Annotated in this window: 49 protein-coding genes, 1 tRNA gene and 1 pseudogene (2 of these 51 running past the window's edge); 23 read left to right on the top strand and 28 right to left on the bottom strand. The window is 60.6% G+C overall.

The window, feature by feature from the left end:
- Window positions 1-451, top strand: partial view of an MATE family efflux transporter gene (locus tag DUT91_RS04100; RefSeq protein WP_114439124.1) — the 3' portion only. It extends 896 nt beyond the left edge of the window; only the last 451 of its 1,347 coding nucleotides appear in the window; the start codon falls outside the window, past its left edge; it ends in the stop codon at window positions 449-451.
- 54 nt (window positions 452-505) lie between these two features.
- Here DUT91_RS04100 and DUT91_RS04095 read toward each other — a convergent pair whose 3' ends face one another.
- Complete coding sequence (locus DUT91_RS04095) at window positions 506-1,597, bottom strand: quinone-dependent dihydroorotate dehydrogenase (RefSeq protein WP_114439123.1); 1,092 nt, start codon at window positions 1,595-1,597, stop codon at window positions 506-508.
- Window positions 1,594-1,944, bottom strand: coding sequence for a DUF952 domain-containing protein (locus DUT91_RS04090; protein WP_200834897.1), 351 nt, complete (start codon window positions 1,942-1,944; stop codon window positions 1,594-1,596). Before DUT91_RS04090 ends, DUT91_RS04095 begins: the two co-directional genes overlap by 4 nt.
- A 131-nt stretch (window positions 1,945-2,075) precedes the next feature.
- Here DUT91_RS04090 and DUT91_RS04085 point away from each other — a divergent pair, with 131 nt between their 5' ends.
- Window positions 2,076-2,525 carry a hypothetical protein gene (locus tag DUT91_RS04085; RefSeq protein ID WP_114439121.1) on the top strand — a complete coding sequence of 150 codons (450 nt, stop codon included), beginning with the start codon at window positions 2,076-2,078 and terminating at the stop codon, window positions 2,523-2,525.
- 47 nt (window positions 2,526-2,572) lie between these two features.
- Here the strand turns inward: DUT91_RS04085 and pip are convergent, their stop codons facing one another.
- Entirely contained in the window at window positions 2,573-3,523 is a 951-nt protein-coding gene (pip, locus tag DUT91_RS04080; RefSeq protein WP_114439120.1) for a prolyl aminopeptidase, read from the bottom strand.
- Window positions 3,524-3,736: 213 nt separating this feature from the next.
- On the opposite strand from pip, the gene DUT91_RS04075 reads away from it, so the two are divergent.
- Window positions 3,737-4,384 carry a response regulator transcription factor gene (locus tag DUT91_RS04075; protein WP_114439615.1) on the top strand — a complete coding sequence of 216 codons (648 nt, stop codon included), beginning with the start codon at window positions 3,737-3,739 and terminating at the stop codon, window positions 4,382-4,384.
- A 7-nt stretch (window positions 4,385-4,391) separates the two neighbouring features.
- Here the strand turns inward: DUT91_RS04075 and DUT91_RS04070 are convergent, their stop codons facing one another.
- Window positions 4,392-7,889, bottom strand: coding sequence for a PAS domain-containing hybrid sensor histidine kinase/response regulator (locus DUT91_RS04070; protein WP_114439119.1), 3,498 nt, complete (start codon window positions 7,887-7,889; stop codon window positions 4,392-4,394).
- Between the two features lie 169 nt (window positions 7,890-8,058).
- On the opposite strand from DUT91_RS04070, the gene mscL reads away from it, so the two are divergent.
- The 3 genes from mscL (at window position 8,059) to DUT91_RS04055 (ending at window position 10,823) form a co-directional block, all read left to right on the top strand.
- On the top strand, window positions 8,059-8,472 hold the full coding sequence (mscL, locus tag DUT91_RS04065; protein WP_114439118.1) for a large conductance mechanosensitive channel protein MscL: 414 nt from the start codon (window positions 8,059-8,061) through the stop codon (window positions 8,470-8,472).
- Between the two features lie 117 nt (window positions 8,473-8,589).
- Window positions 8,590-9,768, top strand: coding sequence for a pyridoxal phosphate-dependent aminotransferase (locus DUT91_RS04060; RefSeq protein ID WP_114439117.1), 1,179 nt, complete (start codon window positions 8,590-8,592; stop codon window positions 9,766-9,768).
- Window positions 9,750-10,823 (top strand): AbrB family transcriptional regulator, encoded by a 1,074-nt coding sequence (locus DUT91_RS04055; protein ID WP_114439116.1) that lies wholly within the window; start codon window positions 9,750-9,752, stop codon window positions 10,821-10,823. Before DUT91_RS04060 ends, DUT91_RS04055 begins: the two co-directional genes overlap by 19 nt.
- 76 nt (window positions 10,824-10,899) lie before the next feature.
- Here the strand turns inward: DUT91_RS04055 and hemA are convergent, their stop codons facing one another.
- The 8 genes from hemA to DUT91_RS04015 form a co-directional block, all read right to left on the bottom strand.
- Entirely contained in the window at window positions 10,900-12,177 is a 1,278-nt protein-coding gene (gene hemA / locus DUT91_RS04050) for a 5-aminolevulinate synthase (RefSeq protein ID WP_114439115.1), read from the bottom strand.
- A gap of 147 nt (window positions 12,178-12,324) precedes the next feature.
- Complete coding sequence (gene alc / locus DUT91_RS04045; protein WP_114439114.1) at window positions 12,325-13,353, bottom strand: allantoicase; 1,029 nt, start codon at window positions 13,351-13,353, stop codon at window positions 12,325-12,327.
- A gap of 121 nt (window positions 13,354-13,474) precedes the next feature.
- Window positions 13,475-14,176, bottom strand: coding sequence for a glycosyltransferase (locus tag DUT91_RS04040; protein ID WP_114439113.1), 702 nt, complete (start codon window positions 14,174-14,176; stop codon window positions 13,475-13,477).
- Between the two features lie 334 nt (window positions 14,177-14,510).
- Entirely contained in the window at window positions 14,511-14,696 is a 186-nt protein-coding gene (locus DUT91_RS04035) for a hypothetical protein (RefSeq protein ID WP_114439112.1), read from the bottom strand.
- Between the two features lie 215 nt (window positions 14,697-14,911).
- Window positions 14,912-15,256: a BRA0787 family protein gene (locus DUT91_RS04030; RefSeq protein ID WP_114439111.1), complete on the bottom strand. Its 345-nt coding sequence runs from the start codon at window positions 15,254-15,256 to the stop codon at window positions 14,912-14,914.
- 239 nt (window positions 15,257-15,495) lie between these two features.
- Entirely contained in the window at window positions 15,496-16,311 is an 816-nt protein-coding gene (gene proC / locus DUT91_RS04025; protein WP_114439110.1) for a pyrroline-5-carboxylate reductase, read from the bottom strand.
- Window positions 16,312-16,385: 74 nt separating this feature from the next.
- A complete protein-coding gene (locus DUT91_RS04020; RefSeq protein WP_114439109.1) occupies window positions 16,386-17,684 on the bottom strand; it encodes an O-antigen ligase family protein in 1,299 nt (432 codons plus the stop codon).
- Window positions 17,653-18,645 carry a glycosyltransferase family 2 protein gene (locus DUT91_RS04015; protein WP_114439108.1) on the bottom strand — a complete coding sequence of 331 codons (993 nt, stop codon included), beginning with the start codon at window positions 18,643-18,645 and terminating at the stop codon, window positions 17,653-17,655. Before DUT91_RS04015 ends, DUT91_RS04020 begins: the two co-directional genes overlap by 32 nt.
- A gap of 208 nt (window positions 18,646-18,853) precedes the next feature.
- Between DUT91_RS04015 and DUT91_RS04010 the strand changes: the two genes are divergently transcribed.
- Genes DUT91_RS04010 through DUT91_RS04000 form a run of 3 tightly spaced genes read left to right on the top strand, consistent with a single transcriptional unit; the run spans window position 18,854 to window position 21,716 of the window.
- Entirely contained in the window at window positions 18,854-20,035 is a 1,182-nt protein-coding gene (locus tag DUT91_RS04010; protein WP_114439614.1) for a glycosyltransferase family 4 protein, read from the top strand.
- A complete protein-coding gene (locus DUT91_RS04005; protein ID WP_114439107.1) occupies window positions 20,032-20,856 on the top strand; it encodes a WecB/TagA/CpsF family glycosyltransferase in 825 nt (274 codons plus the stop codon). The genes DUT91_RS04010 and DUT91_RS04005 overlap by 4 nt, the downstream gene beginning before the upstream one ends.
- On the top strand, window positions 20,853-21,716 hold the full coding sequence (locus DUT91_RS04000) for a DUF6492 family protein (protein WP_114439106.1): 864 nt from the start codon (window positions 20,853-20,855) through the stop codon (window positions 21,714-21,716). The genes DUT91_RS04005 and DUT91_RS04000 overlap by 4 nt, the downstream gene beginning before the upstream one ends.
- Before the next feature lie 2 nt (window positions 21,717-21,718).
- Here the strand turns inward: DUT91_RS04000 and DUT91_RS03995 are convergent, their stop codons facing one another.
- Window positions 21,719-22,969 (bottom strand): lipopolysaccharide biosynthesis protein, encoded by a 1,251-nt coding sequence (locus DUT91_RS03995; RefSeq protein WP_114439105.1) that lies wholly within the window; start codon window positions 22,967-22,969, stop codon window positions 21,719-21,721.
- Between the two features lie 243 nt (window positions 22,970-23,212).
- Here DUT91_RS03995 and DUT91_RS03990 point away from each other — a divergent pair, with 243 nt between their 5' ends.
- Both DUT91_RS03990 and folD read left to right on the top strand, forming a co-directional pair.
- A complete protein-coding gene (locus tag DUT91_RS03990; protein WP_114439104.1) occupies window positions 23,213-25,447 on the top strand; it encodes a GumC family protein in 2,235 nt (744 codons plus the stop codon).
- Window positions 25,448-25,547: 100 nt separating this feature from the next.
- Complete coding sequence (gene folD, locus DUT91_RS03985) at window positions 25,548-26,447, top strand: bifunctional methylenetetrahydrofolate dehydrogenase/methenyltetrahydrofolate cyclohydrolase FolD (RefSeq protein WP_114439103.1); 900 nt, start codon at window positions 25,548-25,550, stop codon at window positions 26,445-26,447.
- 135 nt (window positions 26,448-26,582) lie between these two features.
- Here folD and edd read toward each other — a convergent pair whose 3' ends face one another.
- Genes edd through zwf form a run of 3 tightly spaced genes read right to left on the bottom strand, consistent with a single transcriptional unit; the run spans window position 26,583 to window position 30,601 of the window.
- The gene (gene edd, locus DUT91_RS03980) at window positions 26,583-28,397 is read right to left on the bottom strand and encodes a phosphogluconate dehydratase (RefSeq protein WP_114439102.1); all 1,815 of its coding nucleotides are present in this window, start codon (window positions 28,395-28,397) and stop codon (window positions 26,583-26,585) included.
- Between the two features lie 9 nt (window positions 28,398-28,406).
- Window positions 28,407-29,105, bottom strand: coding sequence for a 6-phosphogluconolactonase (pgl, locus tag DUT91_RS03975; protein ID WP_114439613.1), 699 nt, complete (start codon window positions 29,103-29,105; stop codon window positions 28,407-28,409).
- A 20-nt stretch (window positions 29,106-29,125) separates the two neighbouring features.
- On the bottom strand, window positions 29,126-30,601 hold the full coding sequence (zwf, locus tag DUT91_RS03970; RefSeq protein ID WP_114439101.1) for a glucose-6-phosphate dehydrogenase: 1,476 nt from the start codon (window positions 30,599-30,601) through the stop codon (window positions 29,126-29,128).
- 232 nt (window positions 30,602-30,833) lie between these two features.
- Between zwf and DUT91_RS03965 the strand changes: the two genes are divergently transcribed.
- Window positions 30,834-31,583: an SDR family oxidoreductase gene (locus DUT91_RS03965; RefSeq protein WP_114439100.1), complete on the top strand. Its 750-nt coding sequence runs from the start codon at window positions 30,834-30,836 to the stop codon at window positions 31,581-31,583.
- A 1-nt stretch (window position 31,584) separates the two neighbouring features.
- Here DUT91_RS03965 and DUT91_RS03960 read toward each other — a convergent pair whose 3' ends face one another.
- The 7 genes from DUT91_RS03960 to aceA all read right to left on the bottom strand — a co-directional run bounded on the left by DUT91_RS03960 (window position 31,585) and on the right by aceA (window position 38,134).
- Window positions 31,585-31,977 carry a GFA family protein gene (locus DUT91_RS03960; protein ID WP_114439099.1) on the bottom strand — a complete coding sequence of 131 codons (393 nt, stop codon included), beginning with the start codon at window positions 31,975-31,977 and terminating at the stop codon, window positions 31,585-31,587.
- An 85-nt stretch (window positions 31,978-32,062) separates the two neighbouring features.
- On the bottom strand, window positions 32,063-33,349 hold the full coding sequence (locus DUT91_RS03955) for an NAD(P)/FAD-dependent oxidoreductase (RefSeq protein ID WP_114439098.1): 1,287 nt from the start codon (window positions 33,347-33,349) through the stop codon (window positions 32,063-32,065).
- Window positions 33,350-33,506: 157 nt separating this feature from the next.
- Window positions 33,507-34,145 (bottom strand): LysE family translocator, encoded by a 639-nt coding sequence (locus DUT91_RS03950; RefSeq protein ID WP_114439097.1) that lies wholly within the window; start codon window positions 34,143-34,145, stop codon window positions 33,507-33,509.
- Between the two features lie 137 nt (window positions 34,146-34,282).
- A complete protein-coding gene (locus DUT91_RS03945; RefSeq protein WP_114439096.1) occupies window positions 34,283-35,716 on the bottom strand; it encodes a glutamine synthetase family protein in 1,434 nt (477 codons plus the stop codon).
- A 125-nt stretch (window positions 35,717-35,841) separates the two neighbouring features.
- Complete coding sequence (locus tag DUT91_RS03940) at window positions 35,842-36,267, bottom strand: DUF2267 domain-containing protein (RefSeq protein ID WP_114439612.1); 426 nt, start codon at window positions 36,265-36,267, stop codon at window positions 35,842-35,844.
- A 316-nt stretch (window positions 36,268-36,583) separates the two neighbouring features.
- Window positions 36,584-36,820, bottom strand: coding sequence for an SMc00767 family acetate metabolism repressor (locus tag DUT91_RS03935; RefSeq protein ID WP_114439095.1), 237 nt, complete (start codon window positions 36,818-36,820; stop codon window positions 36,584-36,586).
- Between the two features lie 24 nt (window positions 36,821-36,844).
- Window positions 36,845-38,134, bottom strand: coding sequence for an isocitrate lyase (aceA, locus tag DUT91_RS03930; protein WP_114439094.1), 1,290 nt, complete (start codon window positions 38,132-38,134; stop codon window positions 36,845-36,847).
- A gap of 237 nt (window positions 38,135-38,371) precedes the next feature.
- Here aceA and DUT91_RS03925 point away from each other — a divergent pair, with 237 nt between their 5' ends.
- The 5 genes from DUT91_RS03925 (at window position 38,372) to DUT91_RS03905 (ending at window position 44,010) form a co-directional block, all read left to right on the top strand.
- Window positions 38,372-39,787 carry a helix-turn-helix domain-containing protein gene (locus DUT91_RS03925; protein ID WP_114439093.1) on the top strand — a complete coding sequence of 472 codons (1,416 nt, stop codon included), beginning with the start codon at window positions 38,372-38,374 and terminating at the stop codon, window positions 39,785-39,787.
- Between the two features lie 135 nt (window positions 39,788-39,922).
- The gene (locus DUT91_RS03920) at window positions 39,923-41,017 is read left to right on the top strand and encodes a polyamine ABC transporter substrate-binding protein (RefSeq protein WP_114439611.1); all 1,095 of its coding nucleotides are present in this window, start codon (window positions 39,923-39,925) and stop codon (window positions 41,015-41,017) included.
- Window positions 41,018-41,110: 93 nt separating this feature from the next.
- Entirely contained in the window at window positions 41,111-42,256 is a 1,146-nt protein-coding gene (locus DUT91_RS03915; protein WP_114439092.1) for an ABC transporter ATP-binding protein, read from the top strand.
- 14 nt (window positions 42,257-42,270) lie between these two features.
- Window positions 42,271-43,182, top strand: a complete 912-nt coding sequence (locus DUT91_RS03910; protein WP_114439610.1) for an ABC transporter permease subunit — start codon at window positions 42,271-42,273, stop codon at window positions 43,180-43,182.
- A gap of 9 nt (window positions 43,183-43,191) precedes the next feature.
- Window positions 43,192-44,010, top strand: a complete 819-nt coding sequence (locus tag DUT91_RS03905) for an ABC transporter permease (protein ID WP_114439091.1) — start codon at window positions 43,192-43,194, stop codon at window positions 44,008-44,010.
- 9 nt (window positions 44,011-44,019) lie between these two features.
- Here DUT91_RS03905 and DUT91_RS03900 read toward each other — a convergent pair whose 3' ends face one another.
- The gene (locus DUT91_RS03900) at window positions 44,020-45,933 is read right to left on the bottom strand and encodes an AsmA family protein (protein ID WP_114439090.1); all 1,914 of its coding nucleotides are present in this window, start codon (window positions 45,931-45,933) and stop codon (window positions 44,020-44,022) included.
- 175 nt (window positions 45,934-46,108) lie between these two features.
- Between DUT91_RS03900 and DUT91_RS03895 the strand changes: the two genes are divergently transcribed.
- A complete protein-coding gene (locus DUT91_RS03895; protein WP_114439089.1) occupies window positions 46,109-48,067 on the top strand; it encodes an acetoacetate--CoA ligase in 1,959 nt (652 codons plus the stop codon).
- 290 nt (window positions 48,068-48,357) lie between these two features.
- Here the strand turns inward: DUT91_RS03895 and DUT91_RS03890 are convergent, their stop codons facing one another.
- Entirely contained in the window at window positions 48,358-51,786 is a 3,429-nt protein-coding gene (locus tag DUT91_RS03890) for a histidine kinase dimerization/phospho-acceptor domain-containing protein (protein ID WP_200834896.1), read from the bottom strand.
- A 301-nt stretch (window positions 51,787-52,087) separates the two neighbouring features.
- Between DUT91_RS03890 and DUT91_RS03885 the strand changes: the two genes are divergently transcribed.
- The 3 genes and pseudogenes from DUT91_RS03885 to DUT91_RS03875 all read left to right on the top strand — a co-directional run.
- A complete protein-coding gene (locus tag DUT91_RS03885) occupies window positions 52,088-52,537 on the top strand; it encodes a phasin (protein WP_245419538.1) in 450 nt (149 codons plus the stop codon).
- A 241-nt stretch (window positions 52,538-52,778) separates the two neighbouring features.
- A tRNA-His gene (locus DUT91_RS03880) sits at window positions 52,779-52,855 on the top strand.
- 128 nt (window positions 52,856-52,983) lie between these two features.
- Window positions 52,984-53,175 (top strand): annotated as a pseudogene (locus DUT91_RS03875) (glucoamylase family protein); the annotation flags it as partial.
- A gap of 14 nt (window positions 53,176-53,189) precedes the next feature.
- Here the strand turns inward: DUT91_RS03875 and xseA are convergent.
- Window positions 53,190-54,767 carry an exodeoxyribonuclease VII large subunit gene (gene xseA, locus DUT91_RS03870; RefSeq protein WP_114439087.1) on the bottom strand — a complete coding sequence of 526 codons (1,578 nt, stop codon included), beginning with the start codon at window positions 54,765-54,767 and terminating at the stop codon, window positions 53,190-53,192.
- A 203-nt stretch (window positions 54,768-54,970) separates the two neighbouring features.
- Between xseA and DUT91_RS03865 the strand changes: the two genes are divergently transcribed.
- Complete coding sequence (locus tag DUT91_RS03865; protein ID WP_245419536.1) at window positions 54,971-55,885, top strand: DMT family transporter; 915 nt, start codon at window positions 54,971-54,973, stop codon at window positions 55,883-55,885.
- 42 nt (window positions 55,886-55,927) lie between these two features.
- Here DUT91_RS03865 and DUT91_RS03860 read toward each other — a convergent pair whose 3' ends face one another.
- Entirely contained in the window at window positions 55,928-56,884 is a 957-nt protein-coding gene (locus DUT91_RS03860) for a LysR substrate-binding domain-containing protein (protein WP_114439608.1), read from the bottom strand.
- A 189-nt stretch (window positions 56,885-57,073) separates the two neighbouring features.
- On the opposite strand from DUT91_RS03860, the gene DUT91_RS03855 reads away from it, so the two are divergent.
- A complete protein-coding gene (locus tag DUT91_RS03855; protein ID WP_114439085.1) occupies window positions 57,074-57,376 on the top strand; it encodes a DUF1127 domain-containing protein in 303 nt (100 codons plus the stop codon).
- A gap of 228 nt (window positions 57,377-57,604) precedes the next feature.
- On the opposite strand, the gene DUT91_RS03850 is transcribed toward DUT91_RS03855, so the two are convergent.
- Window positions 57,605-57,671, bottom strand: the end of a protein-coding gene (locus tag DUT91_RS03850; protein ID WP_114439084.1) for a glutamate--cysteine ligase. Its footprint extends 1,307 nt past the window's final position; 67 of the gene's 1,374 nt are visible here — the last part of the coding sequence; its start codon lies off the right edge, out of view; its stop codon occupies window positions 57,605-57,607.

Below are 57,671 nucleotides of genomic sequence, written 5' to 3'. Positions count from 1 at the left end.
CGCCGCGGAGCAGATCACCGGCCGCGCGGTCGGCGCGCGTTATCGCCCGGCTTTCCTGCGCGGCGCCAAGCTCACCTTCCTGTGGGGCGTATTGCTGGCCGCGGCCGTTGCCGTGTTCTTCATGGCGCTGGGAAATCCCATCGTCAGGCTGATGACCAATGCCGTCGATGTCCGGGAAGTGGCAGCGGTCTATCTGCCCTGGGCCGCGCTGACGGCACTGACGGGGCTTCTCGCGTTTCACATGGACGGGGTCTATATCGGCGCGACATGGTCGCGCGACATGCGCAACATGATGCTCCTGTCGCTCGCGGCCTTCTTCGTCGTGCTCTACGTGGTGAAGCCCATGGGCAACCACGGACTATGGCTGGCGATCAATTTCTTCCTGTCGATACGTGGCGTCACGCTTCTAGCCATGCTGCCGCGCCGCCTGCGGACAGAGTTTGCATATTAGAGCGCCGCGCGTTCAATCGGACGCGCAAAGGACGCTTTAACACTTTATAATGCCTTAAAGCGGGATCGCCTTCGCTGCCCATTGCGCGGTATCGCGGTCGCGCTGTTCCCGGATATTCTTTACACCTTCACGTGCCAGCCGTTGCGACAGGCCCTTCACGATCTCGCCGGGCAAGCCTGGGCCGCGATAGACGAGGCCCGTATAAAGCTGGATGAGATCGGCGCCGGCCCGGATCTTGGCGAGCGCTGTCTCCGCGCTGTCGATGCCGCCGACGCCGATGATCGGCAGGGCAGGCCCGACTTTCTGCCGCATCTTGGCGAGAACGATGGTCGAGCGCTCGAACAGCGGCGCGCCGGAAAGTCCGCCCGCCTCGCCATTATTGCTCGTGCCCTTGAGGCCCGTTCGCGATAGCGTGGTATTGGAAATGATCAGCCCGTCAAGCGGATGCGCCAGCGCGACTGCCGCAATGTCGTCCAGCCCTTCCTCGGTCAGATCGGGGGCAATCTTCAGGAAGACCGGCCGCACCAGACCCGATTTCGCTGCTTCGTCGTCGCGCGCCGCCAACACCTGCGAAAGCAGTTGGCCGAGGCTCTCCCGCGCTTGAAGGTCTCTCAGCCCAGGCGTGTTGGGCGAGGAAATATTGGCGGTGAAATAGCTGGCGAGTGAATAAAACCACCTTATGCCTGTGACATAGTCCGCGATGCGGTCGACAGAATCCTTGTTTGCACCGATATTGACGCCGACAATTCCGGTTTTTCCCGCTCGTGCGGAAAGACGACGGAAAGCAGCCTCATGGCCTTCATTGTTGAAGCCGAGGCGGTTGATGATCGCGCGGTCCTCGATCAGGCGGAAGATGCGCGGACGCGGATTGCCGGTCTGCGGCAGCGGTGTCACCGTACCCACCTCGGCAAAGCCGAAGCCGAGCTTTATGAGTTCGTCCGGAACCTCGGCATTCTTGTCATAGCCTGCCGCGATGCCGAGCGGATTGGGGAAGGCAAGGCCTGCAACAGTAACGGCCAGCGCCGGATCGCTGCTCCCGCAGGAGAACAGCCCGCTCTTCAGCGCGGCGATCGAAAGCCCATGCGCCTGCTCGGCATCGAGCGCGAACAGGGCGCGCCGGCCGAATGTTTCGAAAAGCCCGCTCATCTCTCCAACTCCGGAAATTGGTGCGCGCCGTCAGATCCGAGCGGCAGGGGTTTCACCCAGCGCACCGCGGAAAGCGGCAGATCGCCATAAAGATGCGGGAAAAGCGCCCCGCCGCGCGAAATCTCATATTTCAGGGCATCGCGCAGGGTCTCGCCATCGATGGCGACGAGAAGCAGGTCGTCCTGCCCCGCAAAATGTCTGGCCGCCGTTTCGTGCACCTGCGCGGCGGTTGAAAAGTGAATAAAGCCGTCAGCGATATCGACAGGCGCACCGGTGAAGAGACCTGCCTTCTCTGCCGACTGCCACAATGCGCGGGGGACGATCTTGTAGATTGTTGCCGTGTTCATGGGAGGTTTCCTAATTGGAAACGTCTCATGCTTAAAGCGAAACATCGACCGGCGCACATGAATTTCATATATCTGACTGGATTCTCGGCATAGTGACCGTGAGAAATGAATTCAAAACGGGAGTAACCGCGATGACGGCACTCAAATCCTGCCTGCCGATGATGGTGCTGGGGGCGTTCCTGTCCGGTTCGAATCTTGCCCATTCACAGGAAGCCGGGCGCTACACCATGGAAAAGACCGACAAGGGATATATCCGGCTCGATACCAGGACCGGCGATGTCTCGGTCTGCGCCGAGCAGTCGGGGCAGATGGTATGCAAGCTCGCGGCGGACGACCGCCGCGCCTATGAGGACGATCTGGCCTCGCTCAGCCAACGGGTGAAGAAGCTGGAGGATCAGGTTGCCGCCTATGGCAGGCTGCCTCCCGTCGTTCGCGACACGCTTCCCTCCGAGGAGGAGTTCGAGAAGACCATGGGCTACATGGAACGCTTCTTCCGACGGTTCATGGATATCGTGAAGAGCTTCGACGGCGGGTCGGATGGCGGCGGAAACGATCCTGCTCCGGCTCCCGACAGGACCTGATGAAGAGCGGGATGGGCACCCCTAAGCTTGCCCGTCCCCTGAATATATCAGATGAAACGCTGCGTGGCCTCGATCAGCTCATGCACGATGCCGGGTTCGGTGACGGCATGGCCGGCATCCTCGACGATGTGCAACTCGGCCTCGGGCCACACCTTCTTCAACTGCCAGGCATTGATGAACGGCGTGCACATGTCGTAGCGGCCGTGCACGATCACGCCGGGGATATGGCGAATGCGCTCGACATTGCGCAGGAGATAATCGTCGCTGTCGAAGAAGCCGCGGTTCTGGAAATAATGGCATTCGATGCGGGCGAAGGCGATGGCGTAATTGTCTTCGCCGAAGGCGTTCTCGCGTTCTGGATCGGGCAGAAGCGACAGGGCGGAGCCCTCCCAGCGCGCCCATTTGCGCGCCGCCTCGATCTGCACCCGCGGGTCTGGATCGGTCAGGCGCTTGTAATAGGCGGCAATCATGTCGCCGCGCTCGGCCTCCGGAATATGCTCCTGATAGGCTTCGAAACGGTCGGGATAGATGATGCTCGCGCCGTTGGAATAGAACCAGTCGATTTCGAAACGGCGGATCATAAAGATGCCGCGCAGGACGAGTTCGCTGACGCGGTCAGGATGCGTCTGCGCATAGGCGAGCGCCAGCGTCGATCCCCAGGAGCCGCCGAAGACCTGCCATTTCTCAACGCCAAGATGTTCGCGGATGCGCTCCATGTCGGCAACGAGATCCCAGGTGGTGTTTTCGCGCAGTTCCGCATGCGGCGTCGAGCGCCCGCAGCCGCGCTGGTCGAACAGGATGATGCGATAACGCTCCGGATCATGAAGACGGCGCATGGTCGGAGTAATGCCGCCGCCCGGCCCACCATGGATCATGATGACGGGTTTGCCGTCCGGATTGCCGCATTCTTCTATATGGATGCTGTGCAAATCGGAGACGGGAAGCATCTCGTCACGATGGGCGATTATCTCAGGATAGAGCGTATTGCGGGTCGTCATTCGCTACCTTTTATCATTTTGACAAGAAACAAAGCTGTTCCCAGCGCGGCCATTCCTATAGCACAATAAGGCCAGATGGCGGCAGGATGGTGGAGCAGGGCGTGATTATCCCTCTCTTTTCGATTGTTGGCTTGAAAATGCAGTTAAAAACAATCTAGTTGTATCAGATCGGGTTTGCCGCAATCTGTTGGGGAGAAGTGCGGTGTCATGGAATTGAAATTCATTATCGCCGACGATCATCCGTTGTTTCGCGGGGCTTTGCGGCAGGCGCTGACGCAAAAGGCCACGAAGACGGATATTGTCGAGGCGGGCGATTTCGACACCGTCAAGAAGCTCATTCTTGAAACCCCCGATATCGACCTTCTTCTGCTCGACCTGACCATGCCGGGGGTCAGCGGCCTCTCCGGCCTGGTCACGCTGAAATCGATCCAGCCGGCCTTGCCGATCGTGATCGTTTCGGCGACGGACGACCCGGCGACGATCCGGCGCGCCCTCGACCTCGGCGCCTCCGGCTTCATCTCCAAATCAGCCAGCATGGAAGACATCAATAAGGCGGTCAGCGCCGTCCTGGCGGGCGATATATGGGCGCCGCAGGAAATCGATCTCGGCCATGAGCCCGATCCCGAGATTTCCGATCTCATCAGCCGCATCCGCACGCTGACGCCACAGCAGACCCGTGTTCTTTCGATGCTTGCCGAAGGGCTCCTCAACAAGCAGATCGCCTATGAGCTGAGTGTGTCGGAGGCCACCATCAAGGCCCATGTCTCCGCGGTCCTGCAAAAGCTCGGCGTCGATAGCCGCACGCAGGCCGTCATCCGCCTGTCGAAGATCGGCAACGAGAATTTTCAGACGCTGAACTGAATTCCGTTTACTCCGCTGCCGTCTGCGCCTGACTGTGATGATGCGACAACAGTGCGCGCAGGGCCGCAGGTTTCAGCGGCTTGTGGAGCACTGCCACCCCGTCCTCCTGCGCGCGCAGCCGCACTTCGTTGGAGCGATCCGCCGTGGCGAGAACCGCCGGCAGCTCTTTTTTGAAATGCTCGCGCGCATAGCCAATCATGTCGAGGCCGTTTTCACCGTTGAGATGATAGTCGGCCAGGATGACATCGGGCGCCGTCGCCGCGCCCGCGCAAAAGGCCCTGAGTTCTGCGCCGTTGCGGGCGGTCGCGACATGGCAGCCCCAGCCGCCAAGCAATATCTCCATTCCCGAAAGGATGCGCTCGTCATTGTCGATGCAGAGCACGCTGACCCCGTTGAGCTCGTTCGAACGGCTGGATCTCGGCCGCGTCTCCGAGGTCGTCGCGGGCAGGGGTCGCTGCAGGATGGGCAGCCGGATGGAAAAGCGCGTGCCTTTGCCCGGCATCGAGCTGAGGTTCAGCGGCAGGGCGAGCACCCGGGCGATGCGATCGACGATGGAAAGCCCCAGCCCCAAGCCCTCCGCTTCCCGCATCCCCTCGTCCAGCCGGGTGAACTCGCGGAAGACCGATTGCAGCTTGCTGGTGGGAATACCGATGCCGGTATCGATGACTTGGAGGTCGATCGCATCGCCGCGCCGCCTCACGCCCAGGAGCACGCTGCCGCTGCGGCTGTATTTGATCGAGTTTGACACCAGGTTCTGGACGAGCCGGCGCAACAGATTGCGGTCCGTCTCCACCACGACGCTGCTCGGCACGATCCGCAGCCGCAATCCCTTCTTCATAGCGAGCGGCTCGAAATCGGTGGCGATCTGCTTCATCAGTTCGTCAAGCCGGAACACCGAGACATGCGGCTTCAACGCGCCCGTATCGAGACGCGATATGTCGAGGACAGCGCCGAGAATGGCCTCGACGGACTCAAGTGATGAATCGATGTTGCGGGCAAGGCTGCTCGCCTCGGAACGCCTCAGCCGCTCCGTCAGGGCGGAGCTGTAGAGCCGCGCCGCATTGAGCGGTTGCAGGATATCGTGACCGACAGCCGCGAGAAAACGCGTCTTGCCGATGTTGGCTTCTTCCGCCACGGCCCGGGCCTTGGCCAGTTCGCTGTTGACATGGGTAAGCTCCACCGTTCGGTCCGCCACCCGCTGCTCCAGCGTTTCATTGATTTTTTTCAAGGTATTGGCAGCTTCCACCGCAACGGTGATATCCGTATAGGTGGCGACGATACCGCCGTCCGGCATGGGATTGGTACGGATTTCCAGGATGCGATCGCTCGATTTCAAATCGATGCGCCATGGTTGCCGGAAGGTGGTGAAGTTGCGCATGATGTTGGCATGGTTGCCCGCAGCAATGTCGCCACGCCGGGAAAGATGCTCGATGATTTCGGAAAGCGGCGTGCCTACCTGGCCGAATTCGTCGGGCAGGTCGAGCAGCATGCGGAATTGCCTGTTCCAGCAGGTCAGCCGGAAATCCCTGTCGAGCACCGTGATGCCCTGTTCCATCTGGTCGAGCGCTATCTGCAACAGGCCCCGGTTCTGCTGAAGCGCCTCGGATGCATCGTCGAGGAGGCGCAATGCGCTGCGCGTCGTGCTGTCGTTACGCTGCAGGAGAAGCGAGAGAACAAGGCGCGCCGAGGAGGAGCCGACCGCGCTGCCGAGCAATTGTTCGGCATAGCGGATGATCCCCATGTCGGCTGGCGCGCTGCCGACCAGCGTCCTGTGCTCGCGCCGCTCGAAACTCTGGAACGAGCGCTCCACCCGTTCAGCGCCGAGATAGCGCGAAATCGTCGCCTTCAACTCGTTGACCGTCACCGTCGTGCGGAAGCGGCGCAAGGTCGGCACCGCCATGATATCCCGAGGCATGAAAACCGTCGCCTGGATGCGTTCCAGCGGCGTCGCACGCCGCGACAGCGAGCCAAGGATATAGAAGAGCGTGTTTGCGACGAGACTCCAGATGACGCCGTTGGTAAGCGGGAAGGCATTTGTTCCGAACAGTGCTTCCGGCCGCAGCGCCGCAATGCTGAACAGGCCCTCGCGCAATATGGCCGCGTCGGGCGGGGCAAGCGTCGGCAGCAGCAGCGTATAGGCCCATACCGCAAAGCCGAAGGACATGCCGAGCACCGCCCCGCGCGCGTTCGCCCCGCGCCAGATGAGTCCCCCGAGGAAGGGAGGGGCGAACTGGGCGATCGCGGCAAACGAAACGAGGCCGATCGACGACAGGCGAATATCGTTGGCCGCCTCGCGGTAATAGACGAACGAGATGGAGAGGATGACGATGATCGCGGCACGACGCGTATAGAGGATGACGCGGGTCAGGTCCTGCCGTTCCGCATCATTGTCGCGGATGAAGTGCCTGATGAAAAGCGGCAGCAGCAGATGGTTCGAGATCATGATCGACAGCGCGACGCAGGCGACGATCACCATCGCCGTCGCCGCCGACAATCCGCCAACGAATGCCGCCAGCGCGAGGAAATGCGCGTCGGCGGCGAGAGGCAGAGCGAGCACATAGAGATCGGCATTGGTTCCCTCGCCAAGCGTGACGACGCCGGCAAGGGCGATCGGGAGAACGAAGAGGTTGATGAGCACGAGATAGGCTGGAAAGAGCCAGGTCGCGATTTGCAACTCCTGCTCGCTTCTGTTTTCGACAACGGTGACGTGGAACTGGCGCGGCAGCATCAGGATCGCCACGGCGCTGAGCACGGTCTGCACGATCCACGTGCCGACGGAGGTCTGATAGTTCAATGCCTGTGAAGCGGCGGCATTCCCCGTGACAGCCTCGGCAAGATCGAAGGGGCTGCCGAACAGGTAGAATGTGCAGGCAAGGCCAACCGCCAGAAAGGCGCATAGCTTAATGACGGATTCGAGCGCCACAGCGAGAATGAGGCCGTCCTGATGCTCCGTGGCGTCGGTGTGCCGCGTGCCGAACAGGATGGCAAAAAGCGCCAACATGCAGGCCACCGGCAGCGAAACATCGCTGAAGACATAGTTGATCGGATCAAAGGAATGGCCGTAATGCGAGACCACCAGATCGACGGTGCCGGATACTGCTTTCAACTGCAGGGCAATATAGGGAATGGCGCCAACGGCCGCGATAAAGGTGGCCAACGACGCTACGGCGAAGCTCTTGCCGTAGCGCGCGGCGAGGAAATCGGCGATCGAGGTGATGCGCTCGGCCTTGGCCAGCCGCACGATATGGCGCACCAGCCTGTTGCCGAGCGTGAACACCAGGATCGGGCCGATATAGATGCCGAGGAATTCCAGCCCGCGCTCGGCCGCCACCCCGACGGAGCCCAGGAAGGTCCAAGACGTACAATAGACAGCGAGGCTGAGGGCATAGATATAGGGCCGTGGCTGGCTTCCCCAGCGCTGCGCCCGTCGATCTCCCATGCTTGCCACGCCGAAGAGCAGCAGCAGGTAGAGAAACGCAATGCCGATAATGCCCCAACCCTGCATGCTCACCCCTCTGCTTTTTTGCTAAAGCAACCACGTATGGCTATTCCACGCAAGATCGCGGCGCGATAGCATTTTCTCTCTTCCGCTGTTCTCGTTTTTGCTTAGAAACACTACGAGGGGACAGTGGATAGCTGTCCTTTGCCGGGCGAAAACGATGGAGAAACATAACATGCTTCAGGAATTCAAGGAATTTGCCCTGAAGGGCAACATGGTCGATCTGGCCATCGGCGTCATCATTGGCGCCGCTTTCGGCGGTCTTGTCCAGTCGATCGTCCAGGATATGATCATGCCGGTCATCGGGCTCATCACCGGCGGCATCGATTTCTCCAACATGTATGTCCAGCTTTCCGGCGCACCGCAGCCGACACTGACGGCGGCGCGTGAAGCGGGAGCAACCATCGCCTACGGACATTTCCTCACGCTTCTCATCAATTTCCTGATCGTTGCATGGGTACTGTTCATGGTGGTCAAGCTGATGAACCGGCTGAAAAGGAAGCAAGAAGCCGCTCCGGCTCCCGCATTGCCCCGGGATCAGGTGCTGCTCACCGAAATCCGGGATCTTCTTGCCAAGCAGCAGAAATGATCGCAGGCCATGCATATCCATCACATCAACGATGATGATGGTCGCATCACCAAAACCCGCGTGATTTTATCATGCTGAGTTGATAGGGCTCGGGCTCACAAGGAGACGATATTTCCCATGAGCCTTCCAACGAGCCTGATCGAGCACGTGCGCCGCGAAGCGGCGGATGCCCCGGCAAGCGGCATTGTCGCGGTGATGAACCACGGTCGTCGCCAGAAAGGCGTTCTTCCGCTCTGGGCGGGCGAGGGCGATCTCCCGACGCCGGAATTCATCCGCGATGCCGCCGCCAAGGGGCTTGCCGATGGCGAGACCTTCTATACCTGGCAGGCCGGCATTCCGGAATTGCGCGAGGCGCTGGCGCGCTATCACCAACGCCATTTCAACGCCGGCCACCAGCCGGAAAACTTTTACGTGACGAACTCGGGGATGCACGCCATCCAGCTTGCCATCCAGGCGACGGCGGGGCCCGGCGACGAAACCATCTATCTCTCTCCCGCCTGGCCGAATTTCGTCGGCGCTACGGGCATTGCCGGTGGCGCGCCTGTGCCCGTCAGGCTCGACTTTACCGATAATGGGTGGTCGCTCGACGTCAAGAAGATCGCGAGCGCCATCACGCCGCGTACCCGAGCCCTCTTCATCAATTCGCCGTCAAATCCAACGGGCTGGGTCGCCGACGAAGCGACGCTCCGCGAAATCCTCGATATGGCGCGCCGTCATGGTCTGTGGATCATCGCCGACGAGATCTATACGCATTTCTATTATGGCGGCAGGCGCGCGCCCTCCTTTATGGATATCATGGAGCCCGAGGACCGCATCATCTTCGTCAACAGTTTTTCGAAGAACTGGGCGATGACGGGCTGGCGCATTGGCTGGATGACGGTGCATCCGGCGCTCGGCCCCATGATCGAAAACCTCATCCAGTATTCGAGTTCGGGGGTCCCGCAGTTCCTGCAGCGCGGCGCCGTGGCGGCGCTCGATGAGGGCGATGCTTTCATCAGCACGCAGGTAGCGCGCGCGCGGGATGTTCGAGATAAGCTCTGCGCCCGGCTCTCAGCTACCGGCCGCGTCCGCCTCGCGCCCCCGCAAGGTGCGTTCTACCTGTTCTTCGGCGTCGACGGCATCAGGGATTCGTTCCAGGCAGCCTTCGATATCGTGGATCAGGCTAAGGTTGGACTTGCGCCGGGGACTGCTTTCGGCGAAGGAGGCGAAGCCTATCTCCGGCTGTGCTTCGCGCGCCGCCCGGATCAGGTCGAGGAGGCGGCGGACCGACTGGCGGAATGGATCAACAAACTCTGATACCCGGGAAAGACGATCTGTGGGCGAAAACCGTTGCGATGGTCGTATCGCTCGGTATTGCGGCCATCGGCGCAGTGCTGGCCTTCTGGATCGGCCTTCCCATCCCCTTTCTCCTGGGCTCGGTCATCGCGGTGACGACCGCCTCGCTTTCCGGGCTGCGGATCTATATGCCCGATTGGCTGCGCAACGTCGTCTTCTTCATGCTCGGGCTGCAGGCGGGTTCCGGCGTGCGGCCTGATACGCTCGACCAGTTGGCTGCATGGCCGGGCAGTTTTGCCTTGCTGTTCGTCACCCTCATCCTGGTGACGGGACTGACTTTTCTGCTGCTGCGTAAGGGCTTTGGCTGGGATGGCCAGACGGCGTTGTTCTCCGCCATCCCGGGCGCTCTCTCCTTCGTTCTCGCGGCTGCGAGCGACACCCGGGCCGACATGGTCAAGATCACCATCATCCAGGCCACGCGCCTTTTGCTGCTGATCGGCTTTCTCGCGCCGCTGCTCGCCGTTCTTGGCCGCAATGCGCCGCATGTGGATTTGACCGTTGCCGGCGATCTGACGCTCCAATCGGCGGCGATACTTTTTGTCGGTGGGCTGGCGGGCGCCCTGATCGGCCATTATAGCCGCATGCCGGGCGGCATGATGCTCGGCGCGCTGCTGGCGAGCGCGGTCCTGCACGGGACGTCGGTGGTGGCAGCCAGCCTGCCGAGCGCCATCTCCGATGTCGGCACGATCGTCTTGGGCGTGCTGATCGGCTCGCGTATCAACGCAAGCCATCGCCGGCATATCGTGCGCTATCTGCCGGCAGCCCTTCTGGCTTTCATCATCGGCACATCGGCGGCCTTCGCCACCGGCGCGGTCGTCTGGCTGCTCTTCGATATACATCCGGCCCAGATCGCACTCGCCTTCGCGCCGGGTGCTCTCGAAGCGCTGACCGTTATCGCCTTTTCCCTCGGTGTCGATCCGGCCTATGTCGCCTCGCATCATGTGGCGCGCTTCCTCATGATCGCCATCACGGTGCCGTTTCTCGCCCGCTGGCTGAAAAGCCGGCAGGACCGTTAACCTGCGTCAGCAAAATAAAAAGGGCTGACACGCGAGCCAGCCCTTTTGCGGTTGTAGCGAAGGCAGTTCAGGCTTTTCAGCCGCCCGCTTTGGAAACCACCAGCGGAACGACGCGGTCCGATTGGGCAAGCGCCGGAGCACTCGTCTCTGAAAGCGGAATGCCGAGCGCATTCCAGACTTCCAGCAGCGCATCCCTCAACTCCAGCACCAGCGCATCATCGTGGAACGGTGTCGGCGTGATGCGCAGGCGCTCCGTACCGCGCGGTACGGTTGGGTAGTTGATTGGCTGGATATAGATGCCGTGCACGTCAAGCAGCCGGTCGCTCGCCATCTTGCAGAGCTCGGGATTGCCGACAAGAATGGGCACGATATGTGTTTGCGACGGCATGATCGGCAGACCGGCGGCGGTCAGCACGTCCTTGGCCATTTGCGCCTGGCGCTGCTGGAGGCGGCGCTCTTCCTGCGAGGTTTTCAGGTGCCGGATCGACGTTGTGGCAGCCGCAGCGATGGCCGGTGGCAGGGCGGTGGTGAAGATGAAGCCGGGCGCATAGGAGCGAACTGCATCGATGACCGAGCGCGAGCCGGTGATATAGCCACCGAGCGCGCCGAAGGCCTTGGCGAGCGTTCCCTCGATGATGTCGATGCGATGGGCAAGGCCATCGCGGTCGGTAATGCCGCCGCCGCGTTCCCCATACATGCCGACGGCATGGACTTCGTCGATATAGGTCATGGCATTATATTCGTCGGCGAGATCGGCGATTTTCTCGATCGGCGCGATATCGCCATCCATCGAATAAACGGATTCGAAGACGATGATCTTGGCGCGGCTGCGTCCGGCAGCCTTCAGCAGGCTTTCGAGATGTTCGACGTCATTGTGCCTGAAGATCTTCTTTTCCGCGCCCGAGCGACGCACGCCCTCGATCATCGAGGCGTGGTTGAGCTCATCGGAAAGGATAAGGCAATCCGGCAGGAGCTTGCCGATGGTCGAGATGGCGGCTTCGTTGGAGACGAATCCCGAGGTGAAGACAAGACCGGCTTCCTTGCCGTGCAGATCGGCCAGTTCGGCTTCGAGTTCGACCAGCGGATGGTTGTTGCCCGAGATGTTGCGCGTGCCGCCGGCGCCTGATCCAAGCCGCCCCGCCGCATCGCAAAGTGCCGCGATCACGTCCGGGTGCTGGCCCATGCCGAGATAATCGTTGGAGCACCATACGGTGATTTCGCGGGCGGTTCCATTGGCACGCCACAGCGCACGGGGAAACCGGCCAACGATACGTTCCAGATTGGCAAAGACGCGGTAACGCTTCTCGGCGTGCAACTGGTCGATCGCATCCTCGAAAAAACGGCGATAGTCCATTAAACGCTCCTGATATGCATATTTTTCCTACCGCTTTTAACCTTTTGCGTCCATCGCTGAAAGCGGAGGCAATTTGCCACGGGCCCAGGCAGGGTAACATTTATCGAGCGGGATACGTTGATCAGGCGCAAATTCTCGTGGAAATCGTTAACGGATAGTCCCGAAAATACGCAGCCGGCTGACCCCGCCATCCGGATATATGTTGAGTCTGATATGGCTGACCCGGCCCGCCATTCCGCTCGATTGGGCGATATCGGCCGCACCGAAATCATGCACGGCATCCATGGAAAGCTTGCGCTGCGGCAGGATTTCCGGCCAGAACATGGATGAAGTCACAATCATTTGTGTGAGATCGCCCGCCGGGCCGCCCAGATCTGCGGCATTAAGCGAGCAGCGGTCGGGATAATTGCCCTTGTAATGAGCGGTATCGACAACGATCCGCTTGATGATTCCGGGATGGCCGAGTTGCACGATCAGCCAGTCATTGCCCGGCTCACGCCGCCGCCGCGTTTCCCATCCGTCGCCCATGTTGAGCCCACGTCCCGGCGCAAGCACGCGGTGCAGCGCGCCGTAATGGGCGTCCGAGAACGCCACGACCCGTCCGCCATTCAGTGCCGAGGCAAGGTCCACTTCCTCGCCGGGAGCGAGCTTCGACCAGTCGCGCCACGGCTCGCCATAGACCCGCAACCGCGCGACGCCGCCATCGGGATAGATGTTGAGCCGTACATGCGTCCACACCAGACCGTTGTCGCAGGCGAAGAAATGATGGTTGGACGGCCCGAGCGCGGCCCGGCCTTGGATTTCGATCCACTCGGTCGCTCCATTCGGATCGCCCTCGCTCCGGCAGGCCTCTATGGAAAAAGCAGGCGGATAATTGCCGGTAAAATGGCTGGTATCGACATCGAAACCATAGATTATGCCCGGCACGGCCAGGCGGATGACGGCATGGTCATGACCCGGCCCGCGCTTGCGGCGGCTCTCCCACCCGTCCATCCACTTTCCATGGTCGTCGTAGCGATCCGGGTAGAACACGGCTGGCGCATCGGCGAGCATCCGTGCCAGCGGAGCGAAAAATTCATCGCTCGCCGAAAGACCGACAGCACCAAGCTCCGCGGAGGCGAGGTTGACACGGTTTCGGGCGAATGCGGGAATTTCGGTCTGGATCAGGCTGCTCATGGACGGTTCTCTTAAAGCGCGAGGTGGGATCCCGGCCCGGCGCCGGGATGCGTTTGATGCCTACATGCCTTAAGCCACGGCCTCTCGTTTGGCCAGTGCTCGTGGTCCTTTCACGTGCAAATCAGATCGGCTTCCACGAGGGATCGACTGCGTTTGCCTCGGCGCGCCAGAGGTCGGCATAATCCACATTCTGCCAATCCTTGAACCAGGGGCCACCGCTCGTATAGTGCACGGCGTTGGGCAGGCCCGTCTCCGGCTTCTCGTTCCAGCCTTCGAGCCAGTTCCAGTTGATCGGCAGCGCGCCGATCTCGTCGTCGGCGGCCCACTGCATGCGGTGGAGATAGGCGCCGGTCTGGCTGTTGATCACGTCGGGTGTCAGCGTTCTGGTCGAGGGATGCTCGCAATTGAACAGCATGAAGGATGACCAGTTCTTGCGAGGGTAGCTGGTCTGCACCTTGCCGTCCATCTTGACGCCGTCCTTCGGCTGATAATCATGTTGCGCGCAAAGCACGGCTTTCGACGGATCCTGATATTGCCTGAGATCCGCCAGATCGCCGAAAAACAGAAAATCGCAGTCGCAGAACAGCGCCCAGCCCTTGAAGCCGGCCAGCCATGGCGTGAAGAACCTGGAATAGGTGAATTCGGTTGAGGCGAGCGGATCGACATCACGCGTATAGACGCCTTTGTCGACCAGATCCTGAAGCTTGATCGGAACGATTTCCAGCGGGATGGAAGCATGTTTAAGCGCTGAATGTCTGGCGACTTCGTAAGCAATGGGCTCACGGGAATCCCATCCGATAAATATCTTCAGCGGCTCGTTCATTCGAAAATCTCCCTTGATTGATATCAACTAATTGTGATGAGCAATGACAACGGGTGCTTTCCAATTGCGGAGGAATTGGGGTCACTCCGTGCTTTTATTGCAAGCGCCAAAAGACTCAACCAGCAAAATTCATGCATCTGTTTGCAATGCCGCGTGAACGTGTCTCATCCCGGGCACGCGAGGAGGGAAAATCCAGAAGTGAAATAAAAAATGAGCGTGCGCACCTTGCTGGAAGCAATACCGCTCGACCTGCGGGAACTCCGCGCCGCGCACCGCCATCGCGCGCGACGCGGCCAGATCGGGCAGGAAGCCTGAGCGCCAGCGCTGGTCGCGATCAGGTTTCGCCAGGTTTTCTCACGCGGATATGGACGTCTTCATCGGCCAGGTTGAAGCCTGAATAGTTGCGCTGGAAAGCGATGATGGCGTCATTGACGCCTTTCGAGAAATCATCGTCACGCACTTCGATCCTGTGCCGGTACAAAATCCGCTCGCCCTTGTAGAAAACGACCTGTCCTTCCATCGGAGCCTCCTTGGATGCGATGCCCTGATTAAATTAGGCCTGAACCAGGAGAGATCAAGGGATATCGGCTTCTGCCGCCGTTGCGCATGCACGCTGGATGGAGCACGGTCTTGGCGGCTTGCGAGGATGGGTCGCGCGCCGATTATGGAGGCGGGTTTCATCTTGAAGAAAAACGGCCCTCGAAAGGGCCGTTGTCTGTTGATCCTCGACCGTGATTATGGGAGCACGACCGGCAATCTCCGTTTCAGGCGCTGTTCGCAGAGAGAACGCATGGCACGGGCTGCGTGCGCATAGGTCGTGTTACGGGTTTCACGGCGTTCCAGCCGTGCTTCCGGCACGAGGACGTTCAGGGCATCGATCGTACGCATCGGAACCGGATCGGTGCAACTCCACAGGCGTCGAAAGACGACGCTGATGCGCGTGGTCTTGCCATTCACATCGACTGCAGGCTCATCAGCGCCTGCAATCCAGTCTTCAAACGCATCAACCGCATCCTGAAATGCGTTGTGCAGATAAATCGGCGCATGACCTTCATGAAGCGGGGGTAGCAAACTCGTCATGTCTGTTTCCTCACTCTTTCGGTTACTGGCCTAAAATCACCCGTGACCGTTACTCGAGGCCACCGGCAGCGAGATCACAGGGTACAGGCGTTTTATAATGATATGCAAGAAAAGTTGTTCCCCAAGTTTCGCGGTGCATGTGGGTGTGGAAACGTGCCCCTTTCGCTATGAAATAGCGCACAATTCTTCAAATGATTTCCGATTGAGAAATAATGTGGCAGCGGCGTAAGCTGAAAATCTCAGCTCTTGCCAAGTTCTGCGGAGCGCCTTTTCGCAGCTTCGACGGCTTCTTCGACGAGGGATTTCAGGCGGTTTTCTCCCATGAGTACCGCAAGTGCTGCCGCCGTCGTGCCGTTTGGGCTGGTCACCTGCTCGCGCAGCTTTGACGGACTGTCGCTGCTCCCGGCGGCAAGCGCGCCGGCGCCGTAAACCGTCTGCATGGCGAGCAGCGCCGCGGTATCGCGTTCGAGCCCGGCCGTGATGCCGGCATCCGTCAGGCATTCGATGAAATGAAAAACATAGGCCGGACCCGAGCCGGAAACCGCCGTCACGGCATCCATCAGGCTCTCGTCGGCAATGCTTGCGACCTGTCCGCTCGTCTTCAGGAGATTGGCAACGAAGGCGGCGTCCTCGTCCCGCACATTGGCATTCGCATAAGTCACCAGCATTCCCTTGCCGATTGCCGAGGGCGTATTCGGCATGCAGCGGATGATGGCGGCTTTGTCGCCGAGATAGGTCTCGAAAAGCGCCACCGGAATACCGGCGGCGACGCTGACAAAGGTGGTCGCCCCGGCGAAGCGGGCATAGGTCGGGATAACCTGCGTCATCACCTGCGGCTTGACTGCCACCAGCACCATGCGCGGCTTCAGATCTGGGGCAAGAGAGCTTGATTCGGCGACCGCATGGACCCCGAGTTTGGCCGCGCGTTCCCGTAAGCCATCCGCCGGCTCCACGACGTGGACGTCGCCCGGCCGCAAGGCGTCGGAATCGATCCAGCCCTTCAGCATGGCGAAGCCCATATTGCCGCATCCGACCAGAATAACGGTGTCGCTCATGTTCTCACCTCGAACTGCTGATTGCGCGGCACTTTGACCGCTGATGTGGCCCAGCGTCAACCATCGGCAAGGGTTTATTTCTCGTGGGGAGGGAGCGTGACGCGGGCGGTCATCCGCAGGCCGAAAATGGCGAGCACCAGCATCAGCCAGACCGGATCGGCACGCCGGAAAAAGAAACTCTCCAGAAAGGCGTTGAGTGTCGAAAAAGCCAGCACCATCAGGAAGAAATCGGCCAGAAGCACATTCTCGCGGTTGGACCGGCAGCGGGAATAATCGATGAGTGGCATGAGGATGATGACGATGACAGCGCAGATGGCCGCCGGAATTCCCATCGTGACGGCGATGTCGAGATAGCCATTATGGGCATGCACGATTCCGCGCACATCCCATTCGAGATAATAGGGCCGCGCCGCATAAAGAACCGTCGGCGTCGACCAGAAGCCTCCCAGGCCGTAACCGGTCCATGGCTTTTTTTCCAGATATTCCAGCGTGAAGCGCCAGATCGAGCTGCGGCCGGTGAACGATGGCTCGGGCAGGTAGTCCTGGACGATCCGTGCAAGTGATGGAAAAAGCACCACGCCAAGGGTCATGCCGAAAAAACCGATCTGCGCCGCAAGGATCATTGGCGCTACCAGCAATCTCAGACCCAGGATACCGGGCACGCCTACCAGGACCGCAACGAGCGGCACGAGCGCGGTTGTGGTTTTCGAGCCGGTCTGGGCAACGAAGAAAAGCGCGGCGAGGGCGACAAGCGCGCCCGAAATGAACCAGCGCCGCCGCATAAGATAAATGCCGGCAAAGAAGAACGCCGCCATCACGGGCCCCGCAACATTCTTGTGCGAGAACACGCCGCGCCAGAGATATGAATTCTGCGGCTCCAACGCGTCATAGCCGTGGGTCGCGAGGTTGGGCAGGAGCACGATCCCGGCATAGGACAGGATAAGCACCACCGCTGCCGATACCATCAAGACAAGCGAAAATCCGTCGCCGTCGCGCGGCAGGCAGAGCACCGAAATAATGGAGATCATGGCGATGAGTGTGAATGCCACGGCACGCAACGCCACCGTCGGGACGGGCGAGATCAACGCGGAAAAAACCACGAAACAGAACATCACCAGCCACAGTGGACTTGCCATCGCAATAATGGTGCGCGGTTTCGCCAGCATCAGCATCGAAAGGATGGCAACCACGCCCAGCCCGCTGAAGCCGAGCTGGTTGGCGAGATCACCGCCCTGATTATCTGTGCCTTCCAGGAAAAACGGCCTGAACGAGATCAGCAGCAGTGACAGGATCAACGCGGCGAGCAAAGCCGCCATCATCCGCATGGAAATGGCGGCCCTGTCAGTTCTTCTCAGGCTGGCGATATTGCTCATTGGCATACCCGAATTCGGCCAGGACGCGGCCAAGGCCTACATGGATATAATAAAGCCCTGATGATGGCGATCCTGATTTTAGCGTTTTGGCGATCGCCTTGAAAGGCGAGAACGCCAGCAGCGCCAGGCTTTTGACGATGACGCGAAGTCTCCCGAATGGCTCGTCGGCGCGCTTGCGTTTCTCCATGAGGGTAGAGATCACGCCGTTTCGAAGCCCGCGAGCCCTGATCCAGCCGCTCTCCAGCCTGCGGCTCGGGATCGTCTCACGGATAGGGGCTTCAGCGCACCAGGCGATACGAAAACCCTTCCCGCTGCATCGGTTGATGAAATCCGAATCACCACCCCCCATGAAATTGAACATGGGGTCGAGAAACGGATAAGGCATCGCCTCCAGCACTTTGCGCGATAGAAGCAGATTGCCGGAGGAATAGACCGCCGGCACAGGGCCGCTCTGATCATAGAGTGGAGCAAAGACGGGATGCCTCGCCCATTTCTGTTGTTCTGGCCGCTCGAAAACCGGTATCTGCGGCCCGCCGACGATATCGACCGAATATGTCTCCCGTGCGCGGCACATGTTTTCGAGCCACAGCGGATCGGCGAGTTCATCATCGTCTATGACGAGAAGCGAGGAGAAATGCGGGAACCGGGCAAGAGCAGCCAGCCAGCCGGCGTTGTATGCATTGCAATTGCCCCGGTCGTGGGCAATGAGCAGGATTCCCTCGAAGGTGCCATCCTCAAAAAAAGGCCGCGCCGCCATCGCGCCTTCCTGCCCCTCGGCATCGTTTTCCATGACGATGATGGCGAACCGGCGTCCGGTCACCTGCGCCTTGACGGACTGAACCGTCTTGAGGAGATGCTCCGGGCGGCGGAAGGTTGGTATCGTCACGACGACCTCGACCTTGTCGGCGCGCAATCGCGGCGATTGGGCAAGAACGGTGATATTGTCGGGCAGTCGCTTCATTCCGGCGGGTTCCAATGGATATCCATGCTTAGCGCTGCGGCCTTAGAGTTCGATTAACGGCCACGCGGACCGGCGCGTATGACACGGATTTCTGGCAGCATGTTGATTAATCAAGCCTTCATTTCGCCCGCTTATGATCCCATGGCGGGAATATGGCATTCTCTGCCTATCGCGTTGAATTCCAGTGGGGCCCATGCATTCTCTGCCCATGCATCTTCTTTTTGTCACGTCGCTCGTTCCGGATGGTGAGCCGACGACCGGTTACGAGATCGCCAATGCGGCGATCATCGACGGTCTTCGCAAGGCCGGCGCGCGCGTGACCGTGCTTGGCTTCACTTGGCCGGGCAAAAAGTCCTCCGATCCCCAGAATACCATAGTCCTCGGCGAGGTGGATGTCCGCACGGATACGGCCGGGATGGCGCAAAAGCTCGCGTGGCTGAGCCGGGCGGTCGTTGCTGGCCTGACCGTCTCCTCTGTCAAGCTGCGGGTGATACCCCAGTCTGAATTGCGTGCCGCGATCGCTTCGGTCGAGCCGTTCGACGCCTATGTCCTGAACGGAGTGGCGCTGGCAGGCGCATTCGAGCATGTTTTCAGCGACAAACCGTCGATCTTCGTGGCGCATAATGTAGAGCATCGCTCGGCCAGGGAAAATTCTGAAGCGGCTGAAGGCACCGTGCAGAAGGTGCTGTTCGCACGCGAGGCAAAGCTCCTTGGCGGGCTCGAAGCACGGCTCTGCTCCAAGGCGGATTTTGTGTTCACGCTGGCGGAGGATGACGGCAAGACGTTTGGCCTTCCGCCGGAGCGCTTCGCTGCATTGCCGCTGGTGACGCGCAAGGCGGTTGCCGCTCGGCCCATACCCGCCATCGCCCATGATCTCGGCTTGATCGGCACCTGGACATGGCAGCCCAACCGGATCGGTCTCGAGTGGTTCCTGCGTCACGTCAAGCCGCTGCTCGACCCGGCCGTCAGCATCGCTGTCGCGGGCGGCACGCCTGGCGATCTGCTGAACGCCTGGCCGGGTGTCGACTTCGTCGGCAAGGTGCCCGATGCGACGGCATTCGTCGAAAGCTGCGCGGTCATTCCGCTGGTCAGCCGCGCCGGGACCGGCGTTCAGCTGAAGACGATCGAGACATTCGAACTCGGCTTGCCAAGCGTGGCCACATCGCGCTCCGTGCGGGGCATCGCCTCGCTGCCGGCCAATTGCGTGGTGGCCGATGAGCCCGTGGCCTTCGCCGCGGCCCTCAATGCGATGGTCGCGCGGGCAAAACAGGGCGACCGCCAGCGGCTCGACGGCACGGCCTTCCACGCCAGCCAGGTACAGAAGCTGGACGCCGCCATCCGCCGCGGTCTGGATCGCCTGGCTTCGGCAAAGCGGAAGAGCGCGGGATGAAGGGGCGAGACAGAAAGCCGATCGCCGGCGCATCTGAACAGGCGAAAACTTGCCAATTGGCTCATGCCTATGACGTGCTCGGCATTCCGGTCGCAGCACTCGGCTGGAGTGAGGCGCTCGACCTCATTACCGATCACATAAAAAGGGGCGAATTCCTACGGGTCGCCTGGCTGAACGCGCATTGCGCCAATATTGCCTATCAGGCTCCGAACTACCGGGCCGCGCTGAACCAGTTTCTGGTTCTGCCCGATGGGCTGGGAGTGGATCTGGCTGCCTATGTGTGGCACGGCAAGAAATTCCCGGCCAATCTCAACGGCACCGATTTCACGCCCGCGCTTATCAGGCACGTCAAGACGCCTCTGCGCATCGGACTTCTCGGGGCCAGGCCGGGTGTGACGCAGAAGGCTGCCAAATATTTTGCCGGGCTCGCGCCGCAGCACGAGGTCAGGATCATTTCGGACGGTTTCTTTACACCTCAACAGGAAGAAGGTGTATTGCAGAAACTCGCCGATTTCCATCCGCATATCCTGCTCGTCGCCATGGGCGTACCGCGCCAGGAACTCTTCATCATCGACAGGCTGACGGAGCGCCACTGCACGACGGCCTTCGCCGTCGGCGCCTTGTTCGATCTCCAGACGGGCACCATCCGGCGTGCCCCGCCATGGGTCCGCCGGCTCCGCGCAGAATGGCTTTATCGTCTCTGGCAGGAACCAGGCCGTCTGTGGCGCCGCTATATCGTCGGCAATTTCCTGTTTGTCGCCCGCCTAATGTGGGAAAGGCTGACAGGGAGAAAGCAATTTACCAATGATGGCGAAGCATGAAGACCGCGATCGCGACCGCAAGCTATGCCGGTGATTTCGAGCGATGCAGGCTTCTCTGTGAAACGCTCGATACTCATGTCACGGGTTTCACCAGGCATTATCTCCTCGTCGAGAGCGAGGATGTCAGCCTGTTCCGGCAGTTGGAAAATGCTCATCGCGTCGTGGTCAATGAGCGCGATCTCCTGCCTTCCTGGCTGAAGGCATGGCCTGACCCCCTTACCTCAGGCAAGCGGCGCATCTGGCTTTCGCCGCGCGTCCTGCCATTGCGCGGCTGGCATGTACAGCAGATGCGGCGCATAGCGCTCGCCGCCCATATCGATGACGATGCGATCTTCTACGCCGATTCCGATGTGGCTTTCCTTCGCCCTTTCGATGCTGGAATGCTCTGGCGGGGCGAGAACCTCCGATTGCTGCGCCATGACGGCGCTTTGTTGCGGCCGGTACCGGGCGACCAGCTGATGTGGTCGGCCAATGCCGGGGCATTGCTTGGTATCGATCCGGCTCAGAAGTCGCCGCATGACTATATCGGCACGCTGATCGCATGGCGACGCGATGCGCTTCTATCCATGTGTGAACGTATCGAAAGCCTGCATGACGCAAATTGGGTCGAGGTGATGGGCCGTGTCAGGCGTTTTTCCGAATGCATGATCTATGGCCGGTATGCCGATGAAGTCCTCGAGGCCAGGGGCCATTTCCACGACAGTCTGGATCTGTGCCGCGTCTACTGGTTTGCGCCCGCCCCGACGGACGAGCAATTCCGCGCTTTTGTCGCGGAGATGACGCCGGGACAGGTGGCGGTTGGAATGCAGTCGTTCATCGGCGTCGATACGGACCATATCCGCAAGTTGATTGGTTATTGAGGTCAGACCCGCTTTGCGGGCAGCCGCAGCCCGCGATAGGTCAGCACCAGGGATAGAAGATAGAGCGCGGCGAAGATCGCGTTCAGCCAGATGACCCAGGCGTCGTCGGCGCCGAAATGCGTGAACAGCAGATAGATGAGCAGTGCCTTGGCGCATGTGAGAATCGCCAGATTAGCCGTCCGCAGGCCCGACTGGCCGCGCGCATAGAGGAGTTCGGCCTGATATTCGGCAAGGTTGCGAAACCCCGGGACGAGGATGACCAGCGGCAGCAACGCGACGATGGCGGCGACATTTGATCCGAGCGCCCCCGGAAAGAAATAGAGGAACAGCGCCAGGGCGGCGAGCGCCCCGATGGAAACGAGGAATATGCCGCCCTCCAATCCAACCTTCATCTTCAGCGAGCGCAGCATGTCGGGCGTGCGCATCAGCCGCTGCACCAGCATCATGTTGAACGAACGGATGGGCAGTGCGGTCAGATCGACGAGCCGCATGAGAATGGCATAGATGCCCGCGATGCGTGGCCCGCCGATGCTGAGCACGAGAAGCTTGTCGAGCTCCATCTGGACATAAAACAGGATTTCAGCGCCGGCCACGGCAAGCGCGTCGGCAATGCGGCGCTTGTAGAGCGCGGGCGCGAAGCGCAGCTTCACGCGCGGGTAGAACCACAGCGCGACGAGAAGCGAGACGCCATTGGCGGCGAGATACCACCATGCCCAGTGGGCGAGATCTTTCTCTGCCGAAAACGCGAAGAGAATGGCTGCTACCGCACGCGTCACCGTGCCGAAAACCACCAGTATGGCCGCCTTGCCGAAGCGATTGAGACCGTTGTTGACGATAATGATGACTTCCGCCGACCGCCAGAACAGAGCCTCGGCTACGATGATCAGGGCAAAGATAAGCAAACTGATATCGCCACCGAAGAAGACGGCGTGCACCGCCCATGCCGCGATGGCGACGACAGGCAATGACAGCACGACCGCCGCGAGATAACCGCCCGTATAGGCGCCGATCAACTGCGGCTTGACCGTGGCGATACGGTAGAGTGGCGATACGAAACCGAACGAGACCAGCCGGGATAGCACTACGCCTGTGGCGGAAGCCGTGGCAAAAACGCCGAAATCCCCAATGGAAAGCGTATTGGCAAGTGCGACAAAATAGGCGAGCGAGATCAAAACCCGTCCCGCCGATCCGCTGATGACCGAAAAATAATCGCGGATGATACCGGCTTGCTGTTTCAACTGGCGCACGATCAAGAAGGCATTCCGCTGCTGGCCGCAATTGCGGGAGAAATGACGGGGCGAACCTTAGGCATAAAAGTTTAACGCCCTCTATGAGGTGTGAGCGTTTAGCACAAAGTCCCAACCGAGGATTCTGCAAGCAGGGGAATTATTTCCCTGCCCTATTTTTTAACGATTTCTTTTCCATGCATATTTAGTTTGGCTTAACCAACGAAAATGTTGCGTTTTTATGGTGCGTTCGAAGATGGGCGATAACGGATGACTGGTCTGGAAGACGAACAGAAGAAGCGGGCTTCGAGGCCGCTTTTGTCTTTTGCAGGCAAGCCCGATCCGGAAGGATCACGGGAAGGCCGGGGAGCGCCTGTCTCCGATCCGCGCGCGGATATCGATGCCGAGCGCCATCGTCTGGCTCATGCGAAACGAATGGCGGAGCTCGAACGCCGCCTCCAGGAAGCGGAAGAGAAAGACGAGCCGACGCATTCGCCGGATGCCGATCGGGGTGATGCTGCCGCCGAACCTGACCAGGAAATGCGTATCCGTGAGGAGATGGCTGCCGTCGAGGCTGATTTGCGCGCGAGGCTTGAGACTGGCGAAAGCCGCCTTTCACCGCCTGCTCCCGCTGCGACATCACAGTCCGCCGGAGAACGAAATACCGGTCACCATCGCTCCGAATCCGCGCGCGACGACCAAGGGGCGAGCCGCGAATATCAGGCCCGCGAATATCAAGACCGCGAACATCACGATGATGAATGGAAGCCGCTCGTTGACCCGCGGGCGGTTTTCGATGCCCTTCGCCGTTCCAGAAATCTCATTTTGGCGATGGCGGTTCTCGGCACTTTGTTGGGCGTCGCCTATGCGTTGTCGAGCCCGAAGATGTATGTGTCGAGCGTCGACCTTCTCGTCGATCCCCGGGAAATCCAGGGGGTAGGCCGCGATCTGACGCCGGACCAGCTTCCGACCGATGCGTCGCTGGCGATAGCCGAAAGCCAGGCCCGCATCATCAATTCGAGCAGTGTCCTGAGCAAGGTCATCGACCGCGCCGGGCTGGCCAGGGATCCCGAATTTAACGGATCGCTAAAGCCGAGCGGCATAGCCGGCTTTGTTGCCGCGATCAGGAACATGATGTCCGGAAATGGCGCGGAAGACGCGACGGAACTGGAAACCAGGGTTCTCAACAATCTTTACAAGAGCCTGACCATTGTCCGCGACCCGAAGAGCTTTGTCTTCTCGATTTCCGTGAAGACACGCAATCCGGAGAAGTCCGCCTATATCGCAAACACCATCAGCCAGGTCTTTCAGGAACAACTCGGCTCGATCCAGTCCGATGCCGTCAAGCGCACCACGGAGAGCTTGTCCGGGCGTCTGGCCGATATGCGATCAGGCGTCGAAAAAGCCGAAAGTGCGGTTGAGAAATTCCGCGCCGAGCATGATCTGGTCGATGTCCAGGGCAGGCTTATTGGCGATGACGAGATCACCAGTCTCAATAATCAGCTAAGCGCAGCACGCGCTGAAACCATCCGGCTGAACGCGCGCGCCCAGTCGCTGAGAGGGACGACGGCCGATAGCCTGTTTACCAGCGGTCTTCCGGAGGGGCTGAATTCCGGCGCCATCACCGCTTTGCGCTCGCAATATGCCGCGGCGAGGCAGCAGGCGGATGGGTTGGCGACCAAGCTCGGCCCACGCCATCCCCAGCTGATCCAGCTTCAGTCGCAGGCGGAAGGATTGCGCCGGGAGGTCGAAGCGGAACTCACCCGCATCCGTTCGTCCATCCAGGTCGATCTGAGGCGCTCCGTACAACAGGAGCAGGATTTGGCGGCGCGCATGGCGCAATTGAAGGTCAGGCACGCCGGAAGCAACGAGGATCTGGTCAAATTGCGGGAACTGGAGCGCAACGCAAACGCCCAGCGCTCCGTCTATGAGGCTTTCCTGCTGCGCACGCGCGAAACCAGGGAGCAGGGCGGCCTCGACACCGCCATCATCCGCGTGATTTCCGAAGCGCGCCCTGCGCTTGAGCCGGCAGGTCCGTCGCGCCGCAACATCGTGCTGGTAGGCCTCCTGCTCGGGCTTTTCGCAGGCCTCGGCATTGCCGTTCTGCGCGGTATCTATGCGAGCCTCGTCGGTGGGGGCTCTGACCGGCCTTATGATCGCGATTATCAATCCTCCGATTTCGATCCGCAGCCGCCCACCCCGACCGGGGGCGGCAACCCGCCACGCCGGCAATCTTTGCCGGAGCGTGACCCACAGCCTGCGCCAGGAGAATCGCGCCTTGCGGCGGCCATGAGGCAGGCAAGGGAAGGCCGCGCCGCGGATGAAACGGACGCCACGCTGGCCTACGACGACAGTTCATCTGCTCTGTCTGACGATCTCGTGGCGTCAAATGAAAACCGGCTGATACCGTTCCCGCATCTCCAGCGTGCAGAGGTCGATGAACTCCGCGATGCGATCGCCGATATCCGCATCGCCATGGCGCGATACGCCACGCAACGCCGTTAAGACGCACCTGTCCCGTCCGAGGTCGCTTTTGGTTATTGTCATGCGGGCGTCAGCCGATTATTGCGACGTGCATGATGGCGGCTAACCACGGGAGTTTCCAATGACCCAAGTGATTGACGGCAAGCTCATTGCCGAAGACGTCCTGACCGGGGTGAAGAAAGCGACATCCGAGCTTGTCGCGACCACGGGCATCATACCCGGTATCGCCGTTGTCATTGTCGGCGAGGATCCCGCAAGTCAGGTCTATGTCGCTTCCAAGGGGCGCAAGGCCCGGGAATGCGGCTTTCATTCCGTGCAGCATACGCTCGACGAAACGACCTCCGAGGAAGATCTCGTGGCGCTCGTCGAAAGCCTCAATGCCGATGAGGCAATCCATGGTATTCTCGTCCAACTCCCGCTTCCGAAGCATATCGACGCCGCCCGTATCATCCAGACGATTTCGCCCGATAAGGATGTCGACGGCTTCAATTTTATCAATGTCGGCAAGATCGGCACTGGCGAGGTCGAAACGGCCTTCGTTCCCTGCACGCCGGCCGGCTCGATGATCATGATCGAGCGCATCCATGGGCGCGACCTGTCGGGGCTGAACGCCGTGGTCGTCGGCCGTTCCAACATCGTTGGTAAACCGATGGCCAATCTGCTCCTGGCTGCGAACGCAACCGTGACGATCGCCCATAGCCGCACGAAAGACCTACCCGCGCTTTGCCGCACCGCCGATATTCTGGTTGCCGCCGTCGGCCGTCCCCAGATGGTGAAGGGCGACTGGGTGAAGCCGGGCGCCACCGTCATAGATGTCGGCATCAACCGCATCCCCGCGCCCGAGAAAGGCGAGGGCAAAACGCGCCTCGTCGGCGATGTGGACTATCCTGAAGCCGCGAAAGTGGCCGGTGCGATCACGCCGGTTCCGGGCGGCGTCGGCCCGATGACCATCGCCATGCTGATGGCCAACACCCTCAAGTCCGCCTATCGCACGGCGGGGAAGCCCGTGCCGCGGTTTTAGAGCGATTCGTGTTGGAATCGGGGTCGCTTCAAATCTGACCCGCTAGTGGGGTGGCAATGTTCCGGAATGGGTCCTCTGGGTTGACCCGAGGACCCATTCCGGAACATCGTCATCCCCAGCAGTAGCCACTTTAATTCAAAACACCGATGCCCCCTGATCCGCCCGTCCCGCGAACTGGCGGAAGGCGGCGAACAATTCCCGGCCCGTGCCGAACGCGTTGGCGGAAAGATCGGGCTTGTCCGGATCCCTGCCGGCAAGTTCGGCCGCGGTGACCAATACCTCGAGCGTTCCCGCAATGGCGTCGAGCCGGATCATATCGCCGTCCCTGATCCTGCCGATCGGCCCACCGTCGAGCGCCTCCGGCGTGACATGGATGGCGGACGGCACTTTTCCCGAAGCACCCGACATGCGTCCATCGGTAACCAGCGCGACCCGCTGCCCGCGATCCTGCAGGATGCCGAGAACCGTGGTCAGCTTGTGCAACTCAGGCATGCCGTTCGCCTTGGGCCCCTGAAAGCGGACCACGGCGACAAAATCACTGGCGAGCTTGCCCGCCTTGAAGGCGTCATACAGAGCGGCCTGGCTGTCGAAGACGAGGGCAGGGGCCTCAATGACATGACGCTCCGGTTTGACGGCGGAGATCTTGATAATTGCATTGCCGAGATTGCCGGTGAGAATCCTAATGCCGCCCGTCGGCTGGAAAGCATGTGTGGCGGACGCCAGGACCTTGTCGTCGCCGCTCTTCTCCGGCGCCGGCCGCCGTTGCACGCCGCCAGCCTCGTTGAGCATCGGTTCGATCGCATAAGGCCTTAAGCCTTCCCCCCAGACGGTGCGCACATCCTCATGCAGAAGGCCGTTGTCGAGCAATTCGCGGATCAGGAAGCCCATGCCGCCCGCCGCGTGGAAATGGTTCACGTCGGCAAGTCCGTTCGGGTAGACGCGGGCGAGAAGCGGCACCGCGTCGGAAATCTCCGCGATATCGCGCCATGTCAGCTTGATGCCTGCCGCCGCCGCCATGGCGATCAGATGGATCGTATGGTTGGTCGAACCGCCGGTGGCGTTGAGGCCGACGACGCCATTGACGAAGGAGCGCTCGTCGATCATCTCGCCCACCGGCGTATATTCATTGCCGAGCGCAGTGATGGCGAGTGCGCGCTTCGCCGCTTCCTTCGTCAGCGCGTCACGCAGCGGCGTGCCCGGATTGACGAAGGATGCGCCCGGCAGGTGCAGGCCCATGATCTCCATCAGCATCTGGTTGGAATTGGCTGTGCCGTAGAACGTGCAGGTCCCCGGCCCATGATAGGATTTCGATTCCGCTTCGAGAAGTTCGGCCCGCCCGACCTTGCCTTCCGCATAGAGCTGGCGGGTGCGTGCCTTCTCGTCGTTCGGCAGGCCGGTGGTCATCGGCCCCGCCGGAACGAAGACCGCTGGTAGATGCCCGAAGGTTAGCGCGCCGATCATCAGCCCCGGCACGATCTTATCGCAGACGCCGAGATAGACCGCGGCATCGAACATGTCGTGCGACAGGCCGACCGCCGTCGCCATCGCGATCACGTCGCGCGAGAAGAGCGACAGTTCCATGCCGGCAAAGCCCTGCGTGACGCCGTCGCACATGGCGGGCACGCCACCGGCGACTTGCGCCACCCCGCCTGCCTCGCGCGCGGCCTGCTTGATGAGCTGCGGAAAGGTTTCGTAGGGCTGATGCGCCGACAGCATGTCATTATAGGAGGTGATGATGCCGAGATTGGGCACTACGTCCCCGGCCAGATCGGCCTTTTCAGAGGGACCGCAGGCGGCGAAGCCGTGGGCGAGATTGCCGCAGCCGAGGAATGAGCGTGCCGGCTTGCGCGCCGCCGCTTGCCGCACCCGGTCCAGATAGACCTCGCGCGTCGGCTTCGAGCGCTCGCGGATGCGATCGGTGATTTCCAGAATGCGCTTGTCGGCGGACATGGTCTTCTCCTAATTCGCCCAGAACACATGCACGGGCGTCTGCGCGTGGTTGAGCACGGCGCGTATCGGCATTTCCGTTTCCTCGCCCTCCTGCATGGCGCGGGCGAGCACCTCCCGCTTGGCCGCACCTTCGATATGCAGGACGATGAACCGGGCTTCCGCGATCACCGGCAGCGTGAGCGTCAGGCGCGGCTCGCCGGCGCCTTCCGCCAGCATCGGCAGGACCAGCGCCTTACTCTCGGGATCGATCGCCTGATCGAGCCTGTCGCCTCCGGGGAAGAACGACGCCGTATGCCCATCCGTTCCCATGCCGAGAACGACAACATCGAAGGGCCTGGAAAGCGCGTCGATACGGTTCGCCGCGGCGATGGCAGCCGTTTCGGCCACCAGCGCCGGATTGTAGAGGCCGACGAATTTGGCTTGCGCCGCATTGTCCTTCAGGAGATGCGTATGCACCAGCCTTTCATTGGAGCGTTCGCTTTCAGGCGAAACGAACCGTTCGTCCACCAGCGTCACGGTCACGCCGCTCCAGTCTATATCCTGCTGCGACAGCGCTTCGAACAATGCGATCGGCGTCGTGCCGCCGGAAACGGCGAGCACTGCCTGGCCGTTGGCCTTGATGCCATCGGTCAGGCACGCCGCGATCTGCGCGGAAAGCGCCTCCGCCAGATCGCGGCTGCTGGCAAAGTCATGCCATTCCACCGCCATGGCCGCCTTGTTGTCCCCGCTCATATGCTGTCGTGCCAGGTGCGGCCATCGCGCTCGATAAGCGCGATGGCGCCGGATGGCCCCCATGTGCCGGCGGTGTAGCCTTGCACCGGCTGCCCGCTATCGTCCCAACCCTCGAGGATCGGATCGATCCAGCGCCACGCCGCCTCGACCTCGTCGCGGCGCATGAACAGCGTCTGGTTACCGCGCACCACATCCATGATCAGCCGCTCATAGGCATCCGGATTGCGCTCGTTGAAGGATTCGGCGAAGCTCATGTCCAGCGGCACATGGCGCAGGCGCATGCCGCCCGGGCCCGGATCCTTGATCATCATCCACTGCTTGACGCCTTCGTCCGGCTGCAGGCGGATGACCAACTGATTGGCGATGACGCGGCCCGCACCTTCGCCGAAGATCGAATGCGGGATCGGCTTGAACGTCACGACGATCTCGGAAACGCGGGTGGCGAGCCTCTTGCCGGTGCGCAGGTAGAACGGCACGCCCGCCCAGCGCCAATTGGCGATCTCCGCCTTGATGGCGACGAAGGTTTCGGTGTTGCTGGTATGCCCGTCCAGTTCGTCGAGATAGCCCTTGACCGGGCCGCCTGCCGAAGCGCCCGCGCGATACTGGCCGCGCACGGTGCGTTCCTCGACATTGGAACTCGTGATCGGCTGCAGCGAACGCAGCACCTTCACCTTCTCGTCATGAACGGCATCGGCCTCCAGAGAAGAGGGCGGCTCCATGGCGACCAGGCAGAGCAATTGCAGGATATGGTTCTGCACCATGTCACGCAGCGCGCCCGCCTTGTCGTAATAGTCAGCGCGACCTTCAAGGCCGACGGCTTCCGCCACGGTGATCTGCACATGGTCGATATGGGCCGAATTCCATAAAGGTTCATAGAGCGCGTTGGCGAAACGCAGCGCCATCAGGTTCTGCACCGTCTCCTTGCCGAGGTAGTGGTCGATGCGGAACGTCTGCTCCTCACGGAAGACGCTGCCGATCGTGTCGTTGAGGGCTGTCGCCGACTTCAGATCGCGTCCGATCGGCTTTTCCACGATGATGCGCGTGTCTGGCGTGATAAGGCCGTAGGTATCGAGATGGCTGGCGATATCGCCGAAAAGCGATGGGCTGACGGCCAGGTAAAAGGCGCGGATAGGCTCCGGCCTCTTTTCGATAAGCGCCTTCAGCGCATCCCAACCCGTTTCGGTCTTCACATCCACGGCGACATAGGAAAGCCGGGCAACGAAGGCCTCGACCTCCTTCTCATCGACTTCCTCCGCCTTGACGTGCTCTTTGATGGCGGCGCGGGCGAAGGATCGGTATTCCTCGTCGCTCATGGCCGAGCGTGACGCGCCGATGACGCGTGTCGGTTCGCTCAATTGGCCGGCGCGCTGGCGCTGATAGAGCGCGGGAATCAGCTTGCGCTCCGCTAGGTCGCCGGTGCCGCCGAAAACGATACAGTCGAAGGGGGCTACCGGTATGATCTGGCTGGTCATGGGTAAGTCTCTTCCATTGGACGGTGGGAGATGCTCCATCTCGGGAGCGGGATATAATCTAATCGATTTAAAGGCGCCAGTATCATTTGAGTGATCGTGGCTCTATGACGCGGATGGGGGGAGGCATCCGGTAAATTTCCTCTCTGCGCATGACAAATCACCTCTGTCTGCATATGTGGCAGGTTACGAGGAGTTGAGGTGATTTCAAGGAATTCCCGATAAGGAAATACGAATGGGACGTTTAAGTGAAAAGACTGCCATCATCACCGGCGCAGGTTCGGGCTTCGGCGCGGGCATCGCGAAACGCTTTGCGGAGGAAGGCGCCAATGTCGTCGTCGCCGACATCAATCTCAAGCGCGCCGAGGATGTTGCTGCCGCAATAGGCGAGGCGGCCATTCCAGTTCACGCCGATGTCTCGCGCAAGGACGATATCGACAGCCTGGTCGCATCGGCGATGCAACGTTTCGGCCGTATCGACATCATGGTCAACAATGCCGGTTTTACCCACCGCAACATGCCACTCACCGAGGTGAGCGAGGACAATTTCGACCTGATCTTCGCCGTCAACATGAAGGCACTTTATTTCTCAACGCTCGCCGTCGTGCCGATCATGGAGGGGCAGGGCGGCGGCTCGATCATCAACACCGCTTCCACGACGGCGCTGCGCCCGCGCGAGGGGCTGACCTGGTACAACGCCTCCAAGGGATGGGTGCTGAGCGCGACGAAATCGATGGCGCTTGAACTGGCACCGAAGAATATCCGCGCCAATTGCCTCTGCCCGGTCGAAGGCGACACCGAGATGCTGAAGCTCCTCCTGGACGAGGATACGCCGCAACACCGCGCCGCCGTGAAGGAATCGATCCCGCTCGGCCAGTTTTCCACCCCGCGCGATATCGCCAACGCCGCACTTTGGCTTGCCTCCGATGGGTCGTCCTTCGTCACGGGGACGGCGCTGGAGGTCGATGGCGGTTACAGCGTTTGACCTACTCCTCGAAACGGCCAACAGCATCGCGGTCTCGGTCGTATCGCCTCGTAAGCGGAAACGGCGGTAACCAGGACTCGCGACGGACGGTCCAGAGTTCGTAGGTTGGCGTCAACTGGTCAGGGGCATCCAGGGATCCCAGGTTTATTTCGATTTCGTCTGCGGTCCGTCCGAAAACGGACGAGCCGCAGCGGGGACAGAAAAACCGCCCGGCGTAGTCGCGCGTTTCGCCCTCGATCGTCACCGCCTCCTGGGGGAATATCGCGGAAGCGTGAAAAAGCGCCCCATGATGCTTGCGGCAGTCGAGACAGTGGCAAAGGCCGACCCGGTATGGGGCGCCCGACGCCACGATCCGGACATTGCCGCACAGGCAGCCGCCGGTGAATCGGTCCATGCTGTGTCTCCTCAAAATCAAGCGGGGGCTGAATGTTTACCGCCGGCAGCACCTTCATGGCAATTGCGCGCTGGAAAGGCGCCGTCTAAATCCTGTCGGCCAACGCGTACCAGGAGAGCGCCAGGAAGAGCAGCGGCGCGCGGAGACTGCGTCCGCCGGGGAAGGGCGGGATGCGCAGGTCCTCGAAGAGCTTCAGCCGGTCCCGGTTGCCCGCGACGGTTTCCGCATAGAGCTTGCCCATGAAATTGGCGAGCATCACGCCATGGCCGGAATAGCCCCCGGCCGAGATGACATTGGGCATGACTTCGCGCACGAACGGCGTGCGCGGCATGGTGATGCCGACCGAGCCGCCCCATGCATGGGTGATCTCGATATCGGCGAGTGCCGGATAGATCTCGGCGATCTGCCGGCGGATATGGCTGCTGATATCGCTGGGATTGTCGGCGGTATAGGCTTCGCGTCCGCCAAACAGGAGCCGCCCGTCGTTCAGGCGACGGAAATAGCGCACGACGAAACGTGAATCGTCGACGGATTCACCGCCCGGCAGTACGGAGCTGTCCTTGCCGAGCGGCACAGTGGCGCCGATGAAGGAGCGGATCGGCATGATATGCGCGGCGCTGACGGGCTCCAGCGAGCCGCCATAGGCATTGACCGCGATCAGCCCCTTCGCCGCCGTCACCACGCCCCTGGCGGTGGTCACCGTGACGCGGCCGTTTTCCGAGCTGATACCGGTCGCCGCGGAATTCTCGAAGAGATGCGCCCCCGCCTTCGCCGCCGCCCTGGCAGTTCCCACGAGCAGCTTCAGCGGGTGGATATGGCCTGTGCCCTTGTCATATATGCCGCCGTAATAGCGCTTCGAGCCAAGCCGTTCCGCCGTCTCCTCCGCATCCATGAAGCGAATGTCCGGATAGTCGAAGCGCGACGCCATGAGCTCGGCATACGCCTGGTAGTGCTTGAGATAGCGGGGCTTGTGCACCACCGACATCTGGCCCGCCATATAGTCGGCATCGATCCCGTGCGTTTCGGTAAATTGCAGGAGATGGGCCTTGGCCTCCTCGGCAATGTCGAATAGCGCCTTGGCGCGGGTGAAGCCGAGCTCGGCCTCCATCTCCACCGCGGAGGCGCGCTGGCCGGTATTGAGCTGGCCGCCATTGCGGCCCGATGCCCCGTCGCCGAACCGCGCTGCATCGAGCAGCACGACATCCACGCCGGCCGCAGCCAGATGATAGGCGGCGGAAAGTCCGGTATAGCCGCCGCCGACAATGACCACATCTGCCTGCCGCGAGCCGTCGAGCGCCGGATATTGCGGCCGTTCGCCTACGCTTGCCTCATACCAGGAAAAGCCGGGGGAGATCGGGGATTGATAGGACACTGGAAGCTCCGCTTTAAGGGAGTGGGCATCGGGAACAGGGAAATATGTAAGGTTCGGAAAGTTTGCTGATAAGGAGCCTTAAAGCAAGTTCGGGAAAAATGCGAAGCGGCTTTCCGCCCAAACCTCTGAGCCATGAGTGGCCGTTTTCAATGGCCTGCTAAGTTTTTGCCGTCAGCAATTTAAAGCTTGCGAAACAAAAGAATGCACCGAGACTGACCTGGATCCACCTGCGTCCGCGACGATACGCAGTGATCATCGGCTGGGTCGAGAAGACCACCGCGTAGACCTGATGTCCGACGGCGGAAATCAGGATCGTACCAAAAACAATAGCGAGACCCACCCAAAGCGGCGCGTTGGCATCGAGCCCGAGCGACATGATGGCAATCCAGGAGAAAGCGGTCTTGGGGTTGGTCATCTGGATGGTCAATCCACGCAGGAAAAATGCCCGTAGATCCTTGGCGCCCCTGAATGTTCGCGCTATTGGCTCGGTTGCCTGCGCGGCCGATCGAAAAGCCTTGATGGCGAGCCACAGGAGATAGACGCCGCCGGCAATCTTGATTGCGACCAGCACTGCGGCATACGCGGCTATCACGGCGATCAGCCCCGCCCAGGCCATCAGCGCCCATAGGAACGACCCGCTCGATATACCCCAGGCCAAGGCTTTGCCCTGCCGCCGTCCTTCCCCCATCGAGGTGCCCATCACCGCCAGAACATTGGGGCCGGGACTCAGAATGCTAAGCCCACAAATGGTGTATGCCAGCAAGAGGTCTGGCAGGTAATGGATGATGGCTTCCATCGGTGCTGTCCTCCCGGCGGCGGTCTCCTGCTCGCCTACTGCATAATTCCTTGAATCGGAATCGATTTTGGGATAAAATTATGCGGCATTTCAAAGTGTTAGAGCGTCCTTGCGCTTCCAATAGGACGCGCGGCGCTCTAGACGTTAAGCAAAAGAAACTCGCGCTCCCAGGGACTGATCACTTCCATGAATGTCTCGAACTCCGCCCGTTTGATCGCGGCATAGGTGGTGACGAAGGCGTCGCCCAGGATTTCCCGCAGTTCCGCGTCATCCTCGAAGAGCGATGCCGCTTCGATCAGCCCGCGTGGCAATTCGATCTCATTGTCATTGACGGTGGTTGAGGCCGGCTGGTCCGGTTTGATCTTGTTCATGATGCCGATGAGGCCGCATGCCAGCGATGCGGCCAGCGCCAGATAGGGATTGGCGTCGGAGGAGGGAATGCGGTTTTCGACGCGCCGCGACGATGGATCGGAGCGCGGCACGCGGAAAGCCGTCGTCCTGTTGTCGTAGCCCCATTTGACGTTGACCGGGGCGGAGGCGGCCTTGGTCAGCCGTCGATAGGAATTCACATAAGGCGCGAACATCACGAGCGCATTCGGCACATGCTTCTGCATCCCGCCGATGAAATGGTGGAAAGCGTCGCTCTCGCTGCCGTCCTCATTGGTGAAGATGTTTCGCCCCGTCTTCTTGTTGAGGATGGACTGGTGGATATGCATCGCCGACCCCGGCTGTCCCTGGATGGGCTTCGCCATGAAGGTCGCATACATCTCGTGCTTCAGCGCCGCCTCGCGGATGGTGCGCTTGAACATGAACACCTGGTCGGCCAATTCCACCGGATCGCCATGACGCAGGTTGATCTCGAGCTGTCCCGCGCCTTCTTCATGGATGAGCGTATCGATCTCCAGTCCCTGGCCTTCGGAGAAATGATAGATGTCGTCGATCAGCTCGTCGAACTCGTTGACGCCGGCAATCGAATAGCCCTGGCCGCCGCCGATGGCGCGGCCGGAACGCCCTACGGGCGGCGTCAGGGGATAATCGGGATCGGGATTCTTGCGCACCAGGTAGAACTCGATCTCCGGTGCCACGACAGGGCGCAAGCCGAGCTTGTCATATGCGCTGATGACACGACGCAGCACGTTGCGCGGCGTGAATTCGACTATGCGTCCGTCCTGATGGGCGAGATCGCAGATCACCTGCGCCGTGGGATCGCTCTCCCACGGCACGATGGAAAGCGTGGTGAGATCAGGCACGAGCTTCAAATCGCCGTCGTCCTCGGGATAGGCGAAGCCGCCGCCGTCCTCCGGATAACCGCCGGAAATCGTCGCCATGAAAACCGCCGAGGGCAGGGCGAGTGATGTGTTGGAGGTGAACTTCTTCGACGGCATCATCTTGCCGCGCGCCACGCCGGCCTGATCCGGCGTGATGCACTCGATATCCTCGATATCGCGCCAGGCGAGCCATTCCGATGCCTCCCGCCAATCCTTTACACCACGCTGTGATTTCACATAATCAGGCGTCCGGCGGCGCTTTGTCGAGCGCGCCGATTTTTTCACGGGCATATCAGCAGGCATCAATCACCAAAAAATTGTTTCGTGGCACCATGGTATAGCATCGGTCCGAGAATCGGAATCGATTTTCGGACCGTATGATGTGCAAATTGAAACCTGTTGAACCGTTCCAGGATGACGCCTCAATTTCAGAGCCCGAAATGTCCTCTGAGTTCCGGAACAGCCTGGACCAGCTGGTTGACCAGCTGCGGGTCGGTCTGGCGCGCATAGGTGATTACTTGCGATCCCGCGGCGTTGATCTGCTCTTCCGTCAGGCCGCTTGCCTTGAGTGCCGCCACGCCGTTGACGAGCGCGCCCACCTTCTCGCCCATTGCCCCGCCAAGCAGGTTGGAAATGGTGCCGATGATGCCGCTGCTCGGCTGCTGCGCCTGTGTCATCACGTCATTGGCAGTGGCCAATTGCTGCGCACCGGGGATGTTGGCGAAAATCTGCCCTGAAATTTCCGGGGATTCATGCTGCAGAACCGAAAGAACGATTCCCGCGACCTTTTCCGCGACCTGCGGCTGAATATTGGCCTTGGCCGCAACGCCATCAATGAGAGTCTGTATAGACATAACTTTCCTCGCGATGATCGGATTGGAAATGAAAATGCGATATATCTGCCATGTAGGCAATGACGGAAACATGACATCGCAATATTTAGTTGATGTTTAGTAATGATCAGCGAGATGGGCTTTTTCTTTTCAATTACTCCAAAAGAAAAGCTCCCCGCACGTTATCTGCGGAGAGCTGGATAAAGTAGCAGAAAACGGATCTGCGTACTGTCACCTTCCGTTTGTGACGATGACTGGGATCAGCAGGTCGCCCCAGTTGCCGTCGCCCGCCCGCGTTGCCGCAGGCACGCAGAGGAGAGAACCATGGCGGCCTGGGTCACCTCCCGTTTGTGACGATGACTGGGATCAGCAGATCGCCCCAGTTGCCGTCGCCGCCATGATGGCGAGCGGAGCGGACGAGTTCGACCGAGACGCCGGCCTCGACGGCGTTCATGACCGACTGGTTGAGCCGGTGCAGATCATTGGCCAGCATGCGGATGAGGCTTTGCTGGTCGGTGCTCATGGCGGAGGACTGTTCCTCTGCCCTCTCCTTGACGCGTGCGATGGATGCCATTGTCATTCTCCTTTTGCTTGGATGTCATTCCGCAGCTGGGCGGAACTGTGCGGTTTCGGTTGATTCCTTCATAGCGGTCGTCGATGACTGGCCGCCCGATATGGCCAGCGAGACGGCGTCGAAATAGCCGGTGCCGACCTCGCGCTGGTGTTTGGTCGCGGTATAGCCGTGCACCTCGGAGGCGAACTCCGCTTCCTGAAGCTCGGAATAGGCGGCCATCTGCCGCTCCTTGTAGCCGCGTGCCAGTTCGAACATGCCGAAGTTGAGCTGGTGGAAGCCAGCGAGCGTGATGAACTGGAACTTGTAGCCCATCGCGCCCAGCTCCCGCTGGAATCTGGCGATCGTCGCATCGTCCAAGTTCTTCTTCCAGTTGAACGAAGGCGAGCAATTATAAGCCAGCAGCTTGCCCGGATGCGCCTTGTGCACGCTCTCGGCAAAGCGGCGGGCCTGCTCGAGGTCCGGCTTCGAGGTCTCGCACCAGATGAGGTCGGCATGCGGCGCATAGGCAATGGCGCGGGCGATGCAGGGTTCGATACCGTTCTTCACTTGATAGAAGCCTTCCGCCGTGCGCCCCGCATCGTAGTCGACGAAAGGCCGGTCGCGCTCGTCGATATCGGAGGTGAGCAGCTTCGCCGCTTCCGCGTCGGTGCGTGCGATGACCAATGTCGGCACGCCCATCACATCGGCGGCAAGCCGCGCGGCATCGAGATTGCGGATATGCGCCGCCGTCGGTATCAGCACCTTGCCTCCGAGATGGCCGCATTTCTTTTCCGAAGCCAGCTGGTCTTCATAGTGGACGCCGGCAGCGCCCGCCTCGATGAATGCCTTCATGATCTCGAAGGCGTTGAGCGGGCCGCCGAACCCAGCTTCCGCATCGGCGACAATGGGAGCAAACCATGTCTCGACCGAAAGGCCTTTGCCCTCTGCTGTCTCGATCTGGTCGGCGCGCTGCAGCGTCCTGTTGATGCGCTTGGCGAGCTCCGGCGCGGCATTGGCCGGATAGAGCGACTGGTCGGGATACATCGCCGAGGCGGTGTTGGCGTCGGCCGCCACCTGCCAGCCCGAGAGATAGATCGCTTTCAGGCCCGCGCGCACCATCTGCATCGCCTGATTGCCGGAAAGCGCACCGAGCGCATTGACGAAATCCTCCTCGTGGATAAGTTTCCACAGGCGCTGCGCCCCCATCTCGGCCAGCGAATATCTGATCTCGACCGACCCCCGCAGCCGCTTCACATCCCCCGTAGTGTAAGGACGCTCGATGCCGTCGAAACGGCCCTTGGGCGCAGTGGGGACGAGATTGTAAAAATCAGTCATAGCTTGGCTTCCTCAATGCTTCCTGTTTAAAAGTCACAGACGATCTGTGCATTCTGTATGTGACGAGATTTACACTGCACCGCAAAAGAGGCGAGAAAATTCAGAAAAACTGTCCTATAAAACGGGTCATGCTGTACAATCTTTGACAGAATGGCTTTGTTAACTTGTAAATGTTGTAATAATCATGTGGTCGTGGCATGATGGAAAAATTGTAAAGTTCCTGTCAAAGAGGGCGAAATGGCCGAGCAGAAGATTTTCGCGGGCCCCCGCATCCGGCGCATTCGCAATGAACGCGGCCTCACCCAGACGGCGATGGCCGAGGCGCTTGGCATTTCTCCCTCCTATCTCAACCTGATCGAACGCAACCAGCGTCCGCTGACGGTGCAGCTCCTTCTCAAGCTTGCCTCCGTCTACCATCTTGAGCTTGGCGCGCTTCAGGCGGAAAGCGGCACGACGATCGCGGGGCTGAAGGAGGTCTTCTCCGATCCGCTATTGGCTGGCGAATTGCCGGGGGATCAGGAACTGATCGAGATCGGCGATGCCGCGCCCAACGCCGCCGCCGGCATCGTCAAGCTATACCGCGCCTATCGCGAGCAACTCGACCGGCTTTCGGACCTTTCCGATCTTCTGGCGCAGGAGGGGCGCGAGACCTCCCTGTCGGCCGCGCGCCTGCCGCTCGACGAGGTGCATGATGTGCTGGAGCATCGGCCCAATCATTTTCCTCTCATCGAGGAGGAAGCGGAAAGCTTCGCGTCGCTGTTGAAGCCGGGCGACGATCTGATGGGCGCATTGAAGAACTGGCTTCGCACCGAGCATGGCATTGTCGTGCGCGTCTTGCCCGTCGCCACCATGCCCAACTGGCGGCGGCGCTACGACAGGCATTCGCAGCGCCTTTTCCTGTCGGAAAGGCTGTCGCCCTTCGACCAGTTGCGGGAGGTGGCTATGGAGGCGGTGCTGATCCGCATGCAGGTGGCGATTGCCGCCGAAGTCGAAAGGCTCAAGCTCTCGTCCAGCGAAGCCCGCCGCATCGCCCGTTTCGAGCTCGGCCGCTATGCGGCGCATGCGCTGATGATGCCCTATGAGGCGTTTCGGTCGGCGGCTCAGCGGGCGCGTTACGATATCGATGTGCTGCGTTCGCGTTTCGGCGTCTCGTTCGAGCAGGCGGCAAACCGGCTCACCACGTTGCAGAGACAGGGCGCGGCGGGCGTGTCCTTCTTCATGCTGGAGACCGACCATGCCGGGAACCGCTTCCGCAAGGCCGGCGCCCAAGGCTTCCCGCAGGCGCGCTTCGGCGGCCAATGCCCCAGGCTGGCGATCTACACCGCCTTCGCGCAGCCATCGCAGATTCTGGTCGAGGCCGTCGAGATGCCTGACGGTGCGGCGTTCCTCACAATCGCACGCACGCTCGAAGGGCCGCAAGGCGCCTTCGACGAGCGGCCGCGCCGCACGGCGATCCTGCTCGGCTGCGACCTGAGCCTAAAGGACGAGATCGTTTATGGCGCGGCGTTGACAGGAAGCGCGCCGACGCCCATCGGCCCGGCCTGCCGCCTCTGCGAGAGGCAGGGCTGCCTTGCCCGTGCCGAACCGCCATTGACCCGCCCGCTCGGCCTCGACGAGATGGTGACGGGCCTGAGCGCCTTCGATTTTCAATGAGTTTTTGTGCAGGAATGAAATACTGAAAATAAAGCCCCGCTAGGCAGTTGACGAACTCCTCGCAATCTAAAAAAGTGCTTGGTGGCGGAGGCGCTTTTCCAGGTTTCCGCGTGGGTTGCGAAAATGGAGTTCCGCATGAGGATTAAATCGCTTTTCCTGACAACCTGTCTCGTTCTGGCAGCAACTGTCGCGCCGTCTGGCGCACAGGAACGGGTGGTCAATGTCTATAACTGGTCGGATTATATCGACGAGTCCATCCTGGCGGACTTCACCAAGGAAACCGGCATCAAGGTCGTCTACGACGTCTTCGATTCCAACGAGATCGTCGAAACCAAGCTGCTCGCCGGCGGTTCCGGCTATGATATCGTCGTGCCTTCGGGCGAATTCCTCGGCCGGCAGATCCCGGCTGGCGTCTTCCAGAAGCTCGATAAGGCGAAGCTGCCGAACATCAAGAATATGTGGGATGTGATCGAGAAACGGACCGCCGTCTACGATCCGGGCAACGAATACTCGATCAATTACATGTGGGGAACCACCGGCATCGGCTACAACAAGGCCAAGATCAAGGCGGCCTTGGGCACCGACACGATCGACTCCTGGGATGTGCTTTTCGATCCGGAAAAATCAGCCAAGCTGAAGGATTGCGGCATCTATGTGCTCGATTCCGCCAGTGAGATGCTGCGCCCGGCGCTCAACTATCTCGGCCTCGACCCCAATTCGCCCAATCCGGAAGACTTCACCAAGGCGGAAGAACTCTATCTCAAAATCCGTCCCGACATCCGCAAATTCCACTCGTCCGAATATATCAACGCGCTCGCCAATGGCGATATCTGCATGGCGGTCGGCTATTCCGGCGATATATTCCAGGCGCGCGACCGCGCCGAGGAAGCGGGCCAGGGCATCGAGATCGGCTATTCGATCCCGAAGGAGGGCGCGCAGATGTGGTTCGACCAGATGGCCATCCCCGCCGATGCCAAGCATGTCGAGGAAGCGCACGAATTCCTCAACTACATCATGCGTCCGGAGGTCATCGCCAAGGCTTCTAACTATGTCTTCTATGCCAATGGCAACAAGGCTTCCCAGCCGCTTCTCGACAAGGCCGTGATCGACGATCCGGCAGTCTATCCGGACGAGGCGACGCTGGCCAAGCTCTTCGTGCCATTGCCTTACGACACCAAGACGCAGCGCCTGGCCACTCGAGCCTGGACAAAGATCGTAACCGGCCAGTAAGGACCGAAACCCCGGCTGAGCGGCCGGGGTTTTCAGTTGGGTATTGGCGCGGTCCGGCGGGTAGCGGGCCGCGTTCGCAGTTTGGGGAACCGGATGGAATCCTTTGGAAGTTTTCGCCGCAAATTCGCGCCTTGGAATGATCCGGCGGTAAAGCCCTACATACAATTCGAGAACGTCACCAAGGTCTTCGGTGATTTCACTGCCGTCGACGACCTTTCGCTCAATGTCTTCAATCGCGAGTTCTTCGCGCTGCTTGGCGCGTCGGGCTGCGGCAAGTCCACGCTCTTGCGCATGCTGGCCGGTTTCGAGGAGCCGAGTTCGGGCCGCATCCTGCTTGACGGGCAGGATCTACGTGGCATTCCACCCTACCGCCGCCCGGTCAACATGATGTTCCAGTCCTATGCGCTCTTCCCGCATATGACGGTCGAGGGCAACATCGCCTTCGGCCTGAAACAGGACGGGATGGCCAAATCCGAGATCGATGCGCGGATCGGCGAAATGCTGAAGCTGGTCAAGCTTGAGCAATTCGCCAAGCGCAAGCCGCATCAATTATCGGGTGGCCAGCGCCAGCGCGTGGCGCTCGCCCGCGCCGTGGCCAAGCGCCCGAAGGTGCTCCTGCTTGACGAGCCGCTCGGCGCGCTGGACAAGAAGCTGCGCGAGGAAACGCAGTTCGAGTTGATGGATCTGCAATATAAGCTCGGCCTTACCTTCATGGTCGTCACCCATGACCAGGAAGAGGCGATGACCATGGCCGACCGCATCGCCGTCATGGACCAGGGCCGCATCATGCAGGTGGCGACGCCGGCGGAGGTCTATGAAGCGCCTGCTTCCAAATTCGTCGCCGATTTCATCGGCAATGTGAATATTCTGGATGGCGTGGTCGAGAAGTTTGCAAACGGCGAGGCGGAAATCAGTGCTGCCGCGCAGGGCCTCACCATCCGCGCCGAAACGGGAAAGACGCTATCGTCAGATCAGAAGGTCTGGTTCGCCGTCCGGCCAGAGAAGATCCGCATCAGCCGCGAAAAACCTGAGAATGCCTCGTTCAACGCGGTCGAGGGCGAATTGTGGGATATCGCCTATTTCGGCGACATGACGGTATTCCACGTCCGGCTCGACAATGGCGCCTTGATCAAGGCGTCGAGCCTCAACGCAGTGCGCAAGGTGGACAATCCCTTGGGCTATGAAGATCGCGTCTGGGTCAGCTTCGATACCGACGCCGGTCTGGTCCTGACGGCATGAAGAAAAACGCCGCCATGCAGAAGCTCATCGCGGCCATCGCCGGGCGCCTCGTCATTGCCGTGCCCTATCTCTGGCTTTTCCTCTTCTTCCTCGTCCCATTCTTCATCGTCGTGAAGATATCGCTTTCGCAAGTGGCTATGGCCATCCCTGCCTATCAGCCGGCTTTTGATCTGTCGCAGGGCTTCGCCGCCAATTTCGAGAAACTGAAGCAGCTTTCCATCGACAATTATCGGTGGCTTCTCGACGACGCGCTTTATTTCAAGGCCTATCTGTCGAGCCTTTTCATCGCCGGTGTCTCTACGGTGTTGACGCTCATCGTCGGCTATCCGCTGGCCTATGGCATGGCGCGCGCGCCGTCGACGCTTCGCCCCACCTTGCTGATGCTGGTCATCCTGCCGTTCTGGACGAGCTTCCTGATCCGCGTCTATGCCTGGATTGGCATCCTGAAGCCGGAAGGCCTCCTGAACCAGTTCCTGATGTGGGCGCATGTCATCGATACTCCGCTGACCATTCTCAACACCAACACCGCCGTCTTTATCGGAATTGTCTATTCCTATCTGCCGTTCATGGTGCTGCCGATCTATTCGGCGCTCGAAAAAATGGATTATTCGCTGGTCGAGGCGGCGCAGGATCTGGGCTCCCCGCCGCTCGCCGCCTTCTGGAAGATAACCTTCCCGCTTTCCCTGCCGGGCGTCATCGCGGGCTCTTTCCTTGTTTTCATCCCGGCGATGGGCGAGTTCGTCATTCCCGATCTGCTCGGCGGATCGCAGACGCTGATGATCGGCAAGACACTGTGGAGCGAATTCTTCTCCAACCGCGACTGGCCGGTTTCCTCGGCCGTCGCCGTTGTGCTGCTTGTCATCCTGATCGTGCCGATCGTCTTGTTCCAGCGCGCGCAGGTACGCGCGCAGGAAAGCGGGAAGTAGGACATTGCAATGAATACCACCTGGTCGCGTTTCAATATCGCTTCGGTCGTCCTGGGCTTCGCGTTCCTCTATCTGCCCATCGTGCTGCTGGTGATCTATTCCTTTAACGAGTCCCGCCTCGTCACCGTCTGGGCCGGCTTCTCCACGAAATGGTATGTCGCGCTCTTCCACAATCGCGGCCTGATGGACGCTGCCTGGGTCACCGCCCGTGTTGGTGTCCTCTCGGCAAGCGTGGCGACTGTGCTGGGAACGCTCGCCGCGCTCGCATTGACGCGCTATACGCGTTTTCGCGGACGTCTTTTGTTTTCCGGCATGGTCTACGCGCCGCTGGTCATGCCCGAAGTCATCACTGGCCTGTCATTGCTCCTGCTTTTCGTGGCGATCAATTTCGACCGGGGTTTCTGGACCGTGACATTGGCGCACATCACCTTTTCCATGTGCTTCGTCGCGGTGGTGGTCCAGTCCAGGCTCGTCACTTTCGACCGATCGCTGGAAGAGGCGGCGATGGACCTCGGCGCGACGCCCGTCACCACTTTTTTCAGGATCACGCTTCCGGCCATCCTGCCTGCCGTCGTCTCCGGCTGGATGCTCGCCTTCACGCTTTCGCTCGACGATCTGGTGATCGCGAGCTTCACTTCAGGTCCGGGCGCGACGACGCTGCCGATGAAAATCTACAGCCAGGTGCGCCTCGGCATTACGCCTGAGATCAACGCCATCTGCACCATCCTGATCGCCATCGTTTCGACAGGCGTCATCATCGCCTCGATCGCCAACAAACGCCGTGAGGTCCAGCGCGTTCGCGACGAGCAGGCGGCTTTCCGCACCTGATTTCCGGTCTCAGTTCCCAGCGGCGGGTTGGCTCATCGGCGAGATGAAGGGCCTGTCCCAGGAGCCGCCGACGAAGAAATTGATCGGCTGTGGCGCCTGAGGCGCCTGAGGCGCTTGGGGCGCAGGAGCATTCTGCCCCTGGTTTTGGCCCTGATCCTGATTTTGGCTCTGCGCCACGGGAAAAGCGATTTCGCCGGAAAGCGCCAGGCTTCTGTCGAGGAAGGGGACGATGCCCGCAAGCGTCAGCACGCCGTTGCCGGTTTCGACACGGGCATTTTCGAGAGTGGCGATACCCTCCGCGATTTCCGCTTTCATGGTCAGCCGGTTGAACCCCAGGGAAGCATCCTGCTTGCGCTCGAGAGCAAAAAAGCGGTCGGTGCGCGCTTTATTGATGAAATCGTTGAAGTCGAACCCCTGCATCTTTCCGTTGCTGAGGTCGAGTGAAATGGTGCCGCTGGCGCTTTCGCGGAGCGAAGACCATGTCTTCAGCGGGCTCTTCATGAGCAGCGACACCGTTCCCTTGCCGGTCAGGAAAGGTTGCTTGATGCCGAGCGCGGAAGCAAGCGCCGCGCTGTCCAGGGCGGTCCCGTTGAACCGCATCTCGCTATTGACGCCATCCGCGCCCTGGGTCATCTGCACGTTCGCCTGCACCGAACCGCCGAATGCATTCGCATCACCGATGTCGAACATCGCACGCCCGCCGCGCACCTGTACCGCGGCTGCGAGACCGGCCAGATCGACCGGGCCGACGGTGGCATTCTGGGCGGAAAGACGGAGGTCCAGATCGATCTGGTTGATGACCCGCGTGTCGATGTCGTCGCCTGCGCCGCCGCTGGGCAGTGGGATGAACGCCGACATCAGCGAACGCAGATCCAGCGTCTGGAAGGCCAGTGTTCCGGTGACGGCAGGCACCGGCTGCTCCAGCCCGATCTCGATCACACCCTTGGCGGACTGATTGTCGGTCGTCAGCGTGACATCGTTGAACTTCGCCCGCACCGGCGTCAGCGTGACATTCGCAGCGAGATCGACGGCGCCGATCATCGATGAGCCGCCGGATGAGGGCCGCCCGGCCCATCGCATCGTCTCGCCAAGCGAGGGCGACTTTGCCGTCAATTCCCCTTCGAAAAACATGTTTTTCGAGATGTTGGCATTGCCGTCGAAGGTGAATGTCAGCGGCTTGGAAACCACGCTTGCAGTGATCTCGCTCAATCCGTTGGCGAGCAGTATTAGCGGCTGTTCTGCAGAAAAATTGATTTCCGTCGCTTCTCCGCGCCAGTTGGCACGGCCCTGGAAGCTGGCGGGGCTCGACGTCTGCGGCCAGTCGAGCGTGCCGTTGATGTCGGAGACCTGCTCTTCAAGCGGCGATCCGAAACGACGGTAGGCAAGCGAACCATTCTCGATGACAACGCGGCCGAAAGGCTGCGATGCGAGTTGATCCACCTGGGGATCATTCGGGTTGCTGGCCACCAGCCGCTTCGCGGCACGGATCACCATGCCCAGTCGCCCCTGGGAATTGGCCGCCGCCGTGAACAATTGCGGCAGATCCGTCACCGGCTCGTTGAGCCTGAAGCGGGGATGGATGATGCGCGTCTCCGAGAACGAGATATGTCCCATCAGCGCGTCTAGAGCCGAGAGCTGCACGTCGATGCGGTCGGCGCTCATCACCGGCGGCTGGCCGCTCTGGCCTAGCTTGCTCAGGGTGACGTCGCTTAGCGAAGCCTGGAAAACGGGAAAGACGGTCAGCCTCGGCGGCTGGCGCAACTCGACGCTGTAGCCGGTCCAGGCACTGATTTCCTGCGCCAGCCGGACGCGGATCGCGTCCGTGGAAACAATGAAGGGCAGGGCCGCAATGACCGCCGCGACGCCCGCTGCAGCGAGGACAATAATCGCCAGAATGAGGCGCAGGAGTCGAGGCCAGGACATCGGGCGTAGTCCACCAATGAGTGTTGTTTATACCGTTTAAACCAGCCCGGCGGCAATTCAAGGCTTGGCCGATGCATATTACGCAAATTTGGCTGAAAATTCAGTTGGATCGCATTTTACCGCTTGCCGCCTCCTCATATCGCGTTGCAACATGTTGGCGATATGAGGAGGAGATATGACAATTAAAAGACCATTGTGGGTGCCGAATGATGCCGCCATCGCCGCCAGCCCGCTGACCGGGTTCATGGAAGCCGCCCGGGCCGCAACCGGACTGGCGCTGCCCGATTACGACGCGCTGCATGCATGGTCTGTTCAGGACAGGGAAGCATTTTGGTCGCTGGTCTGGGACTGGGGCGGGATCGTAGGCCAGAAGGGCGAGAGAATTCTCGTGGACGGCGACCGCATGCCCGGTACCCGCTTCTTTCCCGATGCCAGCCTGAATTACGCGGAGAACCTGTTGCGCCATGGCGGGGGAGGGGATGCGCTGGTCTTCCGTGGCGAGGACAAGGTCGAGCGCCGCCTGTCCTGGGATGAGTTGCGCGCGTTGGTCTCAAGGCTACAGCAGTTTCTGCGCGCCTCGGGCGTCGGACGTGGCGACCGTGTTGCGGCGATGATGCCGAACATGCCGGAGACGATCGCTGCAATGCTTGCGACGGCTTCCATCGGCGCCATCTGGTCGTCCTGCTCTCCGGATTTCGGCGAACAAGGCGTGCTAGACCGCTTCAGCCAGATCGCACCATCGGTCTTCATCGCCTGCGACGGCTATCGGTACAATGGCAAGAGAATAGAGGTGGCGGAGAAGATCGCCGCGGTGGCGCGCCAATTGCCCAGTTTGCGCAAAGTGCTCGTCGTCGATTATCTCGGGCAAGCCGACGAGGTCGCGAAGGGCGTTGCCAATGGTGTTTCGCTCGTTGCCGCCATCGCTCCCTTCACGGCTCGCGAGGTCGATTACGACAGGCTGCCGTTCAACCATCCGCTCTATATCCTGTTTTCATCGGGAACGACCGGCATCCCGAAATGCATCGTGCATACCGCGGGCGGTGCGCTCCTCCAGCACATCAAGGAACATCGCCTGCACGGTGGCGCAATGCCGGGCGACCGGGTGTTCTATTTCACCACCTGCGGCTGGATGATGTGGAACTGGCTGGTGACGGGTCTGGCATATGGTGCAACGCTCATCCTCTATGATGGTTCGCCCTTCTGCCCCGATGGCAATGTGCTGTTCGACTACGCCGACGCGGAAGGCGTAACCTATTTCGGCACGTCGGCCAAATTCATCGACGCCGCCCGCAAGGCCGGACTGAAGCCCATCGAGACGCATGATCTCTCGACCGTCCGCACCATCACATCGACGGGCTCGCCGCTGTCACCGGAATGTTTTCAATATGTCTATGAAGGGATCAAACAGGACGTGCATCTCGCCTCCATTTCAGGCGGCACCGATATCGTGTCCTGCTTCGTGCTGGGCGTGCCGGTCAATGCGGTCTGGTCCGGCGAGATTCAAGGGGCTGGGCTAGGCATGGCGGTAGACGTCTGGAATGACGACGGCAAGCCAGTGAGGGGCGAGAAAGGTGAACTGGTCTGCACCAAAGCCTTCCCGTCGATGCCGCTGATGTTCTGGAACGATCCGGACGGAGCAAAATACCGCGCCGCTTATTTCGAGCGTTTCGACAATGTCTGGTGCCATGGCGATTTCGCCGAATGGACCGAGCACGGCGGCATCATCATCCATGGCCGCTCTGATGCGACGCTCAATCCCGGTGGGGTGCGGATCGGCACGGCGGAAATCTACAATCAGGTCGAGCAGATGCCGGAAATCGTGGAAGCACTCTGCATCGGCCAGCAATGGGAAGACGATGTGCGCATCGTTCTCTTCGTGCGGCTCGCCGAAGGCGCCGTGCTTGACGATCAACTGGTCGCTGCAATCAAGAGCAAGATCCGCACCGGCGCTTCGCCGCGCCACGTTCCGGCCCGCATCGTCGCCGTGGCCGATATCCCCCGCACCAAATCCGGCAAGATAACCGAACTCGCGGTCCGCGATGTGGTGCATGGCCGCGAAGTCAAGAACAAGGAGGCGCTTGCCAATCCGCAGGCGCTGGAACTCTACCGTGATCTGGCCGAACTGCGCATATGAAGGAGCGTGTTTAATAGAGTATTACGAAGGTATTTACCGCGTTTTCACAGGCAATATTTTTTCGTAAAGATTTAGGCGGCTCGTTAAGGCTTTATTAGGTAAATTCGCGCGATAACGGTCTTAACACACTGGTAAATGATGAAGACCCTTCTGGCTCCCAACCCTTGCTTTTGTGCCCCTTTCTCTGTTGTACAGCTTTGTAGCGCCGGCTTGTCCGGCGCTTTTTTTTAACTGCACAATCTTGAGAGTCTGTCAGATATATATGCGGCTGCTGTCCAAAACAGGAAGCCTCAATCCGCCAGCACCCGTGTCGAGGGGAACGAAATTTCGACCGTGGTGCCGCTGCCCGGCGTTGATTCGATGGAAAAGCCCGCCCTGTTGGCTTCGACCATCGCTTTGGTCAGCGGCAGTCCGAGACCGGTTCCTTCCTGGCGCCAGTCGGTGCGGCCGTCCGGTTGGCTGCGGTTCAGTGCGTTGATCTGCTTGAACGGCTTCAGCGCCTGCTCGACTTCGGCCGGGCTCATGCCGACGCCGGTGTCGCGCACCCGCATGGCCACGCCTCCATCGGCCTCATAGCTGGTCGAGACGATGACCTGCCCGCCCGGCGAGGTAAAGCGCACGGCATTGGACAATAGGTTCAGCGCGATCTGCTTGATCGAACGCGCATCGGCGACAATATCCGGCAGGTTCGAGGGGAAGCTCGAGCGGATGATCACGCGTTCGCGGTTCGCTTGCGGCTGCATGATCGCCACGGCTTCCGCAATGGCGTCGTTGAGCGACACCGCCTCGAACTGCATGTCGAGTCCGCCCGCCTCGATCTTGGAAATATCGAGCAGATCGTTGACAAGGGCGAGCACATGATTGCCCGAACGGTTGATATCGCGCAGATAATCGCGGTAGCGCTCGTTGCCGATGGGGCCGAATTTCTCATCCGACATCAGCTCTGAAAAGCCGATGATGGCGTTGAGCGGCGTGCGGATCTCATGGCTGATGCGGGCCAGGAACTCGGTCTTCTGGCTGGAGGCCCGCTCCGCCTCGCGCCGCGCATTGGTCAGTTCTTCCTCGGCCTGCTTCCATTGCGTGATATCGCGCAGCACCGCGCAATAGCTGTTGGACGCGGCAAGCTTGCCAATGGTCATGAACATCGGAATGAAGCGCCCTTGCGCCTCGCGGCCAATCACTTCGCGCCCGTCATTGAGCACGCTCGCCACGCCGTTTTCCGCCAGTCCATCGAGATAGTCCAGTGCCGCGCGCTGGCTCTCTATGGCGAATAGCATGGAGAAGGATTTGCCCTCGATCTGTGCAGGCTCATAGCCGAAGAGGGCGGCCGCCGAATGGTTCATCGAGCGGATCAGCCCATCCGACCCGATGATGACGACACCGTCCGTCGCGGTATCGAGAATGCTGGTCAGTTCGTCGATACGCGTCTGGAGCGAACGGTCTTCATCATCCGATATCGCTACCGTGTCGGCCGGTTGCTGCTCCTCAGCCGGGGCTGTGTTCGGCTGCGGCAAAAGGCTCAGCATCAGTGCGCGGCCCTTTTTCCAGGACACGGCTTGCAGATGCGCTTCCACTGCCTGTTCGCTGCCATCGGCGCGGCGCAGGATCATGGCGCCCGGTCTGCCATCTTCTCCTTCGCGCCGTTCCGCGAATAGTGCTTCCAGCCCGCCCGCTTCGCTCAGTCCCTCGGCAGTCTCGTAGCCGGTGAGATCGAGCAGTGCCTGGTTGGCATAATGTATGATGTCGCCGGAGTGGATGAGGACTGGCAGGGGCAGACGGGCGATGATCGCCGTATCGTTCTCATTTTCGTCAGTCCCGGCAAGGGACGGCGGCTCTACATTTTCATTGACCGCTGACAGGGCGGGCTCAACAGTCTCCTGTGGCTCCGCAACGGAGGCGACAACCGCAATATTGTTCTGCTGGATGTCTCCACCCTCGACTGTTGCTTGAGGCGGCGTTTCCGTTTGCGGGGCCGTTTTCATCGGCATGCGTGGGTCGGGCACAGGCTCGGCATCCGGCACTTTGGCCGCGACCACATCGGCTGCCGCCGGCATTTCGGCCGCGCCGGATTTGTCGTCCTCAATTCTTTCGGGCGCGACTTTGGCCTCTTGGCGCGTCTCTTCCGTGGCGGCTTCGCTTTTGGCCGCGCCGATATTTTCGCGTCTCAGCCGGTCGGCGATTTCGCGGAAGGCATTGCGTTCGGTCGGCGTCAGCCCGCCCTCCGACCGTGGTGCACGATGCTCTTCCAGGCGGATGACCTTGTCGTGCAGACGCCGGCCGGCTGATGGCGTCAGTTGCAGCGCCGGCATTTCCCCTTGGAAGGGGTCCGCGTTTTCCGCCGCCGGATCCACGCTCGCGTCCAGCTTTTCTGAAAGTTTCTCTCCGAGATCGATGATGCCGAGGGCGGGAGAGGTTTCTTCTACGGGATCGCTTGAAACTGCCGGACCCGTGACGAGGGCAAGGCCGATGGCCTCCGGGTCTGCCTCAGCCTCGCCGGTGCGCACCACGCCGAAACCGCTAAAGCCGAGGAATGTCCGTTCACGCGAATAGATCGGCAGGGCGGCAAGATCGACGGGCGCGCGAAGCGGCGTGCCTTCGACCGGCCAGAGCACTGTGCGTCCCGACCAGGTATCGCGCCCTTCCAGAAGCGTCGCGATCACGCCATCCCCGTCGAGCCCGAAGACGCGGGCGACATCGGCGAAGCGGCGGCCGATCACATCAGCGGCCTGCGGGCCGACGGCGGCAGCGAATTCCGACGATATCTCGCTGAAAACCGTGTCCGCATCGACCTTCCAGACGAAGCGGGCAGGGGCGGCAGCGGGATCATAGGCAAAGACCTGCGGCAGCACCGCCAGCTCGGCTGCTTCATCCATGGGTTCTTCGACGGCAGGCTCCGCCACCTCCACCACATCGTCGATCTCGGCCATGACAGGGTCAACTATGACAGGGTCGGCCATGACAGGGTCGGCTATGTCGGGGGAAGGGACTTCCGCTTCGGCCGGCACGGCTGCATTGACCACGGTCGGTACGGTTTCATCCCGGCTCTCTGGAATGGGCTGCGGCGTTTCCTTATCTGCGGCGTTCCGTTCCGCGATGACGAACAGCAGATGACGGTAGGGAGTATCGGCCAGACGGGCAATTCCAGCTGGCACACTTCGTCCCCCGGCGCGGACCCGGCGCTTGACCATGCGGTGCTCTTCGTCGCGGACCTCCACCACCAGGTCGTTCAATGTCGTCGGCAGAATGCCGAGTTCGTTGAAATGGGCGGAACTGGCGATAACCGCACCTTCCTCGTCGAGAAGCGCGACATGGGTCCCCTCGTCGCCGAGGCCGGAAATCGCCGCTTCGGTGCGAGTATCCTGTCCTGCAGCAGCAAGGACACGCGCCAGCGTGCCGTCGGGCAGCCTGATGTCGAAGATTTGAAAGCTGGCCAACCGCGAGGTGAGGCCGGAGGCAAGGCGTACGGAAACTGTCCTGGCGTTGCCCGCCTGCGAACCATCGAGCGCCATGATCTGGCGCCGTGTGTGGACGGCAAACCCTGGATCATTGCCGAGAATATCGTCGATCCTGTCGAACCCGAACATCGCCGCGCCCGGGCCATTTGCCCAGATCACGGATGTGAGATCTGGTGAAATGACCACGAGGGCATCGCCGCGCACGAACCGTTCGCGGATGCCATCCAGAACTGCAATATCTATGAAGGGATAGTTCCCCGACATGCTGGTATTTACCTGTCTGCGCTGCCCTGTACGAGCTTTCGCAATTCTGCTCAAAACTGAGCTTTTTGCTTAATATCCCGTTAATAAGGCGCAATCATCGCAGCGTCTACAAAAGCGCGCGTAATGGCAATGATTTTTCTAGGTGGTTAGTTAATGTCCCCAGGCTGGTGTTCTCTTGCATCGGGTCCGGCTATTGTGCAGTGCAAAATAATATTGCAACGCACAATCGTGAATGTTATATGAAAGACCCCAGGTGAGGAAACTTCCCCGAAAATCTACGGGCAATATAAAGGGTTTTCCAGTGAGCAAGAAACCAGAAGCAGACATATTTGCATTTCCGGGCTTTGACGCCAATGCCGTGACCGATCGCGTTCGCGAATTCACGGAAGAGAGCGTTGCGCAGTCGAAGGAGGCCTATTCCAGGTTCAGGGAGCAGGCGGAAGCAGCGCAGAAGACCATGGAAACGACATTTGAGACCGCCCAGTCCAACGGCGCCGAACTGTCGCTCAAGACAATTTCGGCGCTGCGCACCAATACCGAGGCGGGTTTCAGCCATCTTGAAGCGCTTCTCGGCGTCAAAACATTCGCCGATGGCATCGAGCTTCAGAGCACATTCCTGCGCAGGCAGACGGAATTGGCTGTCGAGCAGGCCAAGGAATTCCAGTCCGCGGCCATGAAAGCCTTCGAGGCCATGACGAAGCCGGTCAAATCGGCCGTGGAAAAGGCAGCCAAGGACGCCAAGGCCGCCTGATCCAATCTCTCTCGAAAAAGGCCGGATTCATTCCCGGCCTTTTTCTTTATCGAAAGGCTGCCATAGGACGCGAGCTTGACACGCGAACCGGGGCAGCAGCGAAGTGAATATTGCATCCGGCAGAATTCCATCGGCCATCGGCACGAATGACGCGCTAAAGACTTGCAAATCGCTGCGATTCTCCGTATGTGACCCCTGTCAAACGTCGGAACCCCCACGGGTCCCGCTGTAGGCAAGGTACGCGGTCGTAGCTCAGTTGGTTAGAGCGCAGGATTGTGGCTCCTGAGGTCGTAGGTTCGATCCCCACCGACCGTACCATTTCTTCTCCGGATGCTTTGCATTAACGTGTCGACATCAAACAATAATCCGGATTTCGGCTTTAGCGCCATGAGACCCTGGCCGCCTTCGGGATTGTGTTGTCAAACCCATAATTGATGGGACCGAACTATCTGGCGATCAATCAGGGGCCGATCGTTGCGATGATCGAGAACCATCGTACCGGGCTGTTGTGGCGGCTTTTCATGGGCGCGCCGGACGTGCGCAGGGGTCTCGAAGGACTGGGCTTCATCAGCAAGCAACTGGCATCGTCAGTAAGGGAAGTGGCCGGAGGCGAGGATGAATGCAGGGCCACCCTGTAAAAAATCCCGCTTTCCTAGAATAACGATCCCTGCCCGCCGCTCGTCTTGGGGGGCTTAGGCTGCGCTCTCTTTGGCTGGCTTCCATGATCCGGCCCCGCGCCGCCTGCAGCAATTGCTCGTACGTCGCCGTCGCGGAAACGCAGCGCCAGCGCGTCGCCGGAATGGATTGACGCGGCCTGCTTCACCGGATTGCCCGCCGCATCGAAGACGATGGCGAAGCCGCGTTCCAGCACGCTTTCATAGGAGAGCGTCCGCATCAGGCGTTCGAGTTCGCCGCTCCTGCGCCTGCGCCTTTCGAGGATGAGGCCCACGGCCTGCTCGCGCCTGCGGTCGAACTGCGCCAGTATGTGACGGGCCCGTTCGGCATGGCGGCGGATCGGCTCCGGCGAGAGTCGCCCGGCAGGTACCAGGAAGCGGCTGCGCCGTTCGCGCAGATAGGCCTTGAGACAGTTCGGCAGGCGGCTGGCCGTCGCATCGGTATAACGGCGTCGCTCGATGATGCGACGCTGCAGGAGGCGCGGCGACAATTGCCGTGCATGACCGGTGAAACTCGCCCGCTTCTTCTGTGTGTTCGCCTGCAGCGCTCGCGCGAGACGCGCAGCGGATTCGTCGAATCGCCGGCGCGGCAATGCCAGAAGCTGGTCGGCGGAGGGGAGGGCGCGGGAAAGCGCGCGCTGCGTCTGCCGCCGCTGGCTGAGAAAGCGCGACATGCCCGACGAAAGCCGCGCTGCGAGCGAGGCGACCGTCGCCTCCAGATCGGCCTTCACCGGCACCGCCATTTCGGCAGCGCCCGTCGGCGTCGGCGCGCGCCTGTCGGCGGCGAGATCGATCAGCGTCCAGTCGGTTTCATGGCCGACAGCCGAGATGACCGGGATGTCGGAGGCTGCCGCCGCCCGCACGACGATCTCGTCGTTGAAGCCCCAGAGATCCTCCAGGCTCCCGCCGCCGCGCGCGACGATCAGCACATCGGGACGGGAGAGGGGACCGTTGGGCTGAAGCGCATTGAAGCCGTTGATGGCGGCTGCGACTTCCGGCCCGGATGTCTCGCCCTGGACCCGCACCGGCCAGACGATGACATGCATGGGAAAACGGTCGGTGATGCGGTGGATGATGTCGCGAATGACAGCGCCGGTCGGCGAGGTTATGACGCCGATGACGCGCGGCATGTAGGGCAGAAGCTGCTTGGCCGCCGCATCGAACAGGCCCTCGGCCGCGAGCTTTCGCTTTCGCTCTTCGAGAAGCGCCATCAGCGCGCCGGCCCCCGCCGGCTCCATCTGTTCGATGACGATCTGGTATTTGGAGGAGCCGGGATAGGTGGTGAGTTTGCCGGTGGCGATCACCTCCATGCCTTCCTCGGGCTGGAAGCGCAGCCGGCTCATGCTGCCGCGCCAGATCACCGCCTCGATGCGCGCCTTGTCGTCCTTGAGCGAGAAATAGGCATGGCCTGAGGAATGCGGGCCGCGATAGCCGGAAATTTCACCGCGCACGCGGACATGGCCGAACGTGTCCTCGACGGTGCGCTTCAGCGCGCCGGAGATCTCGGAAACGGTATATTCGGCGACATTCGAGGTCGAATCGGGAGTGGTATTCATGTTCTTATAGGGGCTTTCCCCGCCACCAAGGTCAATAGCCCCCAACGGTTCCGGATCGGATCGAGCGCTTCCGTCCGATATCGAGCCGGCCCAGACATATCATCATAATTGATGCAGCAATCACATGAATTCAATGGACGTGATAGGTCTGCCGGGCGATACGGGGTATTATGCCAACAGATACAACAGCAGAATCCATCGCCTTGAAACAATCCGCCCGCCCGCAGGACCGTGCTTTCGAGCCCTTCGATTACGGGCTCTACGCCATGACGGTCTTTGCCTGGAGCCTTTCCTGGTATGCGCTTAGCGTTCAGGCGGCAAGCGGCGTCGCCAACGAGGTCAACATCGTCTGGCGCTTCCTCATCGCGGCGCTGATCATGTTTGCCTGGGCATTGGTAACAAAACAGCGCCTGAAATTTGCGATGCGCGATCATTTGGGCTTTGCAGCGCTCGGAATTCTGCTTTTTTCCTCCAACTTCCTTCTGTTCTATTACGGCGCGCAATATCTGGTAAGCGGCCTTCTCTCGGTCGTCTTTTCGCTCGCCTCGATCATCAATCTCGTGCTCTCGACGGTGGTCATGCGCGAACCGCCATCGTCGCGGACACTGATCGGCGGGCTGATGGGATTCGGCGGCATCGCGCTGATGTTCCTGCCGGAGATGCAGGCGCATGGCTTCACCGGCAAGACGCTGATCGGCCTTGGCCTCTGCATCGCCGGAACGCTGTGCTTCTGCACCGGAAATCTGATTTCCGCGCGGCTGCAGAAGCGTGGCCTGCCGCTGATCTCGATGAATGGCTGGGGCATGGTCTACGGCACGCTTTGGGCCACGCTGCTTGCCCTCGTCTTCGGCAAGCATTTCACCATTGCCTGGACCGGGGAATATCTCGCTTCGCTGATTTTCCTGTCGGTCATATCGACAGTGCTGGCCTTCTTCGCCTATCTGACGCTGCTTGGCCGCATCGGCTCCGCCCGCGCCGGCTACGCGACGGTGATGTTCCCCGTCTTCGCCCTTGTCGTCTCGACCGTCCTTGAAGGCTATCAATGGACGGTGCTTGCCGTCGCGGGCCTCTTGCTGGTCCTCGCCGGCAATCTCTTCGTCATTCGCGGAAAGAAATAGAGCAAGCTGGCGCGGAAAAAATAGAGCGAGCTGGAAGCCGCTCTACCACCCCGGTACGAGTTCGCTCGACCGCACCCGCCGGGTGCGCACATTGGTGGTGAGCTGCGTGATGTCTGAGGTGGCAAGGCCCGCCGGTGCGGGCGAGGAGATATTGTCGAGGCTTTCGACGATATGCTGCGCCAGCGCGTCGATGATGGCAGTTTGCTTGCTGTGGCCGCGCATGATGCCGATCCCGAATTCCGGTAGCCTGCCGAAGCCTTCCGCTTCGCCCAGAACCCGCATTCCCGGGCGTAGCGCGCATTCCGGCAGGATCGAAACCGCAAGACCGGAAAGCACTGCCGCCGCCAGGACGGTCGCCGACCAACTGGTGAAGAGGATGCGGTAGTCCCGGCCCGCCGCGTCGAGCACGTCGATAGCCGAACTCCGCCAAATGCAGGTGGGTCGCCCGACGGCAAGCGGCAACACCGCCTCCTCGTGGACGGCATGGTTTGCCGATGTGACCCAGAGCAGCGGCTCGGTGCGCACCACTTCCGATCGGCGCTTCTCGTCGCATTGGGTGACGAGCGCGATATCGAGCGTTCCCCGCCTGATCATTTCGTCGAGATTGACTGTCGGCTCGCACACGACCGAGAGTTCGACGCGCGGATTGGAGCGGGCGAACCGCGCCATGATCTCCGGCAGGAAGCGGTCGGCATAATCGTCCGGTGTGCCGATGCGGACATGGCCTTCGAGCTGCGTGTCGTCGAAGGCCGCGATGGTTTCGCTGTTCAGATGGATCATCCGCCGGGCATAGACGAGAAGCCTCTCGCCATCTTCCGTCAGCCGGTTGGTGCGCCCGTCGCGCTCGAACAATGGCTTGCCGATCCGCTCTTCCAGTCGCCGCATCTGCATGGAGACGGCCGACTGCGTCTTGAACACGGCGTCCGCCGCCCGGGTGAAGCTGCCCATATCCGCAATGGCGATGAAGGTCTGCAACTGGTCGAGATCGAGCGGTGCCATGAAATCATCCATCATCAATATTGAACAATAACATTAGAAACATTCGTTTGAATAATCAATAAGCCTGCTTCATAACATCATTGTTCACGAAAAAGCGCGCAGATCCGCAAGGGCTGCGCAACAGGCGTGCGGAAAATCCTTCCGCGCGGATGAATTTCTTGTGCCTCACCCGCCCCAAGGAGAACGGCGATGACGACGATAAAGACGACGACCGTGAAGTTGCCTGCCGCGACCGGTTTTGCTGCGACGATGACGCAGACCATTACGCGCGCCTTCAATATGGTGGTGAAGTTTTTCGTCGTGCGCCGAAACCGTGCGGCAATCCTCCATTTGGGTGATCTGGACGATCATATGCTGAAGGATATCGGCGTCAGCCGCTCCGATTTGCACGCGGTTCTTGGTTATTCCTATCTGGATGACCCGAGCAGCGCGCTGGGAGAACTGGCCGATGCCCGCATCCGGCAGCAGGCGTCTCAAAGTATTTCGCTCTAAGGCAGCCCCGGAAAAGTGCGAAGCGGCTTTTCCTTGTGGCTGGCGTAACAAACAACGGTTTGAGCGGTTCCACGAAGCGGATCGCTCTAAGTTCCCAAAGCAGGCGCCACCCATTCACGAGCCGGATAATCCCCTCCCGGCTCCGCCTGCCACCTGCCCGGCCGTGTTTTCACGGCCGGGCTTTTTTATGAGCAGTTGGAAGTGAGAGAGCGAGATAGAACCTGTTCGCTAGTAAGCATACTCAAGAAAGATCGGCTCGATGGAGCTGCCCCAGACGCTGTGATACTGGCTCAGC

The sequence above is a fragment of the Paramesorhizobium salinisoli genome (assembly GCF_003335045.1).
GTDB lineage: Bacteria > Pseudomonadota > Alphaproteobacteria > Rhizobiales > Rhizobiaceae > Paramesorhizobium > Paramesorhizobium salinisoli.
This window is presented reverse-complemented; position numbering and strand designations above follow the sequence as displayed.

Bases quoted from the DNA above. Each gene is read 5' to 3' on its own strand.
- DUT91_RS04090 (WP_200834897.1), bottom strand. From the start codon at position 1,944: ATGAACACGGCAACAATCTACAAGATCGTCCCCCGCGCATTGTGGCAG.
- DUT91_RS03900 (WP_114439090.1), bottom strand. From the start codon at position 45,933: ATGTCCTGGCCTCGACTCCTGCGCCTCATTCTGGCGATTATTGTCCTC.
- DUT91_RS03950 (WP_114439097.1), bottom strand. From the start codon at position 34,145: ATGGAAGCCATCATCCATTACCTGCCAGACCTCTTGCTGGCATACACC.
- DUT91_RS03990 (WP_114439104.1), top strand. From the start codon at position 23,213: ATGACTGGTCTGGAAGACGAACAGAAGAAGCGGGCTTCGAGGCCGCTT.
- folD (WP_114439103.1), top strand. From the start codon at position 25,548: ATGACCCAAGTGATTGACGGCAAGCTCATTGCCGAAGACGTCCTGACC.
- DUT91_RS04040 (WP_114439113.1), bottom strand. From the start codon at position 14,176: ATGAACGAGCCGCTGAAGATATTTATCGGATGGGATTCCCGTGAGCCC.
- DUT91_RS03855 (WP_114439085.1), top strand. From the start codon at position 57,074: ATGACGACGATAAAGACGACGACCGTGAAGTTGCCTGCCGCGACCGGT.
- DUT91_RS03860 (WP_114439608.1), bottom strand. From the start codon at position 56,884: ATGGCACCGCTCGATCTCGACCAGTTGCAGACCTTCATCGCCATTGCG.
- DUT91_RS04085 (WP_114439121.1), top strand. From the start codon at position 2,076: ATGACGGCACTCAAATCCTGCCTGCCGATGATGGTGCTGGGGGCGTTC.
- DUT91_RS04015 (WP_114439108.1), bottom strand. From the start codon at position 18,645: ATGAAGCGACTGCCCGACAATATCACCGTTCTTGCCCAATCGCCGCGA.
- DUT91_RS03945 (WP_114439096.1), bottom strand. From the start codon at position 35,716: ATGCCTGCTGATATGCCCGTGAAAAAATCGGCGCGCTCGACAAAGCGC.
- DUT91_RS03960 (WP_114439099.1), bottom strand. From the start codon at position 31,977: ATGGACCGATTCACCGGCGGCTGCCTGTGCGGCAATGTCCGGATCGTG.
- DUT91_RS03935 (WP_114439095.1), bottom strand. From the start codon at position 36,820: ATGGCATCCATCGCACGCGTCAAGGAGAGGGCAGAGGAACAGTCCTCC.
- alc (WP_114439114.1), bottom strand. From the start codon at position 13,353: ATGAGCAGCCTGATCCAGACCGAAATTCCCGCATTCGCCCGAAACCGT.
- DUT91_RS03890 (WP_200834896.1), bottom strand. From the start codon at position 51,786: ATGTCGGGGAACTATCCCTTCATAGATATTGCAGTTCTGGATGGCATC.
- DUT91_RS04035 (WP_114439112.1), bottom strand. From the start codon at position 14,696: ATGGAAGGACAGGTCGTTTTCTACAAGGGCGAGCGGATTTTGTACCGG.
- DUT91_RS03965 (WP_114439100.1), top strand. From the start codon at position 30,834: ATGGGACGTTTAAGTGAAAAGACTGCCATCATCACCGGCGCAGGTTCG.
- pip (WP_114439120.1), bottom strand. From the start codon at position 3,523: ATGACGACCCGCAATACGCTCTATCCTGAGATAATCGCCCATCGTGAC.
- edd (WP_114439102.1), bottom strand. From the start codon at position 28,397: ATGTCCGCCGACAAGCGCATTCTGGAAATCACCGATCGCATCCGCGAG.
- DUT91_RS04030 (WP_114439111.1), bottom strand. From the start codon at position 15,256: ATGACGAGTTTGCTACCCCCGCTTCATGAAGGTCATGCGCCGATTTAT.
- DUT91_RS04070 (WP_114439119.1), bottom strand. From the start codon at position 7,889: ATGCAGGGTTGGGGCATTATCGGCATTGCGTTTCTCTACCTGCTGCTG.
- DUT91_RS03915 (WP_114439092.1), top strand. From the start codon at position 41,111: ATGGAATCCTTTGGAAGTTTTCGCCGCAAATTCGCGCCTTGGAATGAT.
- hemA (WP_114439115.1), bottom strand. From the start codon at position 12,177: ATGGACTATCGCCGTTTTTTCGAGGATGCGATCGACCAGTTGCACGCC.
- DUT91_RS04020 (WP_114439109.1), bottom strand. From the start codon at position 17,684: ATGAGCAATATCGCCAGCCTGAGAAGAACTGACAGGGCCGCCATTTCC.
- DUT91_RS04005 (WP_114439107.1), top strand. From the start codon at position 20,032: ATGAAGGGGCGAGACAGAAAGCCGATCGCCGGCGCATCTGAACAGGCG.
- xseA (WP_114439087.1), bottom strand. From the start codon at position 54,767: ATGAATACCACTCCCGATTCGACCTCGAATGTCGCCGAATATACCGTT.
- DUT91_RS04055 (WP_114439116.1), top strand. From the start codon at position 9,750: ATGGATCAACAAACTCTGATACCCGGGAAAGACGATCTGTGGGCGAAA.
- DUT91_RS03905 (WP_114439091.1), top strand. From the start codon at position 43,192: ATGAATACCACCTGGTCGCGTTTCAATATCGCTTCGGTCGTCCTGGGC.
- aceA (WP_114439094.1), bottom strand. From the start codon at position 38,134: ATGACTGATTTTTACAATCTCGTCCCCACTGCGCCCAAGGGCCGTTTC.
- mscL (WP_114439118.1), top strand. From the start codon at position 8,059: ATGCTTCAGGAATTCAAGGAATTTGCCCTGAAGGGCAACATGGTCGAT.
- DUT91_RS03920 (WP_114439611.1), top strand. From the start codon at position 39,923: ATGAGGATTAAATCGCTTTTCCTGACAACCTGTCTCGTTCTGGCAGCA.
- DUT91_RS03910 (WP_114439610.1), top strand. From the start codon at position 42,271: ATGCAGAAGCTCATCGCGGCCATCGCCGGGCGCCTCGTCATTGCCGTG.
- DUT91_RS04095 (WP_114439123.1), bottom strand. From the start codon at position 1,597: ATGAGCGGGCTTTTCGAAACATTCGGCCGGCGCGCCCTGTTCGCGCTC.
- pgl (WP_114439613.1), bottom strand. From the start codon at position 29,105: ATGGCGGTGGAATGGCATGACTTTGCCAGCAGCCGCGATCTGGCGGAG.
- proC (WP_114439110.1), bottom strand. From the start codon at position 16,311: ATGAGCGACACCGTTATTCTGGTCGGATGCGGCAATATGGGCTTCGCC.
- DUT91_RS04000 (WP_114439106.1), top strand. From the start codon at position 20,853: ATGAAGACCGCGATCGCGACCGCAAGCTATGCCGGTGATTTCGAGCGA.
- DUT91_RS04010 (WP_114439614.1), top strand. From the start codon at position 18,854: ATGCATCTTCTTTTTGTCACGTCGCTCGTTCCGGATGGTGAGCCGACG.
- DUT91_RS03895 (WP_114439089.1), top strand. From the start codon at position 46,109: ATGACAATTAAAAGACCATTGTGGGTGCCGAATGATGCCGCCATCGCC.
- zwf (WP_114439101.1), bottom strand. From the start codon at position 30,601: ATGACCAGCCAGATCATACCGGTAGCCCCCTTCGACTGTATCGTTTTC.
- DUT91_RS03940 (WP_114439612.1), bottom strand. From the start codon at position 36,267: ATGTCTATACAGACTCTCATTGATGGCGTTGCGGCCAAGGCCAATATT.
- DUT91_RS04060 (WP_114439117.1), top strand. From the start codon at position 8,590: ATGAGCCTTCCAACGAGCCTGATCGAGCACGTGCGCCGCGAAGCGGCG.
- DUT91_RS03925 (WP_114439093.1), top strand. From the start codon at position 38,372: ATGGCCGAGCAGAAGATTTTCGCGGGCCCCCGCATCCGGCGCATTCGC.